This window comes from Novosphingobium sp. 9, assembly GCF_025340265.1.
Lineage (GTDB): Bacteria > Pseudomonadota > Alphaproteobacteria > Sphingomonadales > Sphingomonadaceae > Novosphingobium.
Genome location: NZ_CP022707.1, coordinates 568172 through 623498, shown reverse-complemented (window position 1 = coordinate 623498; position 55327 = coordinate 568172). Strand labels below are relative to the sequence as shown.

At 66.4% G+C, this 55327-nt stretch carries 55 protein-coding genes and 2 pseudogenes (2 of these 57 cut by a window edge); 28 read left to right on the top strand and 29 right to left on the bottom strand.

Going from position 1 to position 55327, the window contains the following annotated elements; translation table 11 throughout:
* The 3 genes from CI805_RS03080 to fabI all read left to right on the top strand — a co-directional run.
* Window positions 1–909, top strand: partial view of a DnaJ C-terminal domain-containing protein gene (locus CI805_RS03080; RefSeq protein WP_260926180.1) — the 3' portion only. 39 nt of this gene lie to the left of the window's left edge; the window shows 909 of its 948 coding nt (coding positions 40–948); the start codon falls outside the window, past its left edge; it ends in the stop codon at window positions 907–909.
* 98 nt (window positions 910–1007) lie between these two features.
* Window positions 1008–1898 carry a YihY/virulence factor BrkB family protein gene (locus tag CI805_RS03075; protein ID WP_260926179.1) on the top strand — a complete coding sequence of 297 codons (891 nt, stop codon included), beginning with the start codon at window positions 1008–1010 and terminating at the stop codon, window positions 1896–1898.
* On the top strand, window positions 1876–2679 hold the full coding sequence (fabI, locus tag CI805_RS03070; protein ID WP_260926178.1) for an enoyl-ACP reductase FabI: 804 nt from the start codon (window positions 1876–1878) through the stop codon (window positions 2677–2679). The genes CI805_RS03075 and fabI overlap by 23 nt, the downstream gene beginning before the upstream one ends.
* 95 nt (window positions 2680–2774) lie before the next feature.
* On the opposite strand, the gene CI805_RS03065 is transcribed toward fabI, so the two are convergent.
* From CI805_RS03065 to CI805_RS03025, 9 genes are all read right to left on the bottom strand, one after another.
* Complete coding sequence (locus tag CI805_RS03065; protein ID WP_260926176.1) at window positions 2775–3395, bottom strand: hypothetical protein; 621 nt, start codon at window positions 3393–3395, stop codon at window positions 2775–2777.
* 164 nt (window positions 3396–3559) lie between these two features.
* Window positions 3560–4102, bottom strand: a complete 543-nt coding sequence (locus CI805_RS03060; protein WP_260927743.1) for a demethoxyubiquinone hydroxylase family protein — start codon at window positions 4100–4102, stop codon at window positions 3560–3562.
* Between the two features lie 31 nt (window positions 4103–4133).
* On the bottom strand, window positions 4134–4625 hold the full coding sequence (locus CI805_RS03055; RefSeq protein WP_260926174.1) for a disulfide bond formation protein B: 492 nt from the start codon (window positions 4623–4625) through the stop codon (window positions 4134–4136).
* 22 nt (window positions 4626–4647) lie between these two features.
* Window positions 4648–6051, bottom strand: coding sequence for a S41 family peptidase (locus CI805_RS03050; RefSeq protein WP_260926172.1), 1404 nt, complete (start codon window positions 6049–6051; stop codon window positions 4648–4650).
* A gap of 147 nt (window positions 6052–6198) precedes the next feature.
* Entirely contained in the window at window positions 6199–7473 is a 1275-nt protein-coding gene (locus CI805_RS03045) for a murein hydrolase activator EnvC family protein (protein ID WP_260926170.1), read from the bottom strand.
* A gap of 42 nt (window positions 7474–7515) precedes the next feature.
* Complete coding sequence (locus CI805_RS03040; protein WP_260926169.1) at window positions 7516–7941, bottom strand: 23S rRNA (pseudouridine(1915)-N(3))-methyltransferase RlmH; 426 nt, start codon at window positions 7939–7941, stop codon at window positions 7516–7518.
* A 152-nt stretch (window positions 7942–8093) separates the two neighbouring features.
* Window positions 8094–8522 (bottom strand): ribosome silencing factor, encoded by a 429-nt coding sequence (gene rsfS / locus CI805_RS03035; protein ID WP_260926168.1) that lies wholly within the window; start codon window positions 8520–8522, stop codon window positions 8094–8096.
* Between the two features lie 125 nt (window positions 8523–8647).
* Entirely contained in the window at window positions 8648–9316 is a 669-nt protein-coding gene (locus CI805_RS03030) for a nicotinate-nucleotide adenylyltransferase (protein WP_260927742.1), read from the bottom strand.
* A 55-nt stretch (window positions 9317–9371) separates the two neighbouring features.
* Window positions 9372–10661 (bottom strand): glutamate-5-semialdehyde dehydrogenase, encoded by a 1290-nt coding sequence (locus tag CI805_RS03025; RefSeq protein ID WP_260926166.1) that lies wholly within the window; start codon window positions 10659–10661, stop codon window positions 9372–9374.
* A 291-nt stretch (window positions 10662–10952) separates the two neighbouring features.
* Here CI805_RS03025 and CI805_RS03020 point away from each other — a divergent pair, with 291 nt between their 5' ends.
* Window positions 10953–12110 carry a M23 family metallopeptidase gene (locus CI805_RS03020; RefSeq protein WP_260926164.1) on the top strand — a complete coding sequence of 386 codons (1158 nt, stop codon included), beginning with the start codon at window positions 10953–10955 and terminating at the stop codon, window positions 12108–12110.
* A complete protein-coding gene (locus tag CI805_RS03015) occupies window positions 12111–12512 on the top strand; it encodes a polymer-forming cytoskeletal protein (RefSeq protein ID WP_260926162.1) in 402 nt (133 codons plus the stop codon). It abuts the gene before it with no gap.
* A gap of 82 nt (window positions 12513–12594) precedes the next feature.
* Here CI805_RS03015 and CI805_RS03010 read toward each other — a convergent pair whose 3' ends face one another.
* Window positions 12595–13668, bottom strand: a complete 1074-nt coding sequence (locus CI805_RS03010; RefSeq protein ID WP_260926160.1) for a YeiH family protein — start codon at window positions 13666–13668, stop codon at window positions 12595–12597.
* A gap of 108 nt (window positions 13669–13776) precedes the next feature.
* On the opposite strand from CI805_RS03010, the gene CI805_RS03005 reads away from it, so the two are divergent.
* Window positions 13777–14655: a LysR substrate-binding domain-containing protein gene (locus tag CI805_RS03005; protein ID WP_260926158.1), complete on the top strand. Its 879-nt coding sequence runs from the start codon at window positions 13777–13779 to the stop codon at window positions 14653–14655.
* Between the two features lie 83 nt (window positions 14656–14738).
* Here CI805_RS03005 and CI805_RS03000 read toward each other — a convergent pair whose 3' ends face one another.
* The 3 genes from CI805_RS03000 to CI805_RS02990 all read right to left on the bottom strand — a co-directional run bounded on the left by CI805_RS03000 (window position 14739) and on the right by CI805_RS02990 (window position 17323).
* Window positions 14739–15443, bottom strand: a complete 705-nt coding sequence (locus tag CI805_RS03000) for a DUF1013 domain-containing protein (protein ID WP_260926156.1) — start codon at window positions 15441–15443, stop codon at window positions 14739–14741.
* Window positions 15444–15589: 146 nt separating this feature from the next.
* Window positions 15590–16210: a glutathione S-transferase family protein gene (locus CI805_RS02995; protein WP_260926154.1), complete on the bottom strand. Its 621-nt coding sequence runs from the start codon at window positions 16208–16210 to the stop codon at window positions 15590–15592.
* 90 nt (window positions 16211–16300) lie between these two features.
* The gene (locus CI805_RS02990) at window positions 16301–17323 is read right to left on the bottom strand and encodes an NAD(P)H-quinone oxidoreductase (RefSeq protein WP_260926150.1); all 1023 of its coding nucleotides are present in this window, start codon (window positions 17321–17323) and stop codon (window positions 16301–16303) included.
* Between the two features lie 109 nt (window positions 17324–17432).
* Here CI805_RS02990 and CI805_RS02985 point away from each other — a divergent pair, with 109 nt between their 5' ends.
* The 7 genes from CI805_RS02985 (at window position 17433) to CI805_RS02955 (ending at window position 25614) form a co-directional block, all read left to right on the top strand.
* Entirely contained in the window at window positions 17433–17666 is a 234-nt protein-coding gene (locus CI805_RS02985) for a DUF1192 domain-containing protein (RefSeq protein WP_260926147.1), read from the top strand.
* Window positions 17667–17830: 164 nt separating this feature from the next.
* On the top strand, window positions 17831–20230 hold the full coding sequence (gene clpA / locus CI805_RS02980; protein WP_260926145.1) for an ATP-dependent Clp protease ATP-binding subunit ClpA: 2400 nt from the start codon (window positions 17831–17833) through the stop codon (window positions 20228–20230).
* 84 nt (window positions 20231–20314) lie between these two features.
* The gene (locus CI805_RS02975; RefSeq protein ID WP_260926143.1) at window positions 20315–20968 is read left to right on the top strand and encodes a hypothetical protein; all 654 of its coding nucleotides are present in this window, start codon (window positions 20315–20317) and stop codon (window positions 20966–20968) included.
* Window positions 20911–22167 carry a M1 family aminopeptidase gene (locus tag CI805_RS02970; RefSeq protein ID WP_260926141.1) on the top strand — a complete coding sequence of 419 codons (1257 nt, stop codon included), beginning with the start codon at window positions 20911–20913 and terminating at the stop codon, window positions 22165–22167. Before CI805_RS02975 ends, CI805_RS02970 begins: the two co-directional genes overlap by 58 nt.
* Window positions 22168–22234: 67 nt before the next feature.
* On the top strand, window positions 22235–23239 hold the full coding sequence (locus CI805_RS02965) for a ligase-associated DNA damage response exonuclease (protein WP_260926139.1): 1005 nt from the start codon (window positions 22235–22237) through the stop codon (window positions 23237–23239).
* Between the two features lie 234 nt (window positions 23240–23473).
* Window positions 23474–25099: a cisplatin damage response ATP-dependent DNA ligase gene (locus CI805_RS02960; protein ID WP_260926137.1), complete on the top strand. Its 1626-nt coding sequence runs from the start codon at window positions 23474–23476 to the stop codon at window positions 25097–25099.
* A 77-nt stretch (window positions 25100–25176) separates the two neighbouring features.
* Window positions 25177–25614 carry a globin gene (locus CI805_RS02955; RefSeq protein ID WP_260926134.1) on the top strand — a complete coding sequence of 146 codons (438 nt, stop codon included), beginning with the start codon at window positions 25177–25179 and terminating at the stop codon, window positions 25612–25614.
* Window positions 25615–25623: 9 nt separating this feature from the next.
* On the opposite strand, the gene CI805_RS02950 is transcribed toward CI805_RS02955, so the two are convergent.
* The 4 genes from CI805_RS02950 to CI805_RS02935 all read right to left on the bottom strand — a co-directional run bounded on the left by CI805_RS02950 (window position 25624) and on the right by CI805_RS02935 (window position 29437).
* Entirely contained in the window at window positions 25624–25905 is a 282-nt protein-coding gene (locus CI805_RS02950; RefSeq protein WP_260926131.1) for a DUF167 domain-containing protein, read from the bottom strand.
* Window positions 25905–26495 (bottom strand): gamma carbonic anhydrase family protein, encoded by a 591-nt coding sequence (locus CI805_RS02945; RefSeq protein ID WP_260926128.1) that lies wholly within the window; start codon window positions 26493–26495, stop codon window positions 25905–25907. The genes CI805_RS02950 and CI805_RS02945 overlap by 1 nt, the downstream gene beginning before the upstream one ends.
* Before the next feature lie 268 nt (window positions 26496–26763).
* Window positions 26764–27762 carry a porphobilinogen synthase gene (gene hemB / locus CI805_RS02940; protein WP_260926125.1) on the bottom strand — a complete coding sequence of 333 codons (999 nt, stop codon included), beginning with the start codon at window positions 27760–27762 and terminating at the stop codon, window positions 26764–26766.
* A gap of 76 nt (window positions 27763–27838) precedes the next feature.
* Complete coding sequence (locus CI805_RS02935) at window positions 27839–29437, bottom strand: M23 family metallopeptidase (protein ID WP_260926123.1); 1599 nt, start codon at window positions 29435–29437, stop codon at window positions 27839–27841.
* Between the two features lie 310 nt (window positions 29438–29747).
* On the opposite strand from CI805_RS02935, the gene CI805_RS02930 reads away from it, so the two are divergent.
* From CI805_RS02930 to CI805_RS02905, 6 genes are all read left to right on the top strand, one after another.
* Window positions 29748–32252, top strand: coding sequence for a helicase-related protein (locus CI805_RS02930; protein WP_260927741.1), 2505 nt, complete (start codon window positions 29748–29750; stop codon window positions 32250–32252).
* On the top strand, window positions 32243–32680 hold the full coding sequence (locus CI805_RS02925) for a hypothetical protein (protein WP_260926120.1): 438 nt from the start codon (window positions 32243–32245) through the stop codon (window positions 32678–32680). The genes CI805_RS02930 and CI805_RS02925 overlap by 10 nt, the downstream gene beginning before the upstream one ends.
* A 37-nt stretch (window positions 32681–32717) precedes the next feature.
* Complete coding sequence (locus CI805_RS02920; protein ID WP_260926117.1) at window positions 32718–33056, top strand: RNA-binding S4 domain-containing protein; 339 nt, start codon at window positions 32718–32720, stop codon at window positions 33054–33056.
* A complete protein-coding gene (gene fdxA, locus CI805_RS02915; protein WP_260926114.1) occupies window positions 33053–33391 on the top strand; it encodes a ferredoxin FdxA in 339 nt (112 codons plus the stop codon). Before CI805_RS02920 ends, fdxA begins: the two co-directional genes overlap by 4 nt.
* 327 nt (window positions 33392–33718) lie before the next feature.
* Complete coding sequence (locus CI805_RS02910; RefSeq protein ID WP_260926111.1) at window positions 33719–34252, top strand: CarD family transcriptional regulator; 534 nt, start codon at window positions 33719–33721, stop codon at window positions 34250–34252.
* Between the two features lie 108 nt (window positions 34253–34360).
* The gene (locus CI805_RS02905) at window positions 34361–34687 is read left to right on the top strand and encodes a hypothetical protein (RefSeq protein WP_260926109.1); all 327 of its coding nucleotides are present in this window, start codon (window positions 34361–34363) and stop codon (window positions 34685–34687) included.
* Window positions 34688–34725: 38 nt separating this feature from the next.
* Here CI805_RS02905 and CI805_RS02900 read toward each other — a convergent pair whose 3' ends face one another.
* Window positions 34726–35673 carry an L-threonylcarbamoyladenylate synthase gene (locus CI805_RS02900; RefSeq protein ID WP_260926107.1) on the bottom strand — a complete coding sequence of 316 codons (948 nt, stop codon included), beginning with the start codon at window positions 35671–35673 and terminating at the stop codon, window positions 34726–34728.
* A 135-nt stretch (window positions 35674–35808) separates the two neighbouring features.
* On the opposite strand from CI805_RS02900, the pseudogene CI805_RS02895 reads away from it, so the two are divergent.
* Window positions 35809–36647, top strand: a pseudogene (locus CI805_RS02895) (ATP-binding protein).
* Between the two features lie 235 nt (window positions 36648–36882).
* Here the strand turns inward: CI805_RS02895 and CI805_RS02890 are convergent.
* Window positions 36883–38361, bottom strand: coding sequence for a PQQ-dependent sugar dehydrogenase (locus CI805_RS02890; protein WP_260926105.1), 1479 nt, complete (start codon window positions 38359–38361; stop codon window positions 36883–36885).
* 62 nt (window positions 38362–38423) lie between these two features.
* On the opposite strand from CI805_RS02890, the gene CI805_RS02885 reads away from it, so the two are divergent.
* Window positions 38424–38906, top strand: coding sequence for a GAF domain-containing protein (locus CI805_RS02885; RefSeq protein ID WP_260926103.1), 483 nt, complete (start codon window positions 38424–38426; stop codon window positions 38904–38906).
* 95 nt (window positions 38907–39001) lie between these two features.
* Entirely contained in the window at window positions 39002–39502 is a 501-nt protein-coding gene (locus CI805_RS02880) for a hypothetical protein (protein ID WP_260926101.1), read from the top strand.
* A 69-nt stretch (window positions 39503–39571) separates the two neighbouring features.
* Here CI805_RS02880 and CI805_RS02875 read toward each other — a convergent pair whose 3' ends face one another.
* From CI805_RS02875 to CI805_RS02850, 6 genes are all read right to left on the bottom strand, one after another.
* Window positions 39572–40540 carry a ParB/RepB/Spo0J family partition protein gene (locus tag CI805_RS02875; RefSeq protein ID WP_260926097.1) on the bottom strand — a complete coding sequence of 323 codons (969 nt, stop codon included), beginning with the start codon at window positions 40538–40540 and terminating at the stop codon, window positions 39572–39574.
* Window positions 40537–41313: a ParA family protein gene (locus CI805_RS02870; RefSeq protein ID WP_260926094.1), complete on the bottom strand. Its 777-nt coding sequence runs from the start codon at window positions 41311–41313 to the stop codon at window positions 40537–40539. Before CI805_RS02870 ends, CI805_RS02875 begins: the two co-directional genes overlap by 4 nt.
* Window positions 41310–41951, bottom strand: a complete 642-nt coding sequence (gene rsmG / locus CI805_RS02865; protein WP_260926091.1) for a 16S rRNA (guanine(527)-N(7))-methyltransferase RsmG — start codon at window positions 41949–41951, stop codon at window positions 41310–41312. The genes CI805_RS02870 and rsmG overlap by 4 nt, the downstream gene beginning before the upstream one ends.
* Window positions 41948–43825, bottom strand: coding sequence for a tRNA uridine-5-carboxymethylaminomethyl(34) synthesis enzyme MnmG (gene mnmG, locus CI805_RS02860; protein ID WP_260927740.1), 1878 nt, complete (start codon window positions 43823–43825; stop codon window positions 41948–41950). The genes rsmG and mnmG overlap by 4 nt, the downstream gene beginning before the upstream one ends.
* Window positions 43826–43908: 83 nt before the next feature.
* Entirely contained in the window at window positions 43909–45189 is a 1281-nt protein-coding gene (mnmE, locus tag CI805_RS02855; RefSeq protein WP_260926088.1) for a tRNA uridine-5-carboxymethylaminomethyl(34) synthesis GTPase MnmE, read from the bottom strand.
* A gap of 31 nt (window positions 45190–45220) precedes the next feature.
* A complete protein-coding gene (locus CI805_RS02850; protein WP_260926085.1) occupies window positions 45221–45502 on the bottom strand; it encodes a DUF6489 family protein in 282 nt (93 codons plus the stop codon).
* 238 nt (window positions 45503–45740) lie between these two features.
* Between CI805_RS02850 and CI805_RS02845 the strand changes: the two genes are divergently transcribed.
* Window positions 45741–47324, top strand: a complete 1584-nt coding sequence (locus tag CI805_RS02845; protein ID WP_260926081.1) for an FMN-binding glutamate synthase family protein — start codon at window positions 45741–45743, stop codon at window positions 47322–47324.
* Between the two features lie 19 nt (window positions 47325–47343).
* Entirely contained in the window at window positions 47344–48315 is a 972-nt protein-coding gene (locus tag CI805_RS02840) for a quinone oxidoreductase family protein (protein WP_260926078.1), read from the top strand.
* A 115-nt stretch (window positions 48316–48430) separates the two neighbouring features.
* On the opposite strand, the gene CI805_RS02835 is transcribed toward CI805_RS02840, so the two are convergent.
* The 4 genes from CI805_RS02835 to hemE form a co-directional block, all read right to left on the bottom strand.
* A complete protein-coding gene (locus tag CI805_RS02835; protein WP_260926075.1) occupies window positions 48431–49159 on the bottom strand; it encodes a TerC family protein in 729 nt (242 codons plus the stop codon).
* 54 nt (window positions 49160–49213) lie between these two features.
* Window positions 49214–50470, bottom strand: coding sequence for a transcription termination factor Rho (gene rho / locus CI805_RS02830; protein WP_260926072.1), 1257 nt, complete (start codon window positions 50468–50470; stop codon window positions 49214–49216).
* A 332-nt stretch (window positions 50471–50802) separates the two neighbouring features.
* Entirely contained in the window at window positions 50803–51243 is a 441-nt protein-coding gene (locus CI805_RS02825; RefSeq protein WP_260926069.1) for a CopD family protein, read from the bottom strand.
* 109 nt (window positions 51244–51352) lie between these two features.
* The gene (gene hemE, locus CI805_RS02820; protein ID WP_260926066.1) at window positions 51353–52375 is read right to left on the bottom strand and encodes a uroporphyrinogen decarboxylase; all 1023 of its coding nucleotides are present in this window, start codon (window positions 52373–52375) and stop codon (window positions 51353–51355) included.
* A 339-nt stretch (window positions 52376–52714) separates the two neighbouring features.
* On the opposite strand from hemE, the gene CI805_RS02815 reads away from it, so the two are divergent.
* The 4 genes and pseudogenes from CI805_RS02815 to coaE form a co-directional block, all read left to right on the top strand.
* Window positions 52715–53560 (top strand): pyruvate, water dikinase regulatory protein, encoded by an 846-nt coding sequence (locus tag CI805_RS02815; RefSeq protein WP_260926063.1) that lies wholly within the window; start codon window positions 52715–52717, stop codon window positions 53558–53560.
* Window positions 53561–53573: 13 nt separating this feature from the next.
* Entirely contained in the window at window positions 53574–54158 is a 585-nt protein-coding gene (locus CI805_RS02810) for a Maf family protein (RefSeq protein ID WP_260926061.1), read from the top strand.
* Window positions 54155–55017: pseudogene (locus CI805_RS02805) on the top strand (shikimate dehydrogenase family protein). The gene CI805_RS02810 and the pseudogene CI805_RS02805 overlap by 4 nt, the downstream one beginning before the upstream one ends.
* Before the next feature lie 73 nt (window positions 55018–55090).
* Window positions 55091–55327 carry the 5' end (the start) of a dephospho-CoA kinase gene (coaE, locus tag CI805_RS02800; RefSeq protein WP_260927737.1) on the top strand. The gene runs 318 nt beyond the window's last position, so 237 of the gene's 555 nt are visible here — the first part of the coding sequence; the start codon lies at window positions 55091–55093; the stop codon falls past the right edge of the window.

Here is a 55327-nt window from a genome sequence, read left to right as displayed (position 1 = left end):
AGCGCGAGCGAGAAGGACATCAAGTCCGCCTATCGCACGCTCGCCAAGAAGCTGCACCCCGATGCCAACAAAGACAATCCCAAGGCGGCGGAGCGCTTTTCGGAAGTGACCGCCGCCTACGATCTGCTGTCCGACAAGGACAAGCGCGCCAAGTTCGACCGGGGCGAAATCGATGCCGACGGCAATCCGCGCATGGACTTCGGCGCCGGATTCGGCGGCGGGCGCGGCTTTGGCGGCGGTTCTGGCGGCCAGCACGGGTTCGGCGGCATGGGTGGCGGCGGCTTCGAGAGCGGCGGCATGGACTTCGAGGACATCCTCGGCAGCATGTTCGGCGGTGGCGGAGGGCGCAGCGGCGGCTTTGGAGGTATGGGAGGTGGTCGACAGGCTCCGCGCGGCGCCAATGTCTCCTATCGCCTTTCCGTGCCGCTGACCGACGCGGCCGAGCTGAAGCCGCAGCGAATCACGCTCTCGGATGGCAAGACCATCGACCTCAAGCTGCCCGCAGGGCTGGAAGACGGCACCCAGATGCGCCTTTCGGGCAAGGGTGAGCCCGGCCCCGGCGGCAGCGGCGATGCCATCGTCACGATCCAGCTCCAGACGCACGCGTCCTTCCGCCGCGACGGCGACGACCTGCGGCTCGACCTGCCGGTGACGCTCGACGAGGCGCTGAACGGCGCCAAGGTGAAGGCGCCCACCGCGTCCGGCGCGGTGATGCTCTCGGTTCCCGCCGGGTCCAGCTCGGGCAAGGTGCTGCGCCTCAAGGGCCGCGGCTTCACCCGCAAGGACGGCTCTCGCGGCGACCAGCTGATCTCGCTCGAAATCGTCCTGCCGGAACACGATGCGGACCTGATCCAGCGCCTCGAAGGCTGGCAGGACACCCGCGACGTGCGCGCCCGGCTGGGCGTCTGACCCTGCCCGACTCTCTGCCGGACGCTGGGCCAGGCTCTGGAACCGACGGGCGATTATCCGGGCGGCGACGACGCACCCTGCTCGCGGTGGCGGGCCGGGTGATCGCCGGGACCTGGGAAGACGGTTTCATCCACGCGGGCAACTTCGCCTACATGGCGATCATCGCGCTGTTCCCGTTCTGCATCGTACTGGCCGCCGTGCTCTCGCTACTGGGCGAGGTCCACCAGCTGGACCGTTCGATCGCGACCGTGCTCACCGCCCTGCCCCCGCGCGTCACCGAAGCGCTGGGGCCGGTGGCACAGGCCGTCGCCAGCGGGCGCCACGGCTGGCTGCTCTGGGTGGGGGGTATACTGGGTCTTTGGACCTCGACCAGCCTGATCGAGACTTTGCGCGATATTCTCCACCGCGCCTATGACGTGAAGCCCGGCGCCAAGTTCTGGCGCCATCGCCTGATCTCGACCGGGGTGATCTTTGCGGCGGTGTTGCTGTTGCTGCTCTCGCTGTCCTCGCAAGTGCTGATCGCGGTGGTGCAGCAGGTGATCGAAGTGCTGCTGCCCCGCGCCGAGGCCTTCGATTTCGAGATCGCCGCCTCGCGCGTGGTCAGTGCGGGCGCGCTGTTCGCGTCGATCTTCACGCTTTTCCTGCTGCTCACGCCCTCCGCGTTTCAGGGCAGGCGCAACCCGAAATGGCCGGGTGCAACCTTTGTGACGCTTTGGTGGTTGGCAGCGGCCTGGATATTGCCCAAAGTGTTGCGCAATTTCATCGCTTATGATCTCACGTACGGAAGTCTTGCCGGAGTGGTGATCTCGCTTTTCTTTTTCTGGCTAGTCGGACTAGGGATGGTCGTGGGCGCGGAACTCAACGCCGCCCTCGCCGCGCGTCCGGAAGAGCAGGAAACACTTTCGGGCCGCGAACTCTTCGCGAAGCACGCGGCAGAACACGATAACGAGGTACAGGAAAATACGAATGACCGGTCTGATGCAGGGTAAGCGCGGCCTCATCATGGGCCTGGCGAACGACAAGTCGCTGGCCTGGGGCATTGCCAGGAAACTGCACGAACAGGGGGCAGAGCTCGCCTTCTCCTATCAGGGTGACGCGCTGGCCAAGCGCGTGAAGCCGCTTGCCGAGAGCCTTGGCAGCGATTTCCTGATCGATTGCGACGTGTCCAACATGGACGCGCTGGACGCTGCCTTCGCCACGCTGAAAGAGCGCTGGGAGACGATCGACTTCGTCGTCCACGCCATCGGCTTCTCGGACAAGAACGAGCTGCGCGGCATGTACATGGACACCAGCCTGGACAACTTCCTGCTGACCATGAACATCTCGGCCTACAGCCTCGTCGCCGTGACGAAGCGGGCGTCCGAAATGATGAACGAAGGCGGCTCGATCCTGACGCTGACCTACTACGGCGCCGAAAAGGTCATGCCGCACTACAACGTGATGGGCGTCGCCAAGGCCGCGCTGGAAGCGTCGGTGCGCTATCTCGCCAACGATCTCGGCCCCCGCAACATCCGCGTCAACGCGATCTCGGCAGGCCCGATCAAGACGCTGGCGGCCAGCGGCATCGGCGATTTCCGCTACATCCTGAAGTGGAACGAGTACAACTCGCCGCTGCGCCGCAACGCGACGATCGACGATGTGGGCGGCTCGGGCCTCTACCTGCTGTCCGACCTCGCCTCGGGCGTGACCGGCGAAGTGCATCACGTCGATGCGGGCTATCACACCGTGGGCATGAAGCAGGAAGACGCACCGGACATCGCGCTGGTGTGATTCTGGGGTCTGGTCCTTGCGGACACAGGACAAACGAAAAGGGCCGGGAGATCACTCCCGGCCCTTTTCGTTTGGGCGGCTAGTTGCCCGGCGCCTCAGTTACCCTTCGAATCCGGGCTTGTCGCGTTGTCGGCCTTGGCGGCGTCTTCCGCGGCATTGTCCTTGTTCTTGTCCGCCTTCTTGGCCGCGAAGTAGGCGTCCTCTTCCTTCTCGACCTGCTTCTGTTCGACAGCCGCCGTCTTGTCGATGGTCGCAAGGCGCTTCTGGCGTTCGGCGTCGATCAGCTTGCTGAACTGGACGTCGGAGCCGTTCTTCTTCTCGGCATAGGCCTGATCGATCAGCTTCTGGGTACAGCCCGAAGCCCCGCCGGAACCCGAGGGCGAGCACGAGTTGATGCCCGACGCGCCAACCGTCTCGTAGGCGGCAACCTTGTTGGCCCACGGCTCGGCCTGCGGCTCGTCCACCCCGCGCAGCGGCTCGGGGATACGATAGCGCTCCGATTCGGGCTTGCGCGCGCAGACCGTGATCTCGCTGCCCTGCGAGGCCGGGCACGGATCGTTGCCGTAGACGATCAGCTGGTTGATCTTCTCGCCGGTATCCTCCGGCCCCGCATCGCCCACGGGTGTACGCTGCTGCGCCATGGCCGGCGCGGCGCCGAGCGGAAGCGCCAGCGCGAAGGCGGCCAGGGCAGTCGATACGGTCAGGAGGCGGGACATCTTACGGGAACTCCTTGGCAAACGGGCCGGTCGAAGTGGGGCCTGCCGTTTCCTCTTTTCAATATAGGCCAGCCGGATCGCGAAGGGTAGCTGCGGCGTCTTTCCGGACACACTTCGATACAGCCCTCGGCCCGATACCGGCCTTCTGTGATAACCGCCTGCGATCAGAAGCGTTCCGACAACCGGATCGCCGCCTTGCAGCCCAGCCGGATCGCCGCATAGAGCAGCGGATAGGCAGGCGCCTTCTCCGCCCCTGCGGCCAGCGCGGCGTCGCGGTGCTCGCGCTCCTCGTCGCGGAACTTGTGGACCACCTCGGCCAGTTCGGGATCGTCCTTGCCGATCTCCTCGATCTGCTGGGTATAGTGCTTATCGATCTCGGTCTCGACCGCCGCCGTGCAGGCCATCGCCCCTTCCGGCCCGATCAGTGCCGTCACCGCGCCCAGCGCGAACCCGGCGACCGACCAGAACGGCTGGAGCAGCGTCGGGCGCACGCCGCGCTCGGCGATCATCTGATCGAAGCGCGCCTTGTGGACCTCTTCCTGCGCCAGCATGTGGACGATCTCGTTCGAATGCGGCCCGCGCGATCCCATCACCGCCAGTTGCCCGGCATAGATGCGCACTGCCCCGTACTCGCCCGCCTGATCGACGCGGATCATGCGCGAGAAGCGCTGCGCCGCGCGGCGCTTGTGATAGCTGCTGGCCGTCATGCCTGAAGTGCCCATGCTTGCAGTGCTCATCTCAGGCAAACCTCTTCTCGCGCCGCGTCAGCAGCAGGAAAATCGCGATCGCACCGGCGGTGGAGAACAGGAAGTTCCACCCGGCCAGCGAAATCCCGAACAGGCTCCACTGCGCCACGTCGCAGCGGATCAGCGGGGCCGACAGCACCGCGTCGAGCGAACTGCCGCCACCGCCGCTAAACACGGTGGAGGTGCATTCGGTCACGCCCTTCCACCAGTGATACTCGACCCCGGCATGATAGCCGCCGATCAGTCCCGTGACCAGCAAGGCAAGCCCCGCAACCGCCACCAGCGGACGTACCGGGCGCCACCAGAACGCCAGCAGCGCCAGCACCAGCGCCACGAAATGCGGATAGCGCTGCCACCAGCACATCTCGCACGGGAACAGCCCGAAGGCGTACTGCCCGATATAGGCGCCACCCAGCGCGCAGACGGGAACCGCCAGCGCGATGATGCGCGCCAGACGAAGCGAAGGGGAAACGGCAACGGTCATCGCGGCAGGGTTCCGATCGGGATCAGTTGGACTTGGCGGGAGTCTTGGCAGCAGGCTTTTCCGCCGCAGGCTTGGGCGGAACCGTCGCGGCAAGCGCGGCGGGCTTGCCCTGCACGCGGTCGAGCGTCTCGATCGCGTAGTGCAGCTGGAAGTCGGTGATGCCGTCCTTCTTGAGCTGCTCGGCGCTGATGTTGAAGCGCGGATCGGGCTTCTGGTCCTGCTCCAGCTCCTTGTCGGCCATCGACGATTCGTTGATCAGGTGGCCGCGCAGGTCGGATTCGCGCACCGCGCGTTCGTTGCGGGCGCGGGCATCGGGATCGGTCAACTGCGGCACGGCAATGTCGGGGTCGATGCCGCCTTCCTGCACCGAGTGGCCCGATGGCGTGTAATAGCGCGCCGTGGTGATCTTGATCGCGCTGGTCTTGTCGAGCTGGATGAACGACTGGACCGAGCCCTTGCCGAAAGTGCGCTGGCCCATGATCACCGCGCGGTGGCTGTCCTGCAGCGCACCCGCGACGATCTCGGACGCCGAGGCCGAGCCCGCATCGACCAGCACGATGATCGGCATGCCCGGAACGGCATCGCCCTTGAACACCGTCTCGGCGCGATAGACCTGGTTCTCGCTGGCAAGGCGTCCGCGCTGCGAGACGATCACGCCGTGGTCGATGAAAAGGTCGGACAGCGCCACCGCCTCGTCCAGCGAACCACCGGGGTTGGAGCGCAGGTCGAGCACCAGACCGTTCATCTTGGTGCCCTTGGTCGCGGCCTGCTGGCGCAGCGTGGTGATCGCCTTGGCGACATCGCGCCCGACGTTCTTGGAAAACTCGTTGACGCTGACGACGCCGATATCGCCCTTCAGCTCGGACGTGACCGGCTCCAGCTCGATCACCCCGCGCGTCACGGTGACGTCGAACGAATCGGGACGGCCGGGACGATAGACGGTGAGCTTCACCGTGGTGCCCGAAGGCCCGCGCATCTTGTCGACCGCCTCGTCGAGGTCCTGCTCGTAATAGAGCTTGCCGTCGATATGGGTGATGTAATCGCCCGCCTTGATCCCCGCCTTGTCCGCCGGGCTGCCCTTGAACGGCGAGATCACCTTCACCACGCCGTCATCCTCGACCACGGAAAGGCCAAGGCCGGTATAGTTGCCGTCGATCATCGTCTCCAGACGGTCCAGCGCGGCGCCATCGAGATAGTCCGAATGCGGATCGAGGCTGGCCATCATGCCGTCGATCGCGCCCTTCACCAGCTTGTCGTCATCGACCGGATCGACGTAGTTTTCCTTGATCAGCTGGTAGATCTCGAAAAGCTTGCCGAATTCCGGGTTCACCTGGCTGTCGACGGCGGCAAGGCCCGCTGTGGCCGCAGGCAACATCGCCACGGCGGAAACCAGCAGGGTAGCGCGCATCAGGGGCAGGAACTTCATCGGGCTTGGGGCCTCTCGTCAGTCGATCCGGGTCGGCAAGGCGCCGTCCGGTATTGTCGCAGGGCCGTCACTCTATCGAGCCGCGCCGTGCTTTTCCAGCGAAGAGCCGGGGGCGAAGGTACGAAAGCTGCACGTAAAAAGCGCAAGTTATGGCGCGTGGATATAGAGCAGCGGATTAACCGGAACCGAATCGCGGCGCAGCTCGATCGTAACCTGCGGATGCCCGGCCCCGGCAACGCCCAGCGGCGATCCCGCCACCAGCCTGTCGCCCACCGCCACGTCGAGCCGGGCAAGGCCGGTGACGAGCGAGGTCCAGCCGCCCGCATGCTCGACGATCACGATCTGCCCGAACCCGCGATAGACCCCGGCGTAGGCAACGCGCCCATCCGCCGGTGCCACCACCTGCGCCTGCGCGCCGGTCTCCAGCGTCAGCCCACTGGCACCGGGCTGTCCCGGCAACGCCTCGCCAAAGCCGGTCACGACCCGGCCTGCCACCGGCAGGACATAGTTGCCGAGCCCTTGCGGTGGAGGCGTGAAGTCCGCCGCCGTCACCGCCTGCGTGCGGGTCGGGTCAGCAGGTTTCATGACCGGGCCGGGAAGCGACGCCAGTTGCGCGCGCAACCGCCCCTGCGCGCCCATCGTGTCGATCAGGTCGGAAAGATCGCGCGCCTGCTCGCCCAGCGCGAGGGCATGGTCCTGCTCGCGTGCGGCCAGCCCGGAGGCGGCGCGGCTGGCAAGGCGCTGGCGCGATTCGAGCACCGCCAGTTCGGTGCGACGCTTGCCGAGATCATCCTGCGCCGCCTGAAGATCGGCATTGGCCTCGCGCGCGTCGGCCTCCAGCGTGCGGGCGCGGGCGATATCGGCACGCAGGTCCGCCGTGCGCGCTTCCACCTCGGGCATCACCGAATCGAGCACCGCGCGCATGTAGACGAGATCGCGCACCGAGCCGGGGCGCAGCAGCGCGAACAGCGGCGGACGGCGCGAGAGGCGCTGGAGCGAACCGGTCAGCCGGATCAGCGGCGCCTGCCTGCGCGCAAGGTCTGCCCGCAGCCGTTCACGCTCGGCAGAGATCAGCGCGATCCTTGCCTGCCGGGCGGCGATGTCGGCCTCGTTCTGCTGGATGCGCGCGGCGACGGCAGCGGCAGCCTGCGCGGTCTTCTCGACCTGCGCGCCTGCCACTCTCGCTTTCGCTTCGAGTTTGTCGGCACGCTGGCGGGCAATCTCGCCCTCGCGCCGGGCCTGCGCCATCTGCCGGCGGGCCTGCGCGGCATCGGCAGCGGGATCGAGCACGGCAAGGCTGTCGCCCTGACCCTGCCCCGGACGGGCCAACATCCCTGCCCCCACGGCCACCAGCAGCGTCGCGCCAAGCAGCGCGCCACGGTTCAGGCGTCGGGATGGGAGGGCGCGCGAAGAAAGGCTCACACGCGCTGTCTAGATCGGCTGCGAGGAATGTCCAACGCTCTCTCAGCCCGACCGATGATACGGATGCCCGGCCAGAATCGCGGTGGCGCGCCAGAGTTGCTCGGCCAGCATCGCGCGGACCATCAGGTGCGGCCAGGTCATGCGCCCGAAGCACAGGAGGTGATCGGCCTCAGCCCGCGCCTCGTCGCCATGGCCGTCCGCCGCGCCGATCAGGAAGCGGCATTCGCGCACGCCCTCGTCGCGCCAGCGCCCGAGCAGCGCGGCGAACTCCTCGCTGCTCATCAGCTTGCCGCGCTCGTCCAGCAGGACTTCGCGCACCGGGGTATGGGTGGGAGGCGGAATCCGCCCGCCGACATCGGGCAGTTCGCTGTGACGGAACGGCCAGGTCAGGCGCTTGGCATAGCGATCTAGCAGTTCGGCTTCGGGCGAACGGGCGATCTTGCCGCGGGCGATGATGTGCAGAAGCATGGGACAGGCGGTGCGCCAGCACGGCGCCCGGCGCAAGCCCTACATGGACTTGCGCAGGCCTTCGATCGCTTGAAAGCGCCCCGACAAGGCCTGCCCGGTTGATATGTGTCGCCTCGACATGACAGCCGAGGCGCCCGACATATCGGCCGCGATCAGGCGGCGCCGCTGGGTCCGTCAAAGCCCCACATACGTTCCAGATTGTAGAACGTGCGCACTTCGGGGCGGAACAGGTGGACGACAACGCCGCCGGCATCGACCAGCACCCAGTCGGCTGCGGGAAGGCCTTCGACACGGGCATGGCCGAAGCCGCCCTGCTTGATGCGCTCACCCAGTTTCTGGGCCATCGCGGCAACCTGACGGGTCGAACGGCCCGAGGCGATCACCATGAAATCGGCGATGCTGGACTTACCGCCCAGATCGATCGTGACGAGCTCCTGCGCCTGATCATCGTCGAGCGAACGCAGGACGAGCGACAGCAAGGGATCGTCGGATTCGACCGTGGGCAGGTTCGCGGTCCCGGTCTGGCTCGCGGTCGGGGCAGAAATGCCGGTCGATTCCGGCTGGGTTTGTGCCTGTGGCATCTAGGTCGTGTGTGCTCCTTTCAGGGACCGGCACATTCGGCGGCAAACCCGGACGGGTTGCCGCACGACCGCGCGCGATCGGGTCTTGTCGTTGTCGGGGGCGAGGGGAGAGGCTGCTTCTCGTATCACGACCAAGTGCCGGAAATCAGGCGCCGCGTGACCTGGTCACGAAGCTGCCGACCTCTCGAAAGCCGTGTCGTAGACTTTCGGGCCCAGTCCGGATCTGCCCGGCGTATCGCCGTGGCCGACCGCGTGTCGGGATCGAACCGCAATGTCACCAGTACCGGTGCGCTCCACCTTTCCGGCCGCTCGAGACTGGACAAAGGCCGCCGGAAACGCCTCAACCAGGCCATCGCGGGGCTCGCGACGACGGCATCATCATACCCCGGACGGGCGACAACCGCAATCGGCATGAGTCGCGCCAGCGTTCGCCAGTCCTTCCAGCGGTGCAACTGGGCCAGATTGTCCGCTCCCATCAGCCACACGAAGCGACGTTTCGGCCAGCGTTTCAGCACCGCGCGCAGCGTGTCGACCGTGTAGCGGGTGCCCAGTTCGCGCTCCAGCGCGGTCACGCGAATCCGCGCGCGACGGGCCTGCTTCTGTGCCGATTCGCAGCGTGCCGCCAGCGGCGCCATGCCCTCTTTCGCCTTGAGCGGATTGCCGGGAGATACCAGCCACCACACCTCGTCGAGCGCCAGCGCCTCGGCCGCGAACAGCGTGATGCGCCGGTGCCCGCCGTGCGCCGGGTTGAAGCTGCCGCCCAGCAGCCCGGTCACCGGGCCGCTGCGGATCATGGTCGGTCGAGTCACGAAGGTCAGAGTCACCAGGCTTGCGTCGGCGCGCCGGTTCTTACGGGCGCGCCTGCCCGGTCCCGCGCACCTGCCACTTGTAGGTGGTCAGCCCTTCCAGCGCGACCGGCCCGCGCGCGTGGAGGCGCCCGGTGGCGATACCGATCTCGGCACCCAGCCCGAACTCGCCGCCATCGGCGAACTGGCTGGAGGCATTGACCATCACGATCGCGCTGTCGACTGCATTGAGGAAGCGCTCCGCCACCTCCGCATCCGCCGTGACGATGGCATCGGTGTGGTGCGAGGAGTGCTTGGCGATATGCGCAAGCGCGGCATCGAGGCCATCGACCACCGCGACCGACAGCACCGCGTCGAGATATTCGGTATCCCAGTCCTCGTCGGTGGCGGGCAGCACGCGCGGGTCGAGCGCACGGGCGCGGGCATCGCCGCGCACTTCGCAGCCCGCCTCGATCAGCCCGGCAACCACCGAAGCGCTTTCGGGGAAGCGCGCGTCGAGCAGCAGCGTCTCCATCGAGCCGCAGATGCCGGTGCGACGCATCTTGGCATTGAGCGTCAGCGCGCGTGCCATCTCGGGATCGGCGGCCTCGTGCACATAGGTATGGCAAAGCCCGTCGAGGTGGGCGAGCACCGGCACGCGGGCATCGGCCTGCACGCGCGCGACCAGGCTCTTGCCCCCGCGCGGCACGATCATGTCGATCAGCCCCGCCGCCGTCAGCATCGCGCCGACGACCGCACGGTCCTGCGTGGGCACCAGTTGCACCGCCGCGCCGGGAACGCCCGCGGCTTCGAGCCCTGCGACCATCGCGGACAGGATCGCGCGGTTCGAATGCAGCGCCTCGCTGCCGCCGCGCAGCAGCACGGCATTGCCCGAGCGCAGGCACAGCGCCGCCGCATCCGCCGTCACATTGGGGCGGCTTTCGTAGATGATCCCGATCAGCCCGATGGGAATACGCACGCGCGACAGCTTGAGGCCGTTGGGCCGCTCGCTTGCCGAAATCACCTCGCCCACCGGATCGGCGAGCACCGCCACCTGATCGACGGCATCGGCGATCCCGGCAAGGCGCCCGGCGTCGAGACGCAGGCGGTCGAGCATCGCGCCCGACAGCCCTTTGGCCTCGCCCGCGGCGATGTCCTGCGCGTTGGCTTCGAGGATCGCTGGCTCTGCGGCCCGCAGCGCGGCGGCGGCGCTGACGAGCGCGGCACGCTTGGCCTCGTCACTCAAGGTGGCGAGCACGGCCTGCGCCGCGCGGCCATCGCGCGCAAAGCGGGCGACGAGCGCTTCGGGCGTTTCCGTCGTGGCGACGGGGGCGAGCTGAAGATCCTGTTCCATAGGCTGCGTGTCCTATCATCGACGTACGCGCCTGTCACCGCCCTGTCACTGGCCGGAAATGGCAGATTCGCGCGCGTTCCGGCGATTCGCAGGACCACAGGGCAACGGCACACGTAACGGGCATGCGACACCGGGCATCCGTTCATCGCCTGCCGATTTCGACTCGGCCCGAATCTACGGAAGATTACGGCGGGCGGATTCGCCAGAGCGCGGCGGTTTTGCTAGCGCAGCGGCCTTGCGGAAGCGGCGCTCTGATCGGGCGTGCCGTTCCGGCTTTGTGGCGGGGTCGTCTTGAACTTACCGAATGTCGCGGTGCTGAAACAGCGCCTGCGGAATGCCTTTGCCGACCGCGAGTTCATCGTGCGGTCGCAAGGACAGATCCGCTTTGTGAAACTGTCCTCGCGCACGCAGATCGCGGCGGCGGCGGTCGCATTCGCGCTGGTCGGCGGTTCGGCTGCCTCGCTCGGCGCGCTGGCGCTGGGCCATGCCGCAGCGGGAGACCGCCAGACCGCGCTCGCCGGACGCGAGGCGCAGGTCGCGCAGGAGCAGGCGCGCCTCGCCCGCTACCGCGAAGGCGTGGAAGCCCGCACCGAAGACCTCGCCCGCCGCCAGCAGGTGCTCGAACAGCTGATGGACGCCCATCTCGGTTCGGACGGCGCCACCGATGCCGCGCTGGAGACCTCCCCTGCCGCATCAGCCTCTACCGCAACCGACCCGAACAAGATCAGCGCCGCCGTCCTGTCGCTGCGCGGCCTGCCCACGTCGGCCCAGCTTGACCGGATCGAGGCGCAGCAGTTCGCGATGGTGGACCGACTCACCCGCTATGCCGACGCCCGCAGCGAGAGCGCCGTTGCACAGATCCGTGGCCTCGGCCTCAATCCCAACGCGATGATGGTCCGCGCCCGCGCCGCCGAGGGTGGCCCGCTGCAACTACTCTCGACCGGCACGCATGGCACCATCGACCCGCGCTTCAGGGCGCTGGGCAAGAGTCTCGCCCGGATGGATTCGCTGGAGAACGGCCTGGCCAGCATCCCGCAGGTCTCGCCGGCGCATGTCGCCTATGTCTCGTCGAGCTACGGCTACCGTTCGGACCCGTTCACCGGCGCCAGCGCCTTCCATGCCGGGCTCGACTTCCCCGGCCCGATGGGCTCGCCGATCTATGCCGCCGCCAAGGGCACCGTCACTTTCGTCGGCCAGCGCAGCGGCTATGGCAACTGTGTCGAGGTCAGCCACGGCAACGGGCTGATGACGCGCTATGGCCACCTTTCAGGCTTCGATGCCCATGTCGGCGAGAAAGTCGACGCCGGTACGCAGATCGCCCGCATGGGCAGCACCGGCCGCTCGACCGGATCGCATCTCCATTTCGAAGTCCGGGTCAACGGCAACCCGGTCAATCCCCGGCCTTTCCTGGAGGCCGCCCGCAACGTCCAGCAGCAGGAAACCCGCTAAATGCCCCGTCCCCACATCGCGCCGCGCAGCGGCATGGCCTCGACCTTCTCGATCCTCAGCCCCGACGTCTCGGTGAAAGGCGACGTCAACGCCTCTGCCGACCTTCACGTCGATGGCCGGGTCGAGGGCGACATCACCTGCCAGGGCCTCGTCCAGGGCGAAGGCAGCGAGATCACCGGCGCCATCAAGGCCAAGACCGCGCGCATCTCGGGCACCGTCAAGGGCACGATCACCGCGCGCGAAGTGGTGATCCTCAAGACCGCGCGGATCGTCGGCGATGTGCATTACGACGCGCTCACCATCGAGCAGGGCGCGCAGATCGACGGTCGCCTGTCGCCCAGCGGCGGCGATCTGGCGCCTTCGATCACGGCGAAGCCGCCGCTGGCGATCGCGGCGCAGTAAAGTAACAAAGCTATAGCGAAGCTGGCCGACGGCGGGGAAAGCCGGTCGGCTTCGCTACGGATTATCCGCCAGACATCAGGCGTCAGACCAGCCCGACCACCATCAGCAGCGCGTAACTCACCGCGCCCAGCAGGGCGAGCGAGCCGACCACGGCCACGGTCGCCCGGCCTCCGGCCCGCGCCACGCTGCGCACATCGACGCCAAGGCCCAGCGCCGCCATCGACACCACCGTCAGTCCGGTCGCCAGATGCCCGGCGGGAGCGACCACGGCCTGCGGCACCAGTCCGGCCGAACGCACCGCGACCAGCAGCAGAAACCCGATGATGAACCACGGCACCAGATGGCCGATGGCAGGCCCTTTGCGTTGCGCCTCTTCCATCTTGCGCGGCATCAGCAGTGAGAGCGTAAGGCACACCGGGCCGAGCATCATCACCCGCACCAGCTTGACCAGCGTGCCCATATGGATGGCGGCGGTGCCCATCGGCGCCGTCGCCGCGATCACCTGCGGCACGGCGTAGACCGTCAGCCCGGCGAAGGCGCCGAACGCGGTCGCGCTCATTCCCAGTGCAAGGCCAAGCACCGGCAGGCCCAGCACGACGGCCACGCCCAGCACGGCGGTAAAGGCGATCGAGCCTGCCACCTCCTCGCCGTCCGCACCGATCACCGGGGCGACGGCGGCGATGGCCGAATTGCCGCAGATCGAGTTGCCACAGGCAATCAGCAGCGCCATGCGGACCGGCAGGCCGAGCAGGCGCCCGATGGCAAAGCTCACTGCGATGGCCAGCGCGACCACGCCCGCGATCCCGCCCAGCAGCGCCGGGCCTGCCGACAGGATCGTACCCGCGCTGACCGACAGGCCCAGCAGCACGACCGCGATCTCCAGCAGATACTTGGCGCTGAAGGCGATCCCCGCATGCCAGCGCCCGGACGGGTTCCACAGGCTGCGCAACGCCGTGCCCAGCACGATCGCCAGCACCAGCGCCTCCAGCCAGGCCTTGCCCGCCATGGCACGCTCCACGCCCCCCAGCGCATAGGCAGCAAGCGTGACCGCAAGGCAGAGCCCGAGCCCCGGCAGCACCTTGCGAACAGGCGCAAGCGTGAGGATCGGGGCATGAAGGGCCTTGGGGAGAGCGATGGAGGACGCGAAAGCGCGCATGGGACATTCCTTTCGCCCCTTCAGCTACGCCTGCGCCATTCATCTATCCAACGCTTCATTTATATCATTTTAATCGATTTATTTGATGAATAGTGCAAGGGTCTCGCCATGACTCTCGAACAGTTGCGCATCTTCGTCGCCGTGGCCGAGCGCGAGCACATGACCGCCGCCGCGCGGGCACTGAACCTCACGCAGTCGGCAGTATCCTCGGCCATCGCCGCGCTGGAGGAGCGCCACGGCGTCAAGCTGTTTCACCGCGTCGGACGCGGGATCACCCTGACTGAGGCGGGGCAGCTGTTCCTCCCCGAAGCGCGCGGACTGCTGGCGCAGGCCGAGGCGACGCAAGTGATGCTGGAGGAACTGGGCGGCCTTTCGCGCGGACGGCTGCGGCTGGTCGCCAGTCAGACCATCGCTGCCTACTGGCTCCCCCCGGTGCTCGCCGCCTTCCGCCAGCGCTATCCGGCCATCGCCGTGGAACTTGCCATCGCCAATACCGAACAGGCCGCCGCGCAAGTCCACGAAGGGCTTGCCGACCTTGGCATCGTCGAGGGCGAGGTGGACGATCCCGCGCTGGCGCACTGGGTGCTGGGTGCGGACCGGCTGGTGCTGGTCAGCGCCACGCCTTTCGCGCCCGACGCCACCTTGCCCGCGCTGGTCGCCCCCGGCATCCCATGGGTCATGCGCGAGCAGGGATCGGGCACGCGCTCCAGCTTCGAGGAGACGCTGCGCGAACAGGGCCTGGACCCCGACGCGCGCGACGCGGTGCTGGTACTGCCCTCCAACGAAAGCGTGCGCACGGCGGTGGAGGCAGGCGTAGGCATCGCCGTGCTTTCCGGCCTTGTGGTGGCCCCGGCGCTGGCGGCGGGCACGCTCCATGCCGCGCCTTTCGTGTTTCCCGCCCGCGCCTTCCACGGCCTGCGCCACAAGGAGCGCTATCGCACCCGCGCCGCCGATGCCCTGCTGGCGCTGCTGGACGAACGCGCGTGAAGCCTGACGCAGACTTCGGCAGATACGAAAAAGGGGCCCTTGCGAGGCCCCTTCTTGCGTCTTTGATCCGGTAACGGAAAAGCTCAGCTTTCGCCGGCTTCCCGCTCGGCAGCGCGCTTGGCTTCGAGCCAGCGGGCGACTTCGGCTTCCTGCGCGGCTTCGCTCGACGCGCGCGAGGCGGCCTCACGCTCGGCACGCAGTTCGTCGATCAGGGCCTGACGGTCGTCGGTCAGGCGCTGATCGCCCTGGCCGTCGTCGGTGATCCCGGCCTTCTTGGCGGCCTTGGCGACGATCGCGTCCAGCTCGCGCTGCGAGCACAGGCCCAGCGTCACCGGGTCCTTGGGCGTGATGTTCGCGATGTTCCAGTGCGAACGGTCGCGGATCGCGGCGATGGTGTTGCGGGTGGTGCCGATCAGCTTGCCGACCTGCGCGTCCGAAACCTCAGGGTGGTTGCGCAGGATCCAGGCAATGCCGTCCGGCTTGTCCTGACGCTTCGAGACCGGCGTGTAGCGCGGGCCCTTGGTGCGGTTCGAAGTGACCGGGATCTTGTGCATGCGCAGCTTGTACGCAGGATCGGCCTGACCCTTCTCGATCTCGTCCATGGTCAGTTCGCCCGAGCGCACCGGATCGCGACCGGTGTACTTGCTCGAGGTGAGGTCGTCGGCCATGGCCTGGACTTCGAGCATGTGCAGACCGCAGAACTCTGCGATCTGTTCGAACGACAGCGCCGTGTTGTCGACCAGCCAGGCGGCGGTCGCGTGCGGCATCAGCGGAGCGGGCTGGCTCATGTCTTTATCTCCAGCGGAAACAATAAGGGCCGCCCCTCGCGGAGCGGCCGTTCCGGGCCGGTTTAGGCGAATTCACGCCATTGGGCAAGCGCATGCTTGGGGTTTGTTGCAATCCATCGGGAGACCGATTGCAACGGCTCTCCTGCTTACGTGTCCATCGCCACGAAGCCGGGCAGCTTGCGCACCCGGTCCAGCCAGCGGCAGACCGCCGGGTGATCGCCAAGGCTGAACCCGCCCGCCTCCGCCAAATGGGTATAGGCGAACAACGCGATGTCGGCGAGGCTGGCCGAAGCGCCGACGAACCATTCGCGGCCGGTCAGATGCTCGTCCATCAGCTTGAGCGCAGCTTCACCCGCCGCGCGCTTGCCCATGATCTGTTCGCGCTGCTGCGGGCTGAGGTTACCCTGCCCCAGATAGACCAGCCAGAAGCGCAGCGTGGCGATGTTCGGTTCGTGGTTGTACTGTTCGAAGAACATCCAGCGCAGCATGTCGGCGCGCTCGAAGCGGCTGTCGGGCACGAGATGCGTGCTCTCGCCCAGATACCAGCATGCCGCGTTGCTTTCCGGCAGGAAGCGCTCACCGACCTGCAACACCGGGATGCGCCCGTTCGAGTTCACTTTCGAGAGAAACTCGGGCGTACGTGTGTCGCCGCGCATGATGTCGTACTGCCGACGCTCCAGCGGCAGGCCGAGCAGCGCCGCCGTCAGCTGGATCTTGTAGCAGTTGCCGCTGCGCGGATCTTCATGCAGCACCAGTTTATCGGTCATCGTCTTGTGTCCCGCCCGTTCGGTATTTCGTCATTCAGCCCCGCCCGATGTCCGGGCGCCCCGCCGCAGGGTCAGCTTAAGCCTGTTGCCTCAGACTTCCAGCACGATCTTGCCGACATGATCGCCCGATTCCATGTACGCGTGCGCGGCAGCCGCCTCGGCCAGCGCGAAACGGCGGTCCATCACCGGACGCAACGCACCGGATTCGACCAGCGGCCAGGCATTTTCGTGCAGATCCTGCGCCAGCAGCGACTTGAACGCGTCCGAGCGCGCCCGCAGCGTCGATCCGGTCAGCGTGTAGCGCCGCATCATGACCACAGCCATGTTGATCTCCGCCTTCGCCCCGCCCTGCACCGCGATGGTGACATGGCGACCCTCGGGCGCAAGGCACTTGAGGTTGCGCGCGACATAGCTGCCCGCCACCATGTCCAGCACCAGATCGACGCCGCGCCCCTGCGTGATGCGGCGCACTTCCTCGACGAAATCGCTCGCCCTGTAGTCGATCGCGTGATGCGCGCCGATCTGGAGCGAGGCCGCGCACTTCTCGGGCGAACCGCAGGTGGTGATGACCGTGAGGCCGAACAGCCGCGCCAGCATCGTCGCCATCGAGCCGATGCCGCTGGTGCCGCCATGGACCAGCAGCGTCTCGCCCTCGCGCGCGAAACCGCGCTCGAACACGTTATGCCACACCGTGAACAGCGTTTCGGGCAGTGCGGCGGCCTGATCGAGCGGCAGGTCGTCCGGCACCGGCAGGCAGTGTCCGGCATCGGCCAGCGCATATTCGGCATAGCCGCCACCGGTGATCAGCGCGCAGACCCGCATGCCGAGCAGCGGGTCGGTAACGCCCTCACCCAGCGCGACGACCGTGCCGGACACTTCCAGGCCCGGTATCGGCGAAGCGCCCGGCGGCGGGGGATAATTGCCCTCGCGCTGGACCACGTCGGGGCGGTTCACGCCTGCGAAGGCCACCTTGATCAGCACCTGTCCCGCGCCCGGCACAGGCATCGGCAGCGTTTCGGGCCGCAGCACCTCGGGACCGCCCGGCGCATCGTAGCCGATGGCGGTCATGGTGGTGGGAAGCGTGGCGGAAATGGTGGAAATCTCAGTCGACATGGCGAGGAAATTCGCCCTTTCGTAACCCCGGTTCATCGCAGCAGTGGATCACTTTGTGCCATGTCGCAAGGGCATTGACAGCAAAACCGATCGGACCGATGTTCCACTGATGGACGACGACGAAGGACCGCGGCGGCGGTCGACCGAAGGCAACTTCGGTGCCGCCAGCCTCCTCGCCCGCGAAAGCCTCGACGGCTATTCGCTGGACGAACTCGACGCGCGAATCTCTCTGCTCGAGTTCGAGATTTCCCGCATTCGCGATCATCGCGAGCGTGCCTCGGCGCATATGCTGGCCGCGCAAGCGCTGTTCGGAGCGCCCAAGGCCGGGTCTCGAACCTCTTGACCTTAGGGTTGCGCCCGGATGGCTTCGACGAGCCCCTCGCAACCTTTTCCGGCGTACCTATATGGATGTTGTCACCCTTTCCCGTCCCTCCAGCCTCCCTTCCCTCCAGCCCCTCAACTCTCCCCGACACGGAGCGTCCTCCTCTTGTGATGGAAGCCAATTAAATGCCCAGTTTCGCCCAAAGCCTTGAGAAGACCCTGCACTCGGCTCTGTCCCATGCATCCGAGCGCAGCCACGAATATGCGACGCTCGAGCACCTGCTGCTCGCGCTGATCGACGATGCGGACGCCGCGCAGGTGATGCAGGCCTGCGGTGTGGACCTCGGCGATCTGGGCGACGTGGTGCGCCAGTACCTCGATCAGGAGTACCAGTCGCTCAAGACCGAGGAAAAGGGCGACCCCGCCCCGACCGCCGGTTTCCAGCGCGTGATCCAGCGCGCGATCCTGCACGTCCAGTCCTCCGGCAAGGACACCGTGACCGGCGCCAACGTGCTCGTCGCGCTGTTTTCCGAGCGGGACAGCTACGCCGTCTATTTCCTGCAGCAGCAGGACATGAGCCGTCTCGATGCCGTCAGCTTCATCAGCCACGGCATCGGCAAGGGCGGCAAGCGGATCGAGGATCGCAGCCCCAAGGGCAGCGACGAAAGCACGCCTGCGCCTGAGGAAAAGTCCGAAAGCAAGGGCTCCAGCGCCAGCAAGAAGGATTCCGCGCTCGACCAGTTCACCGTCAATCTCAACGAGAAGGCGCTGAAGGGCAAGGTCGACCCGCTGATCGGCCGTGGTCCCGAGGTGGATCGCACGATCCAGATCCTGTGCCGCCGCTCCAAGAACAACCCGCTCTATGTCGGTGATCCCGGCGTCGGCAAGACCGCGATTGCAGAGGGCCTTGCGCGCAAGATCGTCGAAGGCGAAGTGCCCGAAGTGCTGGCCGAAGCGGTGATCTACTCGCTCGACATGGGCAGCCTGCTGGCCGGAACCCGCTATCGCGGCGACTTCGAGGAACGCCTCAAGCAGGTCGTCTCCGAACTGGAGAAGATGCCGCATGCGGTGCTGTTCATCGACGAGATCCACACCGTGATCGGCGCCGGTGCCACCAGCGGCGGCGCGATGGATGCCAGCAACCTGCTCAAGCCCGCACTCTCGGGCGGCACGATCCGCTGCATCGGTTCGACCACCTACAAGGAGTTCCGCAACCACTTCGAGAAGGACCGCGCCCTGCTGCGCCGGTTCCAGAAGATCGACGTGAACGAGCCGACCATCGAGGACACGATCAAGATCCTCAAGGGTCTGCGCTCTGCCTTCGAGGATCACCACAAGGTCAAGTACACCGCCGATGCGATCAAGACCGCAGTCGAGCTTTCGGCGCGCTACATCAACGACCGCAAGCTGCCCGACAAGGCGATCGACGTGATCGACGAAGTGGGCGCGATGCAGATGCTGGTGCCGCCCAGCCGCCGCAAGAAGACGATCACCTCGAAGGAAATCGAGCAGGTGATCGCCACGATGGCGCGCATCCCGGCCAAGTCGGTCAGTTCGGACGACAAGAAGGCGCTCGAAAACCTCGAGGTCGACCTGAAGCGCGTGGTGTTCGGTCAGGACAAGGCCATCGAGGTGCTCTCCACCGCGATGAAGCTGAGCCGTGCGGGTCTTCGCGATCCGGACAAGCCGATCGGCTCGTTCCTGTTCTCCGGCCCCACCGGCGTCGGCAAGACCGAAGTCGCCAAGCAGCTGGCGCATATCATGGGCATCCCCATGCAGCGCTTCGACATGTCCGAATATATGGAGCGTCATTCGATCAGCCGTCTGATCGGTGCTCCTCCGGGCTATGTCGGCTACGATCAGGGCGGTCTGCTCACCGATGCGATCGATCAGCAGCCGCACTGCGTCCTGCTGCTCGACGAGATCGAGAAGGCGCACCCCGACCTGTTCAACATCCTGCTGCAGGTGATGGACAACGGCCGTCTGACCGATCACCACGGCAAGACCGTGGACTTCCGCAACGTGGTCCTGATCATGACCACCAATGCGGGCGCATCGGACATGGCGCGGTCGGGTATCGGCTTTGGCGACGTGTCGAAGGCGGATGCCGGCGAGGAAGCGGTCAAGCAGCTGTTCACGCCGGAATTCCGCAATCGCCTCGATGCCATCGTGCCCTTCGCCTACCTTGCGAAGCAGACGATCAGCCGGGTGGTGGACAAGTTCATCCTCCAGCTGGAACTGCAGCTGGCCGACCAGAACGTCCACATCCAGTTCGACGGCGATGCCCGCACCTGGCTGGGCGATCGTGGCTACGACAAGCTCTATGGCGCGCGTCCGATGGGCCGCGTGATCCAGGAGAAGGTCAAGCAGCCGCTGGCGGAAGAACTGCTGTTCGGCAAGCTGGCGCAGGGCGGCGAAGTCCACGTCTCGGTCAAGGATGACGCACTCAGCTTCGAGCTGACCCCGTCCGCGCCCAAGGTGGTCAAGGCGAAGAAGAAGCCCGCCGCCCGCTCTTCCGGCGCGTCCGGTAAGGCTACCACCGCCAAGAAGCCGGGCGAACAGCCGGAGACCAACGGCGACGACTGACACGCGTAAACGCAAAACTATCTGACACGGCCGGCCCGCTTCACCCGAAGCGGGCCGGTTTCGCATACGGGGGGACTACGGGGAATGATCAAGATACGCAGCAGCCGATGGGCTGCGGCATGCACGCTGGCGGGCAGCATGCTGATGCTGGCGACAGCAACAAACGCATTTGCCGAAGACGGGAATAAGACTCAGGCGGGTAAGATCGAGCCCGCCAAGACACCCGAACAAGCGCCGCTGGCCAAGCGCACCGGCCAGAGCGGTCTGCCGCTCAGCGCTACGCAGGTCGCGATGGATCTGCCCCACCTCACGCTGTCGCTTTCCGTCGACCCGTCCGCAAAAACGATCGCAGGGACCGCCGACTATACCGTGCAGGCGCTTTCGCCGCTGTCGAAAGTGGAATTCGATCTCGATCCGCGCCTGCCGGTCAGCAAAGTCACCATCAATGGCAAGGCCGTGGCATCGACGCAGTGGTCGAACCCGGACGGCGGTCTGGTGATTCGCCTGCCGCGCCCCTTGAAAAAAGGACAGCAGGCCCGTGTTGCCATCACCTATGGCGGCACACCGTTCGTTGCCCCAAGCCGCCATGGATCGGCGGGTTCGTGTGGAGCACCGCAAAGGATGCTGCCGGACATGACCAGCCATGGATCGCCACCGCAGTACAGGGACAGGGTTGCGACTTGTTCTGGCCGTGCCTCGATCATTTCTCCAAGCGCGTGGGCGTGCTCGATTTCATGATCGACGTGCCCGATCCGCTCGTCGCGGCATCGAACGGCAGGCTGGTCGACAGCCGCGAGGCGAACGGGCGGCGCATCTGGCACTGGCGCGCCCGCACGCCCAACGATTATGGCGTCTCGCTCCAGATCGGACCTTACGAGACCGCGACGCGTGACTATGCCAGCCGCTTCGGCAACACGATCCCGACCGAATTCTGGTATCTGCCCGGCGACAAGGCCGGAGCCGATACCATGCTGGACCAGATGCAGGACTTCCTGCGCTTCTTCGAAAGCACAGTCGGCCCCTATCCCTGGAGCGACGAGAAAGTCGGCCTTGCCGAAACGCCGCATCTGGGCATGGAGCACCAGACCATCAACGCCTATGGCAACCACTTCAAACCCTCGCCCGAGGGCTATGACTGGCTGATGCACCACGAATTCAGCCACGAATGGTTTGCCAACCAGCTGACCAACGCGCGCAATGCCGACATGTGGCTGCAGGAGGGCTTCGGATCGTACATGCAGCCGCTCTATCTGCGCTGGAAGAACGGCGATCTCGAATATCACGCCGCGCTGTGGGACATGCGCAAGAAGATCCGCAGCACCGTGCCGCTCGCGCCCGACACCGAAGTGTCGAGCACGTACTACGACGACAAGGACGCGCACTGGGGCGGCGATATCTACTACAAGGGCGCCTGGATCGCCCATACCCTGCGGCTCTACATGGGCGATGACGGGTTCGGCCGCGCGCTTCGCGCGATCACATATGGGCGCGACGACCCCAAACCGGGCAATTTTGCGCACCAGATCCATGATACCGCCGATTTCCAGAAGGTGGTCGAGCAGATCACCGGCAAGCCGATGGGCTGGTTTTTCGACGCCTATTTCCGCGTGGCCCCGCTGCCGCGTCTGGAAACGCAGCAGGACGGCACGCACCTGACCCTGCGCTGGCACACACCTGCAGCCGAACCGTTCCTCCTGCCGGTGGAAGTCCGGGTAGGCGACACGACACACGTCGTGGATATGGCAGATGGCCATGGTACGCTGGAGCTGCCTTCGCCCGATACGCATTACGTGCTCGACCCGGACGGCAAGATCCTGCGCGACGATCCCGCGATCACCGCATGGCAGGCCTTCGAAGATCAGCAGGCCAAGGACAAGGAAGCCAAGGAGAAGGCTGAAAAGTCGAAAAAGGACGCAAGCCCCGTCACCAAGGGCTGAGCCTTCCGAAAGGCAGGAAAGAAAGGGCGGGAACCTCAGCGGTTTCCCGCCCTTTCTTCTATATCCCATGCCCCGCGATTTCGCCTGGATCCGGCCCGAGCCCCACGGCATCCACGTCACGCCTGCTGACTGCTGGATCGACCCCGCGCATCCCGTCGACACGGCGCTGATCACCCACGGCCACGCCGACCATGCGCGAGGCGGCCATGGCCGAACGTTTGCCACACCCGAAACGCTGGCGATCATGCACCTGCGCTACGGCGTAGAGGAAGGCGCGGTGCCGACGCCCTATCACCAGCCGATCGACCTGCCGGGCAACGTGCGCGCCACCTGGATTCCTGCCGGGCATGTGCTCGGCTCGGCACAGATCCTGCTGGAGCACGCGGGCGAGCGGGTGATCGTGACCGGCGACTACAAGCGCCGTCCCGATCCCACTTGCCCGCCGTTCGAAGTCACGCCCTGCGATGTGTTCATCACCGAGGCGACTTTCGCGCTCCCTGTGTTCCGCCACCCGCCCATCGCCCACGAGATCGCCCGGCTGCTGGAGGCGCGCGCCGCCAATCCCGACCGCTGCGTGCTCGTCGGCGCCTATGCGCTGGGGAAGGCGCAGCGAGTGATCGCCGAACTGCGTCTTGCCGGATACCGCGACACCATCTGGATGCACGGCGCGATGGAGCGCATGTGCCGCCTCTACGAAGACTTCGGCGTGGACCTCGGCGACCTGCGACTCGTCTCCGAAGCCCCGAAAGATGCGCTGGCAGGCCACATCGTGCTGGCTCCGCCCTCCGCGCTGAACGACCGCTGGAGCCGCCGCCTGCCCGATCCGATCACCGCCATGGCATCCGGCTGGATGCGCGTGCGCCAGCGCGCCCGCCAGCGCATGGTCGAACTGCCCCTCGTCATCTCCGATCACGCCGACTGGGACGAACTCACCCGCACCATCGAAGAGGTGAACCCCGCCGAAACCTGGATCACCCACGGCCGCGAAGACGCCATGCTGCGCTGGTGCGAACTCCACCAGCGCAAGGCTCGCGCACTGGCGCTGGTCGGCTATGAGGACGAGGATGATTGAGGGGATGAGACAGATCGGGATTCAAGACAGGAAAGACGCAGGGGAGCAAAGCCCCCCTGCACCCCCATTACGTCTCCCGACGCAGACAGACCATGAAACCAAGCGTTTTCCCGTGTTCTCGACGTGGATGCACGCAATGCCGGAAAATCTGGAAAGAACGCCCGCGTCGGAAGACGTAACGGGGTCTGGGGCCTCTGGCCCCAGGACTATCCTTCCTAACTCCCTAAAAAGCTGATGGAACGCTTCGCCGCCCTGCTCGACGCGCTGGTCTATACCCGCAGCCGCAATGCCAAGCTGCGGCTACTGGCGGAGTACCTGCGCGAGACGCCCGATCCCGATCGCGGATGGGCCTTGGCGGCGCTGACCGACGGGCTCGATTTTCCGGCGGTGAAGTCCTCGACGATCCGCAACCTGATGGCCGAGCGTATCGATCCGGTGCTGTGGACGCTGAGCCGCGACTATGTGGGCGATTCGGCGGAGACGGCGAGCCTGCTCTGGCCCGAGCCGGACACTCCGCCCTCGCCGCCCTCGGTCAGCGAGGCGGTCGAGGCGCTGGCGACTATGACGCGGGCAAATGTCGGTGTCGAACTGCCGCGCCTGCTGGACCGGCTGGATGCCGAGGGGCGCTATGCCCTGCTCAAGCTGGCGACAGGGGCCATGCGGATCGGCATTTCGGCGCGACTGGCCAAGACCGCGTTTGCGCAGGCCTTCGACGTCTCGGTGGAGGATGTCGAGCAGCACTGGCACGGGCAGGCCCCGCCTTACGATGCGCTGTTCGACTGGGCGGCGCGCGGGGCGGCGGCGCCTTCGTCGGAGCACCTGCCGCTGTTCCGCCCGTTCATGCTGGCCCATCCGCTGGAGGACGGCGCGCGGCTCGATCTGGCCGAGTACGTTGCGGAATGGAAGTGGGACGGCATCCGCGTGCAGGTGGTCCATGCGAAAGGCGAGGACGGGACAGGCGAGACGCGCGTCTATTCGCGTTCCGGCGACGATATATCGGCGACCTTTCCCGAGATCGCCGAGGCGCTGCCGTTCGATGCCGTGCTCGATGGCGAGCTGCTGGTGCGCGGCAGCCATCAGGGCGGCGAGGCGAACGAGGCCACGCAAGGCGGCGCGGCCAGCTTCAACGCGCTTCAGCAGCGGCTGGGCCGCAAGAGCGTGACCAAGGCGATGCGCAACGACTATCCCGCTTTCGTGCGCCTTTACGACGTGCTGCGGCTGGATGGCGAGGATCTGCGCGCGCTTGCCTGGAGCGAACGCCGGGCCGCGCTGGAGGCGCTGATGGCCCGCCTCGACCCTGCGCGCTTCGACCTGTCCTCGCTGATCCGGGCGGTCGATTTCGAGCAGCTGGCGGCCCTGCGCGAAGGCGCGCGCGACGAGGCGATCGAGGGCCTGATGCTGAAACGGCGCGACAGCCCTTACATTGCGGGCCGCAAAACCGGGCTGTGGTACAAGTGGAAGCGCGATCCGCTGCTGATTGACTGCGTGCTGATGTATGCCCAGCGCGGTTCGGGCAAGCGTAGTTCGTTCTATTCGGACTTCACCTTCGGCTGCTGGGACGGCGATCCGGAAAACGGCGGCGAGCTGCTCCCGGTCGGCAAGGCCTATTTCGGATTCACCGACGAGGAGCTGAAAGGCCTCGACCGCCATGTCCGCCAGCACACCGTCAACCGCTTCGGCCCGGTGCGCGAAACCGACAAGTCGCTGGTGCTGGAAGTCGCTTTCGATTCGGTCCACGCCAGCAAGCGCCACAAGTCGGGCCTTGCCATGCGCTTCCCCCGCATCCACCGCATCCGCGCCGACAAGCCCGCGCACGAGGCTGACCGGATCGCAACACTCAAGGCGATGATCCGCGATTGAAGGAGGAGTTGACCGGCATCAAGTTCCACGTGGAACGTTCGTGCTAAGGGCAACAGCATGAGCCCGGATTTGCCTGCATGACCGATATCGATGATCGCACCCAGACCATCCACGCGCGCCTCGGTGGCGACGCCACATTCGCCGCGATCGCCGCACGGTTCTATGCCCGGATGGACGGCGAGCGGCGCTATGCCCGCCTGCGCGCGATGCACCCCGATGATCTCGAACCCACGCGCGCTTCGCTGACCGGGTTCCTGATCGGCTGGGCGGGCGGGCCGCGAGACTGGTTTGCCGCCAATCCGGGGCGCTGCATGATGTCGATGCACACCGGCATGACCATCGATCCCGAGGTCGCCGGGCAGTGGGCCGAATGCATGGAGCACGCGATCCGCGACGTGCTGCCCGATCCCGCGCCGGGCGTTGCTCCCGGCTTCGATGCCGAGGCCCGCGATATCGTGGCCGATGCCCTCACCCGCACGGCCCATGCGCTGGGCCGCGCGCAGCAGTTCCGTTGAAGGCAAATATCAGATGTCGATCCGAAACATCTTCTCGCGCGAGGTGCTTCCGCGCAGCAATTCCACCCGCGAAGGCGCGATATCGAGCGCGGAGGCCAGCAGCATCCGCACCGCCGCATTGGCCATGCCGTCCTGCGGCTGGGCACGCACTTTCGCCATGAGCCGCCCCTCGACGATCTCCAGCGCCTCCACCCGCGCGCCGGGCGTGACTTTCAGCGCCAGACGGCCTTCCGGGTCGACCAGCGCCTGAACCGCCTCGGCAGGCGGCAGGACGGGTTTGGGACGCGCCATCAGTCGTGCGCAAGGCCCGCCGCAAGACCCAGCGCAAGGCCTAGCGCCTGGGCATGGGCACGGCCATTCTCGACATAAGACGCAACGCCTGCCCGGTTGCCCGCCAGCGCCGCCTCGTCGAGATCGCGCAGGTACTTCGCCGGGCGACCGATCCACAACTGCCGCGCGCCGATCCGCTTGCCGGTCAGCTGCGCGCCCGCCGCCAGCATGCCCTCCGCCTCGATATGGCTGCCGTCCATCACAATCGCGCCGAGCCCCACGAACGCGCCATCCTCCAGCGTGCAGCCATGGATCATCGCCATGTGCCCGATCAGCACGTCCTCGCCGATCAGCGTCGCATAGCCCTCCGGCCGGTGCGGCTTGGGGCTGTCGCAGTGGATCACCGTCCCGTCCTGCACGTTGCTGCGCGCGCCGATCACCACCCGGTTCACATCGGCGCGGATCACGCAGTTGTACCAGATGCTGACATCCGGCCCGATCTCCACATCGCCGATGATCCGGCACCCCGGCGCGATAAAGGCGCTGGAATGGATGCGCGGCGCTTTGCCGTGAATTGCGGCGATGGTGATGTCTGGGCGGGCGGTGGTCATGGTGTGGCTCTTCCGGGGGTTGTGATTTGGGAAGAGCTTTAGAGGATAAACGCAGGGGAGCAGAGCCCCCCTGCACCCCCTTTACGTCTTCCGACGCGGGCTTCGATAGAGAGGCAGGCCTGCCCGCGTATTCTTCTCGCCGGAAGTCCCGATCTACCGACAGCGCGGCGGGTCATGACGCTGAACCGGCATTCCTATGCCGACAGTAACGGGGTCCGGGGCCACTGGCCCCGGAAAATACCCCTTTCAAATCTAACCTGAAACCACCTCAGCCGTTCAGCAGCTTCGCCGCGTGAACCGCATGATAGGTCAGCACGCCCGAGGCACCTGCGCGCTTGAAGGCCAGCAGCGTCTCCAGCACCATCGCATCGCGATCGGCCACGCCGGCGGCGACGCCCGCCTCGATCAGCGCGTATTCGCCCGAGACCTGATAGGCGAAGACGGGAACCTCGAAGCGTTCCTTCACCCGGCGCAGCACGTCGAGATAGGGCAGGCCCGGCTTGACCATCACCGTGTCCGCGCCTTCGGCAAGGTCCATCGCCACTTCGCGCAGCGCTTCCTCGGTATTGGCCGGGTCCATCTGGTAGGTCTTCTTGTTGCCCTTGAGCAGCCCGCGCGAGCCGACCGCATCGCGGAACGGGCCGTAGTAGGCCGAGGCGTACTTGGCAGCGTAGGACATGATCTGGACGTTGATGTGCCCTTCGCCTTCCAGCGCGCTGCGGATCGCGGCGATGCGGCCATCCATCATGTCGGACGGGGCGATGATATCCGCCCCGGCGCGCGCCTGGTTGAGCGACTGGCCGACCAGCGCCTCGACCGTGCGGTCGTTGACGACATAGCCCTCGTCATCGATCAGCCCGTCCTGCCCGTGGCTGGTATAGGGATCGAGCGCGACGTCGGTCAGCAGGCCGATGCCGTCGCCCAGTTCATCGCGGATGGCGCGCAGGGCCCGGCACATCAGGTTGTCGGGGTTGAGCGCTTCGGCGCCATCCTCGCTGCGACGTTCGGGCTGGGTGTTCGGGAACAGCGCCAGACAGGGAATGCCCAGCTCCATCGCCTCTCGCGCACGCTGAACCAGCAGGTCCACCGACCAGCGCGAAACGCCGGGCAGAGCCGCGATCGGCTGCTCGACGCCTTCGCCTTCGGTCACGAAGACCGGCCAGATCAGATCGGCGGGCGTCAGCACGGTCTCGCGGTGGAGCGAGCGGCTCCATTCGGTGGCGCGAGTGCGACGAAGGCGAGCGGCGGGAAACTGGGCTGTAATCATGGCGCCGGGTCTAATCCTGCGTTGCGCCACATGCAAATGGGTCAATCCGTCCCACCGGCGCGCAAAACCTGCACCTTTATTTGACCTGAGCGGCACCCAGCCGGTCGATCTCGCGCGTCGGCGCGGTTTGCGGCTGCGCCTGCGGGGTCATGTCCTGAAGCGCGGCGCCGGGCTCGATGCCGAGCAGTCGCGCGAGCGCGGCCTTGTAGGCATCGCGCTCCTTGGGATCGACCGAGGGGGTCGAGACGAAGCGCATGCTGAGCGGGTTCACCGTGTGGCCGTTCTGGTAGACCTCGAAGTGAACGTGCGGCCCGGTGGAAAGCCCGGTCGAGCCGACATAGCCGATCACCTGCCCGGCCCGGACGCGCTGGCCGACCGCAACGGCGATGCGGCTCATATGGGCATAGCCGGTGCCCACGCCGCCGCCGTTGTCCAGCCGCACGAAGTTGCCGTGGCCGCCGTGGCGCCCTGCGAAATTGACCACGCCATCGCGCACCGCGTGAATCGGCGAGCCATAGGGCGCGGCGATGTCCATCCCTGCATGCATGCGCACGAAGCCGAGGATCGGATGGCGGCGCGGGCCATAGGGTGAGGTGATCCGCCCCGAGACCGGCAGCGCGAGGCCCGAGGTCATCGGCTGCACCACGTCGGGCGCGGGCATCATGTCGCCCGCCTTGCCCCAGCGCATCAGCTGGACGCGGGGGCGTCCGTCATGGACCAGCCCCGCATATAGAAGATCGCCTGCCTGATGATCGCCCTCGGCGGAGCGCTTGTAGGCCAGGATCATGTCGAAGTGGTCGCCCGCCGAAAGATCGTCGAGCGAGACCTGCTTGTCGATCGCGCGCAGGTAGTCCTGAATCGCCGAGATCGGCGCTCCGGCATTGCGGGCGGAGCGGTAGAGGCTGCTGCCCACCGTCCCCTCGATCCGCAGCGGCGTTGCATCGACGCGGATCGGATGCCGCACCAACGACAGCGCATCGCCATGGCGCTCTATCGCGAGATCGAGATCGAAGCGCGCGCGGAACGTCATCGCATCGAGCGCGCGCGGCGCACCGGGGGCGAGGTGACGGCCCAGCGTGATATCGAACTGCGTGCCCGCCGGAATATCGCCGGTCGCGACCGCCTGCGAGACCAGCGCATTAACGCGCGAAATGTCGGCACCGCCCAGCCCGACGCGTTCGAGCATGCCGGAGAAACTGTCACCCTGCGTCAGCGTCGAGACCATCTGGATGCTCGGGCGTTCGGGCACACTGGCGAGCGGCGTCACCAGTGGACTGGCGCCCATCCGGCGCCCCATGTCGCCGCCCAAGGCCAGCGGCGCGATGGTCTGCGAAAGGAACTGGCCGCGTACGGCATCGTCGGCGCGCAGCGCAGGCGCGGCCTCGACGGCGGAGAAACCGGGGCACAGCGCAAAGGCGCTTGCGGCGAGCAGCGCCATCGTCGCCAGCCCGCGATACCAGCGGCCGGTGCCGATGTTCTCGGCCAGATCGTGGGTCAGCTCACGCTCACACCAAGCCTCGAAGCGGGCGAGGCGACCGGCGCTTTTCTGCGGGACTGATGAGATGGCAGACGGCACGGCAGGCGCGGCGCTACGCAGGATCTGTGCGCGCGACAGGGAGGCGGCATGCCCCCCGCCTTCGCTGCCCTGCGATCCCTGATCGAGTGTCCTGAACACAACGCCCCGTCCTTTGATGCTCCCGTCCGACCGGCGGCGGCATCATCTTTGCGTGGCTTCTCCCTGCACCTGTAAGGTTAACAGCTGCCTAAATCTGTGGACGCAGTGCCCTCCATTCGTCCGGGTGCGTCTTGCGAGCGACGTATTGCGGTGCCACATTGGCAGGCGAGATGGTTCACGACCGCAACGTTTCGCCGCGAGCCTCCTTCCCTAAAGCGGGCCAAAAGGAGAGAAATCGTGAGGCCCCTTCGGGGTCAAGGCGGTGCTCGGCCCCACCAATACCGGCAAGACGCACCTCGCGATCGAGCGGATGTGCGCTCATTCCAGCGGCATGATGGGCTTCCCGCTGCGCCTGCTGGCCCGCGAGGTCTACGACCGCGTGGTCAAGATCAAGGGCGAGGCCAGCGTCGCGCTGATCACCGGCGAGGAGCGGATCGAGCCACCCAAGGCCCGCTATTTCCTCTGTACGATGGAAGCTATGCCTGTCCTGAGCGGCCGGCCTGTCCGGCCAGCCGAAGGGCCGGTGCTCAGCGGCCGGCCCATCGACAAACACCGCCCCGCCGAAGACCAGCGCGACGTCGCCTTCGTCGGTATCGACGAGGCGCAACTGGGCGCCGACCGCGAGCGCGGGCATATCTTCACCGACCGCCTGCTCCATGCGCGCGGACGCGAGGAAACGATGATCCTGGGCTCCTCCACGCTGGAGCCGATGGTCAAGGCGCTGATCCCCGGCGCCGAGACGATCACCCGCCCGCGCTTCTCCACGCTCTCCCACGCGGGCGCCAAGAAGCTCAGCCGGATGCCGCCGCGCAGCGCCATCGTCGCCTTCTCGGTCGAGCAGGTCTATGCCATCGCCGAGATGCTGCGCCGCTTCCGGGGCGGTGCGGCCGTGGTGATGGGCGGCCTCAGCCCGCAGACGCGCAATGCGCAGGTCGCGCTCTACCAGTCGGGCGAGGTTGACTATCTGGTCGCCACCGACGCCATTGGCATGGGGCTGAACCTCGATGTCCAGCATGTCGCCTTCGCAGGGCTGTCCAAGTTCGACGGCCAGCGCCACCGCCGCCTGACGCCCGCCGAAATGGCCCAGATCGCCGGGCGCGCCGGACGCCACCAGACAGACGGCACCTTTGGCACGCTGTCAGGCTCCGGCGGCCACAATTCCGAGTTCGACGACGAGGAAGTCTATGCGATCGAGGAGCATCGCTTCGCGCCGATCACCCGCCTGTTCTGGCGCAATCCCGAGCCGCGCTTCGACACTCTGGCGACGCTGATCGCCGATCTCGAAACCCCGCCGTCGCGCCCCGAACTGGTGATCGCGCCCGAGGCCATCGACCTCGCCGTGCTCAAGCGGCTGGCCGACGATGCCGATCTGGTCGGCACCGTCTCTGGCGCAGGGCAGATCCGCCGCTTCTGGGAGGTCTGCCGCCTGCCCGACTTCCGCCAGCAGGGCGTGGAGGCCCATTCGCGCTTCGTCGCACGGCTGTGGCAGGACTTGCGCGACGGGCAGCTCGGTGCCGACTACATGGCAGCGCAGATCGCCCATCTCGACCGTACCGGCGGCGATATCGACACCTTGCAGGGCCGGATTGCCGCGATCCGCTCTTTCGCCTACATCGCGCAGCGTCCCGACTGGGTTCTGGCACGCGACGAAATGGCCGAACGTGCACGCGCAGTTGAGGCAAGGCTGTCAGATGCGCTACATGGCCGCCTTACCGAACGTTTCATCAATCGCCGGACGGCTATACTCATGAAAAATCTCGGCCCCGATTCAGGGCTGCTCTCGATCCGCCTCGAAGACGAGGAAGTCCTCGTCGAAGGCGAGCACATCGGCAGCCTTCGCGGCTTCACCTTCCATGTCGATCCGGGCACCCGCCTGACCGACCGCAAGCTGCTGCTGGCCGCTGCCGAACGCCACCTGCCCACCCTGCTCCAGACCCGCGCCACCACGCTGGCCGCTGCCATCGAGGCGGAACTTGGTGAAGACAAGACCGCGCCTGCCGCAGGGCTCTCGCTGGTCGACGGCGCGCTCGTCTGGGAAGGCGAGACCATCGCCCGCCTCAAGCCCGGCCGCACGCTGCTGACGCCCCAGCTCGCACCGGACCGCACGCTCGATCCGGTGCCCGCAGCGGAGCGCAAGGTACTGGTCGCGGCGCTGGAAAGCTGGCTGGAACGTGCGCTTGCCCCGCTCGCCCCGCTGGCGAAGCTGGACGAGGCAAGCCGCTCGGAAGAGGCCGGCCCGGAACTGCGCGCGCTGCTGATCACGCTGGTCGAGCGTTGCGGCATGACCCCGCGCGAGGATTCCGGTGTCGAGGGCATCGACAAGGAGCGCCGCTCGATGCTGGCGAAGCTGGGCGTGCGCGTCGGTGCGCTCGACCTGTTCGTCCCCGTGCTGCTGCGCTCGCATGTCATCGCGCTGTGGCGCCAGCTGGCGGTCGTCGCCGGGCGTCGTCCCGGTCCCGAGCCGGAAGCCGACATGCCGCCCGCACTTCCCGCCACGCGCGAAGGCCGCACGCCGGGCTATCGCTATCTCGGCAAGCAGCTGATCCGCCTCGACATGGCCGAAAAGCTGCTGCGCGAAGCCTATGAGGCTCGCAGCGCCAAGCGCGAAGCCGGAAAGGCTGCGAAGGGCGAGACGCCCAAGGTTGAAGACGTCAAGGTCGAGGCACATGCCGAGACGGCGGAAACAGCAACTGGCGAAGCGGCAGCCGATGAGACGGCTCAGGTCGCGCCTGCACCTAAGCCCACTGCCGCCCGCGCCAGAACCGCGATGCGAGCTTTACCCTCGATTCCGCCCGCGCGATCTCGATGGGCCTGACCGAGGCGAGCTTCGAGCGGCTGATGCGTACCGCAGGCTTCCAGCCCCAGCCCACCCGCGCGCTTGCCGAAGGCGCCTTCGGCCCCGCCGCACCGCTGCGCTGGCGCTGGCGTCCGGCCCGCCGCAATGATGGGCACCGCGATGGCGGCCCCCGTCAGGGCGAAGGGCGCGGCCCGCGCACCCCACGTGGAGAACGGGGCGGCGAACGACAGGGTGAGCGCCGTCAGGGCGAGAACCGCCGCAACGATGCGCGCAGGAACGGCCACGACAACAGGCCGGAACGCGGCGAGCGTCCGGCGCGTCAGGACAACCGTTCCGGCGATGCCCGGAACAAGCCGGGCAACAAGTCAGGTCGCCCCGAACGTCCCGGTGAGCCCGCGCGGGCACCCGGTGCTTTCGCGGCTCTGGCGGAACTGATGTCCCGCTGATCAGGAAGCGTCGGCGGGTCAGACCAAGAGGAGGCATATGCGGGTAGACAAGCTGCTCTGGTTCCTTCGACTGGCGAAGACCCGCCCGCTTGCCCAGGAGTGGGCACAGGCCGGTCACATGCGGCTCAACGGACGCCGCATCGACCGCGCCCACCAGAAAGTGGGATTGGGCGACGTGCTGACGCTTTCCACCCCCGCAGGGGTCCGCGTGATCGAGATCGTGGCGTTGCCCGAACGCCGCGGTCCCGCTCCGGAAGCGCAGGCCTGCTACAGAGTGCTTGACGGGAGGGGCATCCTTCCCATAGCAGCACCCGCTGATGGAGGCCCCGCGGGTGGGCCGGTACGGACCGTTGTGAAGGAAGAGCTGCAGCCATGACTTATGTCGTCACCGACAACTGCATCCGGTGCAAGTACATGGACTGCGTGGAAGTGTGCCCGGTGGACTGCTTCTACGAGGGCGACAACATGCTCGTCATCAACCCCAGCGAGTGCATCGACTGCGGCGTGTGCGAACCGGAATGCCCTGCCGAAGCGATCCTTCCCGACACCGAGAACGGCCTCGAAGCCTGGCTCGAGCTCAATGCCAAGTACTCGGCAGAGTGGCCCAACATCACCGTCAAGCGCGATCCGCCAGAGGATGCCGACGCGATGAAGGACGAGGAAGGCAAGCTCGAGAAGTACTTCTCGCCGGAGCCGGGCGAGGGCGACTGAACCCTTCCCAAGGCCTTCGGGGCTCTGTTGCCAGAGCCTCAACCGATTGCATTTCCAGAGGGTTAAGGCCGCGCTAACGTGCATGGCGCGCAAATACGCGCGTACCTCTGGCAATTTTGTCACATCGATGCTATATGATGGCTCAACTGTCCGGGCATTCGCGCTCGTGTGGCAGCTATCTTCATTGCGAGGCGGGATTCGAAAGCAAACGGTTGGGAGAGCAATCTGACCGGGTGGTGGAGGTTTTTACCGGCCTCCGCGTCGCACTGCCCGCGCTCTTTCCGCCGCCAAAACTGCAGCGAAATCCCGCAGGTGAAAGGACGATACATGGCAACCAAGGCTGACGCCTTCGATGTTGGAGACTACGTCGTTTACCCCAAGCACGGCGTGGGCCGGGTAATCGAACTGCAGCGGCAGGAAATCGCCGGCATGCAGCTTGAACTCTATGTGCTGCGATTCGAAAAAGAACGCATGACCCTCCGGGTTCCCTTCAATAAAGTGGAATCCATCGGCATGCGCAAGCTCTCTTCGGACAAGACGCTTCGCGAAGCGCTCGATACCCTGAAGGGCAAGCCCAAGGTCAAGCGCACCATGTGGTCGCGCCGCGCGCAGGAATACGAAGCGAAGATCAACTCGGGCGACCTCGTGTCGATCGCCGAAGTGACCCGCGACCTGTTCCGTGCCGACGACCAGCCCGAACAGAGCTATTCCGAGCGCCAGATCTTCGAGGCTGCGTCCTCGCGCCTCGCCCGCGAACTGGCGGCGATGGAAAAGACCGACGAACCGGCCGCCCTCCAGAAGATCCTCGCGATCCTCAACGAGTATGCGCCCAAGTATTACGAGAACGCTGAAACCGCCTGATCGCTCAAGCGGCTTCGCGCAAGAAAAGGGCCTTTCGTCTGCGGACGAGAGGCCCTTTTCTTTTAGAGATTGCCGGATGCGCGCGTTCGTGAAAGGCTCCGGCCTGTCATGAAACATGCCGCCCTGATCGCCTCGCTCGCCGCTCTGGCGCTGGCCCCTGCCCTCTCGGGCTGCATCGCGAAGACGGCGGTGAATGTCGTGACGCTGCCGGTCAAGGCGGGCAGCAAGGCCGTGGACTGGACCACCACCAGCCAGTCGGAATCCGATCGCAACCGCGGGCGCAAGATGCGCAAGCAGGAAGAGCAGATCGGCAAGCTGCAGAAGCAGTACGACCGGCACATGAAGCAGTGCAACCAGGGCGACGAACGGGCCTGCCAGACCGCGCGCGACGACTATGCCCAGATTCAGGGCCTGCGCACGCAGTACCCCTCCTAATCGGGCGGCGAGACTACCCCGCCTTCGTCAGCGCCCCGTCACGCCGCCGCGCGGCGCAGGCGGTCGTTGATCGCCAGGCCGATCCCGACATCGGGGATCGGCGCCACGGCAATGCGCGGCTGCGGGGCCGCAGCAGCCTCGTGCAGCAGCGCGTAGAGGCGCGCGGCGGCTTCGGCGAGATCGGCATCGGCAGAGAGCGTCGCATCGCCTGAGATCGCTCCGTAGCCGATGTGGAACTCGTCCGCTTCGGCCACTTCCGCCTCCAGCCGCACCGGCTTGCCCGGCGCGTAGTGGCTGGCAAGCTGCCCCGGCGCTTCGATCTCGTGCGATGTCACCGGCACCGGATCGCACCCCAGCACCTCGGCCAGTGCCTCCACCGTCAGCGGGCCGGGTCGCAGCAGTTGCCATGCTCCCTCCCCACGCAGCGCGACGATGGTGGATTCCAGACCGGCAGGACACGCGCCGCCATCGATCACCGCATCGATCCGCCCACCCAGCGATGCCACCACATGCGCCGCACACGAGGGGCTCACCCCGCCGCTGGCATTGGCCGAGGGCGCCGCGAGCGGCACCCCGCAGCGCGCGATCAGTTCGCGCATCGTCGGATGACCGGGGCAGCGCAACGCCACCGTGGGCAGCCCCGCCGTCACCGCAGGGGCAACCGGGGCGCCGTCGCGCAGCGGCAGCACCATCGTCAGCGGCCCCGGCCAGAAGGCATGGGCGAGCGCACGGGCGCGCTCGTCGAACACCGCGACTGTCTCTGCCTGCGCGAAATCGCTGACATGGACGATCAGCGGATTGAAACTCGGCCGCCCCTTGGCCCGATAGATCGCCGCCACCGTCTCGTCACGATCGGCCCGCCCGGCAAGGCCGTAGACCGTCTCGGTCGGCACCGCGACCAGCCCGCCGCCGCGCAGGATGACGGCAGCATCCTGAAGGCCTTCGGGCGTATCGGGCAGCAGGCGGGGCGCGTCGGTCTGGTTCATCGCCCTTGCGCTATCGCCAATCGCGGGTAATTCCAACAATTTCGGACGATGAATGTGTGATAGAGCAATAATTCATCAAACTTCCTGATATTTGCATTTGCAAATGCACGAATTTTCTGGTTCCAGCGCAACATCATGACCGAGACCCCCGATATCGCGGACGCCCTCGCCCGCATCGCCGCCGCGCTCGAACGCCTGGCGCCCCCTGCCCCGAAACGATCGACTGGACCGCGCACCCTGCCTACGTGTGGACCGGACACGAAGGCCGCCCGGTGCCCGTGCTCGAAGCGCCCCGGCTCGCGCTGCTGCAGGGCGTCGAGGCGCAGAAGGCCCGCGTGGTCGAGAACGTCACCCGCCTTGCCGCAGGTCATGCCGCGCACGACATGCTGCTGTGGGGATCGCGCGGCATGGGCAAGTCCGCGCTGATCCGCGCCTCGATCCGCGCCGCGCAAGACGCGCACCCCGGCGACATCGCGCTGGTGCAGGTGGCGCAGGAAGCGCTCTCCGGCGTCACCGCGCTGTTCACTCTGCTGGGCAAGGTGCCGGAGCGCCGCTTCCTCGTCTACATCGACGATCTGGGCTTCGAGGAAGGCGACAGCGCAGGGCCGCGCCTGCTGCGTTCGTGGCTGGAGGGCGGCGTCGAGGCGCGCCCCGCCAACGTGCGTCTGGCTGTCACCTCGAACCGCCGCGCCATCGTGCCGCGCGGCATGGCGGAGCAGGACGATCCCATCAACCCGCGCGACAAGGTGGACGACCAGCTTGCGCTGGCCGACCGCTTCGGCCTGTCGATCGGATTCCACGCCTGCGATCAGGATGCCTACCTCGCAATCATCCGGGGCTATGCGGAAACCTTCGGGCTCGACTGGGACGAAGGCGACGCGCTGCAATGGTCGCGCCTGCGCGGTGCGCGCTCGGGCCGTATCGCCTGGCAATACGTCAACGAACTGGCAGGCCGCGCCGGCAAGGTGCTCTGATTTGAAAAATGCCCTGACGGGCATTTTTGAATGCGGCACCGGCCCGCCCTCCCCCACCCTACCACCCGCAGGATACTACCGTTGGGAGGTAGGGTGGGGGCGCGGGCAGGTGCCGCAAAATTCGCCTTTCGCGAATTTTCAAACGAACTCTGAGCCCTACCTCCCCGATCCAGATGCGAAAAGGCCCGCCGGAGCAGAACTCCGGCGGGCCTTTTCCTGTTCGATCAGGCGATGCTCACTGACCGTCGGACGATTTCATCATCCCGCCCATCAGCATCTGCGGGGTGATCAGCGAAGGGTCCTTCAGCTCGGTCTGCGGCTTCATGTGGTCCGTCACGACCGGCTTGGGTGCCGGAGACGGCGCCGCGCCCGGCGCGATCACGCGCCAGATCATGCCTGCGGTATCGTCGCTGACCAGCAGGCTGCCGTCGTGGCCCCAGGTGAGCCAGACCGGACGGCCATGGGTATCGCCCTTGCCGTCGAGGAAGCCGCTCAGCACCGGCACCAGCATCGCTGCGGTCGCATTGCCCAGCGCATCGAACGGGACATAGACGACATCGTAACCCACTGCCGGGCGACGGTTCCACGAGCCATGGCGGGCGATGAAGGCGCCGTTGGCAAAGCCCGGCCCCAGACGCTCGCCACCCTTGGCGAAGGTCATGCCCAGCACGGCGGTATGCGCGCCCATCGCATAGCGCGGGCGACGGGTATAGTCGGTCATGCCGATCTGCATCGGATAGTTCGCACGGTCATCGAAATGGTCGCGCCAGTAGACCCACGGCCAGCCATACTGCGCGCCCACCGGAACGTCGGTGAGGTAGTCCGGCACCAGATCGGGGCCGAGCATGTCGCGCTCCTGCACCGTCGCCCAGAGCATGCCGGTCGACGGATTCCAGTCCATCCCGTTGGGATTGCGCATCCCCGCCGCATAAGGACGGTGCGAGCCCGTCTTGGTGTCGATCTCCCAGATCCCGGCGCGGCCCTTCTCGGCATCGAGACCGTTGTCGGCAACGTTGGTGCCCGAACCGACCGCGACATAGAGATGCGCGCCATCGGGGCTGAGCAGCAGATTGCGCATCCAGTGCTGGCCACCTGCGGGCAGGTCCATCAGCTTGCGCGGCGCGCTGGTCAGCTTGGTGGCGCCCGGCGTGAACGGGAAGGCGAGAACGGCATCGTGATCGGCGACGTAAAGCGTGCCATCGCCATAGGCCATGCCCGAGGGCGAGCGCATGTCAGCAGTGCGGAAGGTGAAGCGCTGTTCGGCCTTGCCGTCGCCATTGGCATCGCGAAGCAGCACGATGGTATCGGGAGACGCCTCGCCGGCGCCCACGCGCTTCATCATCCAGCGCGCCACCGCACCGGTGATCCCGCCGCCCTCGCGGCTGACCGCCGGGGCATTCGTTTCCGTCACCAGCACATCGCCATTGGGCAGCGTCAGCATTGTGCGCGGGTGATCGAGCCCTTCGGCAAAGCGGCTGACCGACAGCCCCTTGCCTGCATCGGGCTTGCCGTCCGCGCCCCAGCCCACCGTCTTGGGCAGGCTGACGCTCGGGAACCACTGCGGTGCCGGATCGACGAGCTTGGGGTCCGGCCCGGTCGTCGCCGTGGAGGGCAGGTCCGAGGAATTGGAATACTGCGTCCAGGCGAGCAGCGCCGCCAGCAGGACGAGAATGACGAGCAGCGCCAGCGCGCTTCGCTTGAGGATCGAGGCCATGGCCTTACAGATACGAGGCCATGCTCTAGGCGGCAACCTCGCTTTGGAGTATCGCAGCGCCCATGTACGATTTCAATCTCGCCCCCGATACGCCCAAGGCCGAACGCTATGACTACCTGCTCCAGTGCGCGAGCGCGCTGGTCGATGGCGAGCCCGATGGCGTGGCCAACATGGCCAACCTCGCCTCACTGATCTGGCAGCTGGTGCCCGATCTCAACTGGGCCGGGTTCTACCGCTCGGTCGAGGACGAACTGGTGCTCGGGCCGTTCGTCGGCAAGCCTGCCTGCATCCGTATCCCCTTCGGGCGCGGGGTGTGCGGCGCGGCAGCTTCTCAGGCTGCGACCCAGTTGGTGCCCGACGTCCACGCCTTCGAGGGCCATATCGCCTGCGACGCGGCAAGCCGTTCGGAGCTGGTGGTGCCGGTGATCCGCGAGGGCAAGGTGATCGCGGTGATCGACCTCGACAGCCCCGAGCCCAATCGCTTCGACAGCGAGGACGCCGACGGCATCGAGCGCCTCGCCGCGCTGGCCGCATCCTGTATCTGAGTAACAAAAGCCCGGCGGTTGTCCCGCTTCGGGGCAGCCGCCGAGCCCTGAAGATTTCCCGATCCTCATGGTGAATTTTGCGTTAAAGTCCGCATATGGACCGACACGCTATCGTTCGCCTGCGCAGCCTTTGCGCCCTTGCCCTCAGCTTCGCGGCACTGTCGGCCACGCCAGCCCTTGCAAAAGCTGTGGCGCCCGAGTCTGCTCCCGCACCGGCACCTGCCCCCATCCAGTTCAGCTTCGATCCCGCCGCGCGCGCCGCCTGGCTAGACGACTGCCACCGCCGCCTTGGCTATCGCGATGGTGCCGCCGGTTATGACAGTGGCGAGTGCGAGGCCTATCTCGACAGCTACGCCGCCCGCTACGAAGCGGCAGCGCGCGGGGAGCCGGGATACGTCTATGGCTATGCGCCGGGCATGGTGCCGGTGATGATGGTTCCCGTAGCCCCCTCGGGTGCGCAATCCACTCCCGCGCCGGTCCAGCAGCCTACCGCAGCATCCCCTGCGGCAGCGCACAGCAGCCCGGTGATCGACTATGCCTATGTCGATACCGGCTCCAGACTGTCGCCCGGCAGCAAGGCGCCGCTACGGCGCTGATACGAAAAAGGGCCGCGCGATGCAGCCCTTCCCTGTTCGATCACAGCGGTCGAAATTACCGTCGCCGGATCAGATCCCGCCGCCGGTAAGCCGCTGGCATACCAGATCGAGCTGATCGAGCGTGGCATAGCGGATCGAGACGGTGCCCGAACGCGGATCGGCATCGGCATCGATCTTCACCGGCAGGCCGAGAAATTCCTCAAGGTGCTGTTCCATCGCCGCGATATCGGCATCCTGCGTGGAACTGCGCGCGGTGCGGGCGCGGCGCGGTTCGGTGGTGCCGCGCGCCTTCTTGCGCACCAGCTTCTCGATCTCGCGCACCGACATCTGCCTGGCGATGGCCGCCTCGGCGATCTCGAACGCACCCTCGCAACCGATCAGCGCGCGAGCATGCCCCATCGACAACTCACCGGTCTCGACCAGCCCGATCACATCGTCGGGGAGCGCCAGCAGGCGCTGGAAGTTGGCGACATGGCTGCGGCTCTTGTCGACCATGCGGGCGATCTCGGCCTGAGTCATGCTCTCCGATTCGGCGAGGCGCTGATAGGCGCGGGCCTCTTCGATCGGGTTGAGATCCTCGCGCTGGAGGTTCTCGATTAGCGCCAGCGCCATCACCTCGCGCTCGGTCAGTTCGCGGACCAGCGCCGGAATCTCGTGGAGGTGCGCCTTCTGCGCCGCGCGCCAGCGACGCTCACCGGCGACGAGCTGGTACTTGCCACCCGGTATCGGTCGCACGATCACGGGCTGGATCACCCCGCGCTGCTCGATCGAGGCAGCCAGTTCGCCCAACGCCTCCTCGTTGAAGATGCGGCGCGGCTGATCGGGATGCGGCACGATATCGGCAATCGTCAGAACCGCCAGACCGCCGACGCGCGGCGTCGCCACCGCGCCCGAATTGTGTCCTGCACCCGCAACTGGTTCCTCGCGCCGCGTCTCGCCCAGCAGTGCGCCAAGGCCGCGCCCGAGACCCTTGGGCTTCTGGCGAGGCGTCACCGGACTTTGCGGCGGCGTGATGCGGATGATGGAATCGTCGTTCATGCCGCTTTCCTCTTTTCGGGCAGTCGTGTGATCAGCTCGCGGGCCAGCGCCATATAGGCGCGGCTACCGGCGCAGGCATGATCGTAGATAAGCGCCGGAACGCCATGGCTGGGCGCTTCCGACAGGCGCACATTGCGCGGGATCACTGTCTCGAACACCAGCTGCCCCAGCACCGAGCGCACATCCTCGGAAACCTGATCGGTCAACCGGTTGCGGCGGTCGTACATCGTCAGGGCAATGCCGATGATGCCGAGTTCTGGATTGAAGCGCTGCTGCACCCGCTCCACCGTCTGCAACAGCTGGCTCAGCCCTTCGAGCGCGAAGAACTCGCACTGGAGCGGGACCAGCAACGTATCGGCAGCGGTCAGCGCATTCAGCGTCAGCAGACCCAGCGAAGGCGGGCAATCGATCAGACAGACGTCGTAGGGATTTTCGACCGAGAGCGCCTTGCCCAGACGATGCGTGCGATCCTCCGCACTCACCAGCTCCACCTCGGCGCCGGACAGATCGACGGTCGCGGGCAAGAGGTCGAGGTTGGGGATCGACGTCCCCACCACGCACTGGCGCAGCGGCGCGCCATCGACCAGCAGGTCGTAAGTCGAATATTCGCGATCCGCCGCCGAAACGCCGATCCCGGTCGAGGCATTGCCCTGCGGATCGAGATCGACCAGCAGGGTGTTCCAGCCCGTTGCCGCAAGGGCCGTAGCCACGTTGATGGCGGTGGTGGTCTTGCCGACTCCGCCCTTCTGGTTGGCAATGGCGATACGGATCATCTGGTCCTGTCCTTCCCGTCGGTCAGCGTACCGACGATGATGCCTGCCTGCGGGTCCGTCAGGGACTGTTCCACGTGGAACATGTGCCGCCACTTGCGAAGGTCGTCCAATTCTTGCTGTGCAGACCGCCCCTTGGGCAACACCCAAATCGTTTCGCTTGTGGAAAATCGGGCAGACAATGCGAGAAGTTTGTCGAGCGGTGCAAAGGCGCGCGCGGAAACCACACTCACGTCGCGCGATTCGACCAGTTCAAGACGGCTGCCGACCACCTGCGCGCGGTCCAGGCCCATCGCGATCCGCGCCCGGTCGAGCCAGTCGATGCGGCGGGCCCGCGATTCGACCATCACCACTTCCAGGTCCGGGCGCAGGGCGGCTACCGCTAGGCCGGGGAAACCAGCACCGGTGCCAAGGTCGAGCCAGACGCCGGATGTTTCACGTGGAACATGGGCCAGCAGCTGCGCGCTGTCGACGATATGGCGTTGCCACACCTGATCAAGACTGGCGGCAGAGACGAGGTTCTGCACCTTGTTCTCTTCCACCAGCATCGCGATCAGCGTCTCGATCCGCTCGCGCGCAGTGGCATCGTATTCGGGGCGCGCTGCCAGCCAGGCCTGCGCTTCGCTCTCATTGGTAATCATGCTGCCTCCCGCCGGGCATGGACGAGCAGCGCGGCGAGCGCGGCGGGCGTGATGCCCGGTACGCGCCCTGCCGCCGCCAGCGTCGCCGGTCGCGCCGACGTCAGTCTCTCGACCATCTCGTGCGACAGGCCCGGTACCTGATCGTAAGGAAAATCGTCTGCCAGTCGCAGTGTTTCGCTGGCCCGCAAGTCGCGCAGTTCGCGCTCCTGCCGGTCGAGGTACGGCGCATATTCGGCATCCTCGACCAGCTCTTCGAGCAGATCGGGATCGGCACCTTCCGCCCCGTCGATCCACGGCAGCAGATGTGCCAATTCGATGCCGCCGAACCGCAGCCATTCGCGCACCGGCAGGCGCCCCTGATCGGTACGGACCGGCAAGCCCTGCGCGACGAGATCGACGGCGCCGACCTTTGTATCGAACGCCGATTCCAGCGCTGCACGCTGCTCGCCACGCTGCGCGAACCACGCGCATCGTTCCGCCCCGACCGTCCCCGCCGCGATCGCCAGAGGGGTCAGCCGGGTCGAGGCGTTGTTGGCACGAAGGCGGAGGCGATATTCGGCCCGCGCGGTCAGCATGCGATAGGGCTCGCTCACCCCGTGCAGCGTCAGGTCATCGATCATCACCGCCATATAGGAGTTTGCGCGGTCGATGGGCGCCGCTTCGCGCCCGAGCACTTTGGCCGCCGCGTGCATCCCTGCGACCAGTCCTTGCGCTGCCGCTTCCTCGTATCCCGTCGTGCCGTTGATCTGGCCCGCGCAGTAGAGCCCCGGCATATCGCGCAGTTCCAAACTGTGCCGCAGCGCACGCGGATCGATGTGATCGTATTCCACCGCATAGCCCGGCACCGCCATCTCGACGCGCTCAAGCCCGTCCATCGAGCGCATCATCGCCAGTTGCACATCGGTCGGCAACGAGGTGCTGACCCCGTTGGGATAGACCAGCGGCGTCGTCAGGCCCTCCGGCTCCAGGAATATCTGGTGGCTGTCACGATCGGCGAAACGATGGATCTTGTCCTCGATCGACGGACAATAGCGCGGACCACGCGCGCCGATAGCACCACTGAACAGCGGCGAGCGATCGAGGTTGGCGCGGATCAGATCGTGCGTGTGGGCATTGGTCCGCGTGACGGCACAGAACACTTGCGGGACAGTGCGACGCGCGCCCCCGTCCTGCCCTTCGGTATTCGGTGCGCCGAGCGCCGACATCGTCCAGTGCTCGCCATCGGAAGGCTGCACTTCCAGACGTGCCCAGTCGATGGTGCGCCCATCGAGGCGCGGCGGTGTTCCGGTCTTGAGGCGGGCCATCGGCAGGTCCGCATCGCGAAGGCGCGCAGCAAGGCGCTGGGCCGAGGCCTCGCCGATCCGTCCGCCGGTCAGTCGCTCCTCGCCCCGGAACAGCGTGCCGCCCAAGAACGTGCCGGTGCACAGCACGACCGCCCCGGCGCTCAGCCGCGAGCCGTCCGCCAGTTCGATGCCGCACACCGCGCCGCCCTCGACGATCAGGTCCGCCGCCTCGCCACCGACGATGGTGAGGTCGCCCTGACACGCCAGCAGGTGATGGATCGCCGCCTTGAACAGCGCTCGGTCGGCCTGCACGCGCGGGCCCTGCACCGCACTGCCCTTGGAGCGGTTGAGCATGCGATAATGGATGGCCGAGGCATCGGCGGCGCGGGCGATAAGGCCGTCGAACGCGTCAACCTCTCGCACGAGGTGGCCCTTGCCGAGGCCGCCGATGGCCGGGTTGCAGCTCATCGCGCCGATGGTGGCGGGATCGAAGCTGACGAGCGCGGTGCGCGCACCCATGCGGGCCGCGACAGCCGCAGCTTCGCAGCCGGCATGGCCGCCGCCGATCACGATAACGTCGAAGGAATGCATTTCGACTTCGCGCTTACGCCAGTCCACGACTCCGGTCAAAGTGCAAACGCGATTTTACCCGCGCAAATGTTCCACGTGGAACATCACTTGCCGATGCAGAAGCGTCCGAACAGGGCATCGAGCATGTCCTCTGTCGCTGCACGCCCGGTCAGCGCATCGAACGCCAGACGCGCCAGACGCAGCCCTTCGGCGACCACCAGCGGATCATGCGCCGACAGGGCAATGGCAAGCCCATCGACCGCCTCGCCGATCGCTTTGGCCTGCCGCGCATTGAGTGCCACCGCGCCGGGCTTCGGCAAGGTGCCTCGCGCGTGTTCGACCAGATCGCGGCGCAGGGAGTCCAGTCCCTCCCCCGTCGCGGCGGACAGCCGATGGCGGGGCGCGCGTTTCTCCGAAGTGCCTTCGCGGTCGATCTGCGCGGCGATTTCCCAACTTCCCTCCGGCCCTTCGCCTTCAGGGCCAAGCCAGAGCACCAGGTCGGCCCGACCGAGTTCCGCTCTGGCGCGATCGATACCGATGGCCTCGATGGCGTCGCCCGTTTCGTCGCGCAGACCGGCGGTATCGCCGAACACGAAGGCGACGCCGCCGATGGCGACCGCGCGGGTCAGGACGTCGCGCGTGGTGCCCGCCAGCGGAGAGGTGATCGCCGCCTCATCCTCGACCAGTGCATTGAACAGCGTGGACTTGCCCGCGTTGGGTGGCCCCGCCAGCACAACGCGGAAGCCCTCCTTGAGCACCTCGGCGCGAGGGCGAGTGAGCCAGTCGGAAAGTTCCACGTGAAACATTGCGAGGCGTTCTGCGAAGGCAGGCGGAAGTCCCTCGACGTCATCCTCGTCCGCGAAATCGAGCGCCGCCTCGACCAGTGCCGAGAGCGTCAGCACCTCGGCGCGCCACCTTTCGACCTCGCGCGAAAGCGCGCCGCCCGCCAGTGCCACCGCATTCTGGCGCTGGAGTTCCGTTTCTGCAGAAAGCAGATCGGCCAGCCCTTCGGCCTCGGCAAGATCCATCCGGCCATTGGCGAAAGATCGCCGGGTGAACTCACCCGCCTCCGCCGGACGCAGACCGGGTATCGCCGCCAGCGCCGCTTCGACAGCGCGAACAACCGCACGGCCGCCATGGAGATGCAATTCGGCAAGGTCCTCACCCGTCGCCGTCGCAGGCCCCGGAAACCACAGCACCAGCGCGTGATCGAGCAGCGCTCCGTTCTCGTCGCGTAAAGGACGAAAACTCGCCCGGCGCAGCTCGGGCAAACGCCCGCCGCACAGCGCGGCAAGGGCCGTGCCGGCCTGCGGTCCGCTCACGCGCACAACGGCTATCGCTGCGGGTGGCGAACCACTCGACAGCGCGAAGATCGTATCGGTCATGGATGATGCAAAGCGCGGGCAGGCGCTCGCGTCAATCGTCCTTGCGCGGCTTGCTGCCCGAAGTGCCCATTCCCGCTCCGCCCATCGCCATCGCGGCACCGCTTTCGAGGAACTGCTGGAACATCTTGAGGCCGAACTGTCCCATCGGCGCAATCTGCTTGGACAGTTCCTGCATCTGCTCAAAGCTGCCCACGCCCTTCATCGCGTTGGTCAGCGCCTCGACATAGACCTCGTTCGCGCGGGTCACATCGGGAAGGCCGAGAAAGCGGCGCGCCTCTTCCGGCGTGCATTCGACTTCGACATTCATCTTCATCGTCGTCTCTCCCCGATGGCCCCGGAACCTTATCGACCCTCATGTGCTGACACATGCGCGTCGCAAAGTCCATCGCCGCGCTTTTGCAAGTGCCAAGTGCCGGAAACAGTGGGCAAAGCCATCGCATCGTCCTAGCCTGAGCCGAAACCCCGACCAGAACCAAAAACGGGAGACGACCATGACATATTCATCGCAGGTGCCCACCGCGCCCTGCCCGCGTGCGGAGGTCTGACAGACCATGGCCCCTCTGCCCCGCTACACCGTTCCGGCCCTGCTGCTGCTGTTGACCGCGCTTTTCGCCCTCGTTCCCCTGCTGCACTGGTGGCTGATCCTGAGCGTGCCGCTGCTGCTGATCGCCGTCTGGGACTTCGCGCAGGACCGCCATGCGCTGCGCCGCAACTACCCGCTGATCGCCCGCGTGCGCTGGCTGTTCGAGGACCTGCGCCCGTTCCTGCGCGCCTACATCGTCGAGGGCGACCGCGAAGGGCGCCCTTACACCATCGAGGAACGCGGCCTCGTCTATGCCCGCGCCAAGGGTACCATAGACTCGCACCCGATGGGCACCGAGCTGGACGTCTATTCCGAGGAATACGAATGGCTTGGGCATTCGATCGCGCCGAACGAGAAGGCCCCGCCTTCGTGGCACACCCGCATCGGTTCGACCCGCGCCAAGCCCTATGACAGTGCGCTGCTCAACATCTCGGCGATGAGCTTCGGCTCATTGTCAGGCAATGCCATCGAGGCGCTCAACAAGGGTGCAGCGCTCGGCGGATTCGCGCATGACACCGGCGAAGGATCGATAAGCCGCTATCACCGCAAGCACGGCGGCGACCTGATCTGGGAACTGGGCAGCGGCTATTTCGGATGCCGCCACAAGGACGGCTCGTTCAACCCCGAACTCTTCGCCGAGCAGGCCGCCGACCACCAGGTCAAGATGATCGAGATCAAGCTGAGCCAGGGCGCCAAGCCCGGCCACGGCGGCGTCCTTCCCGGCCCCAAGGTGACGCCCGAGATCGCCGAGGCGCGCAAGGTGGAAGTGGGCGAGGATTGCCTCTCCCCTGCCGGTCACTCGACCTTCTCCACGCCCATCGGCCTGCTCGAATGGGTGGAGCAGTTGCGCGAGCTGTCGGGCGGCAAGCCGACCGGGTTCAAGCTCTGCGTCGGTCAGCCGCATGAGATCATGGCGATCGTGAAGGCCATGGTCGAAACCCGGATCACGCCCGATTTCATCGTCGTCGACGGGGCCGAGGGCGGCACCGGCGCCGCGCCGCAGGAGCTGACGGACAATGTCGGCATGCCGCTGCGCGAGGGACTGACGCTGATGCGCAACGCGCTGGTGGGCGTCAACCTGAAGTCGCAGATCCGTCTGGGTGCCTCGGGCAAGATCCATTCCGGCGCCGGAATGGCCCGTGCCTTCGCCATGGGCGCGGACTGGTGCAACGCTGCGCGCGCCTTCATGTTCTCGCTGGGCTGCGTCCAGTCGATGAAGTGCCACACCGGCAATTGCCCCACCGGCGTCGCCACCCAGAGCGAGTGGCGCCAGCGCGGGCTGGTGGTGGACGACAAGGCCGAGCGCGTCGCCCGCTTCCACCACGAGACGCTGAAGGCCCTCCGCGAGATCGTCGTCGCCATGGGCTATCGCAGCCCTTGGGAACTGAGCCCGCACGACATGTACCAGCGGATCGACAGCGCCAAGGCGGGGCCGCTCGATGAAGTCTACGAGTTCCTGCAACCCGGTGAACTGCTGGCCGATCCCCTCGCCACGCAATACGCCCACGCCTGGAAGGTCTCGCGCGCGGACACCTTCCGCCGCGTGACCTGAGCCCAACGGAGTAGTTCCAATGACCCAGCCATACCGCATGATCGCCCATCGGCACGGCGGCCCCGAGGTGATCGAGCGCGAGGACTTCGCCGTCCCCACGCCCGCTCCCGGCCAGATCGTCATCGCGACCGAGGCGGTAGGACTGAACTTCATCGAGACGTACTTTCGCAAGGGTCTCTATCCGGGGCCGCTGCCGGTGCAGTTCGGCACCGAAAGCGTTGGGCGGATCGTCGCGCTGGGAGAAGGCGTCTCGGGTTTCGCCATGGGTGAGCGCGTGGGCTGCTGCGTCGGCAGCAACGGCGCCTATGCAACTCACCGGGTAATCGAGGCCGCGCGCGCGATCCCGATCCCCGATGCGATCTCGCCCGAGATTGCCGCAGCGGTGCTGCTCAAGGGCCTGACCACCTGCTACCTGGCCGAGGATACCTATCCGGTCACGGCAGGCACCGTGGCGCTCGTCCATGCGGCGGCAGGCGGTGTCGGCTCGCTGCTGGTGCCCTGGCTGACCGACAAGGGCGCAACGGTGATCGCCCACTGCGGCAGCGCCGAAAAAGCCGCGAGCGTGCCGACCGAGCACTCGCTCCACGGCCCCTTTGATACGCTGCCCGAGGCCGTGCGCGCGATCACCGGCGGGGCGATGTGCCATGTCGTCTACGATGGCGTCGGCAAGACATCGTGGAACGCCTCGCTCGCCTGCCTGCGCCCGCGCGGGCTGATGGCGAGCTTCGGCAATGCCTCGGGCGCGGTGGGCGAGATCACCCCGCTCGACCTGATGCGCGGCGGCTCGCTGTATCTCACCCGGCCTACGCTGGCGGACTACGTGGGCACACCCGAGGCACTGCGGATCGCGTCCGCCAAGCTGTTCGACCGGATCGCCAGCGGCGTACTCGTCCCGAAGATCGGGCGCACTTTCGCGCTGGCCGAAGCGGCCGAGGCACACCGGGCGCTGGAGAACCGGGAGACGACGGGGTCTACGGTGCTGGTTCCGTGAAGGAGTGGAAGTGATTACGCAGGGGAGCATAGCCCCCCTGCACCCCCTTTACGTCTTCCGACGCAAGGTCTTATTTAGGATCGATGGAAGCGCTCCGAGGCACTTTTAAGCGCGTTCAGGATAGCAGGGTGATGATACCCAGCTGCGGGTCCACGAAGCCTTCGTAGATCATCTTGACGGCCACATAGACGATCACCGCAAGGCCCACCCAGGCGATCCAGCGGTAACGGTCGATATACTTGGCGATCACATTCGCCGCCACGCCCATCAGCGCCACAGCCACGATCAGGCCGACGATCAGGATACCGGGATGGTCGCGCGCGGCGCCCGCCACCGCCAGCACGTTGTCGATCGACATCGACACGTCCGCCAGCGCCACGGAGAACACCGCCGCGCCGAAGCTCTTGGATGCGGTGAGGCCGGAATGCTCGTCGCCGTCCACTTCGGGAGAACCTGCGGAACCCTGCGCGCGGGTCTCGCGGTACATCTTCCAGGCGACCCACAGCAGCAGCAGCCCACCTGCGAACACCAGCCCGACAATGCCGAGCAGCCAGGTGACGATCAGCGCAAAGCCGATGCGCATCACCAGCGCGGCAAGCACACCGATAGTGATGACCTTGCGGCGCTGGTCAGCAGGAAGGCCCGCCGCAAGGGCACCGACGACGATCGCATTGTCGCCCGCCAGCACCACGTCGATCATCAGCACCTGCACGAAGGCAGACAGCGCGGCGGGCGATCCCAGGTTCGAGAAATCGGTGACGATGTGCTGCCAGATCTCCGCCGGGCCACCCATCGCGGGGGCCGAAGCGGAGGCTGTTGCTGCCAGTAACGTCAGGATGCTCATGACCGGGATCGCCCCCCTTTTTTGGTTCCAGCGTATGGTTCCGGCGAAGAACCCTTACTGGTTCATCGTCGAGAAGAAGTCCTCGTTGGTCTTGGAGTCCTTCATCTTGTCGAGCAGGAACTCCATCGCATCGACGGTGCCCATCTGCATGAGGATGCGGCGCAGCACCCACATCTTGGTGAGCTGGTCCTTCGGCACCAGCAGCTCTTCCTTGCGGGTGCCCGACTTGCCGACGTCGAGCGCCGGGAAGATGCGCTTGTCCGCCACCTTGCGGTCGAGGACGATTTCCGAGTTACCGGTGCCCTTGAACTCTTCGAAGATGACCTCGTCCATGCGGCTGCCGGTATCGATCAGGGCCGTGGCGATGATCGAGAGCGAACCGCCCTCCTCGATGTTGCGCGCCGCACCGAAGAAGCGCTTGGGGCGCTGCAGGGCGTTGGCGTCGACACCGCCGGTCAGCACCTTGCCCGACGAGGGGACAACGGTGTTGTAGGCGCGGCCCAGACGGGTGATCGAGTCGAGCAGAATCACCACGTCGCGCTTGTGCTCGACAAGGCGCTTGGCCTTCTCGATCACCATTTCGGCGACCTGGACGTGACGCTGCGCGGGCTCGTCGAAGGTCGAGGAGATCACCTCGCCCTTCACGCTGCGCTGCATGTCGGTGACTTCCTCGGGGCGTTCGTCGACCAGCAGGACGAGCAGGAACACCTCGGGGTGATTGTCGGTGATCGCCTTGGCGATGTTCTGCAGCAGCACGGTCTTACCGGTGCGCGGCGGCGCGACGATCAGCGCGCGCTGGCCCTTGCCCTGCGGCGAGATGAGATCGATCACGCGGCTGGACTTGTCCTTGACCGTGGGGTCCAGGTTGTCGAGCTTGAGGCGCTGATCGGGATAGAGCGGCGTCAGGTTGTCGAAGTTGACGCGGTGGCGCACCGCATCGGGATCGTCGAAGTTGACGCTCTGCAGCTTGGTGATGGCGAAGTAGCGCTCGCCCTCCTTGGGGGCGCGGATTTCGCCTTCCACGGTATCGCCGGTGCGCAGGCCCCATTTGCGGACCTGATTGGGCGAGACATAGATATCGTCGGGACCGGCGAGATAGTTCGCTTCCGGGTTGCGTAGGAAGCCGAAGCCATCGGTCAGCACTTCGATGGTGCCCTGCCCGATGATTTCCTCGCCATCCTCGGCCACTTCCTTGAGGATCGCGAAGATCAGATCCTGACGGCGCAGCGTCGAGGCGCTTTCAACGCCCATGTCTTCGGCCATTTCGACCAGTTCGGCCGACGACTTCTTCTTGAGTTCTTTGAGATGCATTTTCGTGTGTCTTGTTTTTATTCCGGAGTGGAAGAGGGTTCGGCCGACAATTTTTTTGAAAAGCGGATTTTCGTAAAACGCGAAGGATCGAAAGGCTTGGGGAAAGCGGATCCGGGTGGCGTTCCGGGTTCCCGTGGAACCCATTGCCGGACGCGCTTCAAATAAGCGCGCCGGTGCCTTTGGTCAACGGATGATCTTCGGACGGAGGCCCGACCGGGGCAGACCGAGTCTGCCTGACCGCGCAGCCCGACAGGGTCACAGAGTTCCAGATACGAAAAAGCGCGCGGAAGGCCAGTTTCCCCCGCGCGCCTTTTCTCGGCAAATTCGCTTGTTCAGAAGGGTTTAACGACAACCAGCACGACGATCAGCACTGCCGCGATGCTCGGCACTTCGTTCAGCATGCGCAGTGCCTTGCCCGAGAGCGGACGTTCACCGCGCGCCAGCTTCTTCGCATAGCCGACCAGCCAGCCATGATAGCCCGAAAGCAGCACCACCAGCAGGAGCTTGGCATGGAGCCACGGCGCCATCCAGAAGCCCATCGCGGTTGCCAGCAGCACCCCGAACACCCAGACCGCGATCAGCGAAGGCGTCAGGATGATCGTGCGCAGCTTGGCCTCGCGGTCGATCCAGCGCGCTTCCTCGGGCGAACCGGGCTCAGCCTCCTGATGATAGACGAAATAGCGCGGCAGCATGAACAGGCCTGCCATCCAGAAGATCACGAAGATGATGTGACCCGCCTTCAGCCACGGATAGATCGACTGCAGAAACTCCATGAAACATCCCTTGGGCGCGGCCGCGCCTCTCTGGTCCAGCCCTTTTCAGGCCCCTTACGTCCTGTAACCCTGACCTTTCCTGAACGTTGCCGCTCGGGTCAAGGCGCATTCAGTCCACGCTGCGCACCACATCGAGCAGCCGCTGGACATGCTCGATCGGGGTGAACTGGCCGATGCCATGGCCCAGATTGAAAACATGGGGACGATCGGCGAAGGCATCGAGCACGCGGCGGGCTTCCAGTTCCAGCGAGGCGCCGCCTGCCAGCAGCACCAGCGGATCGAGATTGCCCTGCACGGGAAGCCCTTGTGGCAGTTCGCGCGCGGCCCACACCGGGTCTATCGTCTCGTCGATCCCCACGGCATCGACTCCGGTCTCGCGGGCATAGGCGAGGAGTTTCTCGCCCGCGCCCTTGGGGAAGCCGATCACCGGCACACTGGGATGGCGGCGGTGAATCTCGGCGGCGATCCGCGCATTGGGGGCGATGACCCAGCGCTCGAATTCGGACGGAGCCAGAGTCCCGGCCCAGCTGTCGAACAGTTGCACCGCTTCGGCACCTGCGGCGATCTGGCCGGAGAGATACTCGATCGTGACTTCCACGATGGCATCGATGATCGCCTGGAACGCTTGCGGATCGCGCCAGGCCATCGCCCGCGTTTCTGCCTGATCCCGACTCCCTTCGCCTGCGACCATATACGTCGCCACCGTCCAGGGACTTCCCGCAAAGCCCAGCATCGTCACCTCACCCGGAAGGTCGGCAACGACGCGCTTCACGGTGTCATAGATCGGAGAGAGTCTCTCCGGCACGGCGGTGAGCGAGGACAGCGCGTGATCGACCAGCTTGGGAGAGAGCTTGGGGCCTTCGCCCGCCAGGAATTCCAGCCCCTGCCCCATCGCATAAGGCACGATCAGGATGTCGGAAAACAGGATCGCGCCGTCGAAGCCGAAACGGCGGATCGGCTGGAGGGTGATTTCGGCGGCGGCGGCGGAATCATAGACCAGCGCGAGGAAGCCGCCCTTCTCGGCCCGAAGCGCGCGATATTCGGGGAGATAGCGTCCTGCCTGACGCATGAGCCACACCGGGCGGCGGCGGATATTTTCGCCGCGCAGGGCGTTCAGGAGAGGTCCGGGCATTGCGTTTCGGGTCCGATCAAAAAAAATAAGAGATTCTTGAATTAAGGATTCAGGAGTTGTTGGGCCTGTGGAAATCGGGGATTGCGGGTCCTTGCCCGATTTGTCCCGAAATGAACAGGCTGCCTGCGTTTTGCGACTCTCGACAGAGTCAGAGTCAAAGCAAAGTTATGAGTCTTATCCCCAGCCTGTGGGAAGAGTCCTGGGCCTGTCCAAAAGCCGTCGGGGAATCGGTGGGTGCGGGGATGGAATCGTGGTTGCGAGTTGTCACCGGAACTATCCCGTGGTTTATGCCGCCCTCTATCCACAGCCCTTCCCACAGCACCCGGTACTCCCTGACTCATGGCGCGTTTTCACCTGCATCTGCTTTCGGACTCCACTGGCGAGACGCTGGAAATGATCGCCAAGGCGGCGCTGGCGCAGTTCGATGACAGCGATGTCCTGCGCCATTTCTGGCCGATGGTGCGCTCGCAGCAGCACCTCGACCGGATCATGGGCGAGATCGCCGCGAACCCCGGCCTCGTGTTCTTCACGCTGGTCAACGAGGAGACGCGCGGGCGGCTGGAGGCGCGCTGTCAGGCGCTGGGCCTGCCCGCGATCGCCGTGCTCGACGGTGTGACCGATGCGCTCGAAGCGCTGCTGGGGCAGGAAGCCAAGGGCCGTCCCGGTCGCCAGCACCAGCTGGACGAGGCCTATTTCGCGCGCGTCGATGCGATCCAGTTCACCATCGCCCATGATGACGGCATCGCGTGGGAAGACTGGGAGGAGTGCGACATCGTGCTCGCGGGCGTCTCGCGCACGTCCAAGACGCCGACCTCGATCTATCTCGCCAATCGCGGGTACAAGGTCGCGAACATTCCCATCGTGGTCGAAAGCCCGCCGCCGCCTTCGCTGTTCGGGCTGAAGCGCCCGCTGGTCGTCGGACTGACCACGGCGTCCGAGCGGCTGATCCAGATCCGTCGCAACCGCCTGCTCTCGCTCAGCCAGTCGCCCGATACCGACTATGTGCAGGTCGAGATGGTCGAGCAGGAGCTGAAATATGCGCGGCGCATGTTCGCGGACAATTCCTGGCCGGTGATCGACGTCTCGCGCCGCTCCATCGAGGAGACGGCGGCGGCGATCATCAACCTCTATAACGAGCGCCGCGCGGCGGGCACGCAGGGCCAGACCGGCCCGAAGCCGATCTGAAAGAGCCAAGACGATGCTGATCCTCGCCTCGCAAAGCGCCTCGCGCCGCGCCATGCTCGAAGCCGCCGGTATCGCGCACGAGCCGATCCCTGCGCATATCGACGAACGCGCGCTGGAGGCCGGCCTCGGCGATGCGCCGCCCGAAAAGATCGCCCTCGCCCTCGCCCGTGCGAAGGCGCAGGCGATCAGCGCGCAAGCTGAGGGCCGCCTCGTGCTCGGCAGTGACAGTCTCGTCGAGTGCGAAGGCCGCCGGTTCGACAAGCCGGGCAGTCGCGAAGGTGCTGCGGAGCATTTGCGCTTCTTCTCGGGCAAGGTCATGCGCCTGCACAGCGCGGCGGCGCTGGTGCGCGACGGCAAGGTGGTGTGGGAAGCGCCCGCGCGCGCCGACCTGCACGTCGCGCCGTTGAGCGAGGCCTTCATCGAGACCTATCTCGATGCCGAATGGCCCGCCATCGCCGGGTGCGTGGGCTGTTTCCGCATCGAGGCGCGCGGCGTGCAGCTGTTCGAGCACATCGAAGGCGACTATTTCACGATCCTGGGCATGCCGCTGCTGAAGGTGCAGGCGGCGCTGCGCCAGCTGGGAGATCTCGACGCGTGACCGATACCGTTCCTTATGCAGAAGTGATCGGCGATCCGATCGCGCAGTCGAAATCGCCTGCGATCCACAATTTCTGGCTGGGCAAGCTCGGCCTCGAAGGGCGCTACGATCACTGCCTCGTCCATGTCGACGATCTGGCCGATTACATCGCCCGCCGCCGGGCCGATCCGCTGTGGCGCGGGTGCAATGTGACGATGCCGCACAAGCAGCTGGTGCTGCCGATGATGGACCGCCTCGATCCGCTGGCCGAGCGCATCGGCGCGGTGAACACCGTGGTGCGCGAGGCCGACGGCTCGCTGACCGGCTACAACACCGACGCTTCGGGATTTCTCGAACCGCTGCGGCCCCGTCTTGCCGAAACGCACCTGTTCCGCATGGCCCGCGTGATCGGCACCGGCGGCGCTGCGCGCGCGATCGTTGCGGGGCTGACGGCGGAGGGCTTCGTCGTGGTGCTGGCGGGGCGCGAGGCAGAGCGGGCGCAGGACCTGCTCGCCGAGGTTGCGCTGGGTGACGATCACCACGCCATCGCCACCGAACATTTCGCCACGCCCACCGATTTCGCCTTCGACGACCGCGAGCAGCTGTTCGATCTGGTGGTGAACGCCAGTGCGCTGGGCATGACCGGCCAGCCGCCGCTGCCGTTCGACTTCAGCCACGCGCCGCCGAACAGCGTCGTCTACGATATCGTCACCAGCCCGCTCGACACCCAGTTCCTGAAAGCCGCGCGGGCGGCGGGGTTCGAGACGATCGATGGTCTTTCCATGCTGATCGGGCAGGCGGACGAGGCCTTCGCGCGCTTCTTCGGCGCTCGCCCCCGCGCGAGCACGACGCCGATCTGCGCCGCCTGATCCTGTCGTAAGGAGGCGGGCGTGCCTGGCCCGAAAACGACCGACAACCGCCCCGTCATTCTGGGCCTGACCGGTTCGATCGGCATGGGCAAGTCGACCGTGGCGACGATGCTGCGCGAGCTTGGCGTGCCGGTGTTCGATGCCGATGCGGCGGTCCACGTCCTGCAAGGACCGGGCGGCGCGCTGCTGCCCGCCATCGAGGCGGCGTTTCCCGGCACGACCGGACCCGGTGGCCTCGACCGCGCAAAGATGGGCGCGGCGGTGTTCGGCGATCCGCAGGCGATGGCGCGGCTGGAGGGGATCGTCCATCCCGCCGTGGCC

What these genes read in the sequence shown, in the direction of transcription:
- fabI (WP_260926178.1), top strand. Translation starts at nt 1,876, where the DNA reads ATGACCGGTCTGATGCAGGGTAAGCGCGGCCTCATCATGGGCCTGGCG.
- CI805_RS03065 (WP_260926176.1), bottom strand. Translation starts at nt 3,395, where the DNA reads ATGTCCCGCCTCCTGACCGTATCGACTGCCCTGGCCGCCTTCGCGCTG.
- CI805_RS03060 (WP_260927743.1), bottom strand. Translation starts at nt 4,102, where the DNA reads ATGACGGCCAGCAGCTATCACAAGCGCCGCGCGGCGCAGCGCTTCTCG.
- CI805_RS03055 (WP_260926174.1), bottom strand. Translation starts at nt 4,625, where the DNA reads ATGACCGTTGCCGTTTCCCCTTCGCTTCGTCTGGCGCGCATCATCGCG.
- CI805_RS03050 (WP_260926172.1), bottom strand. Translation starts at nt 6,051, where the DNA reads ATGAAGTTCCTGCCCCTGATGCGCGCTACCCTGCTGGTTTCCGCCGTG.
- CI805_RS03040 (WP_260926169.1), bottom strand. Translation starts at nt 7,941, where the DNA reads ATGCTTCTGCACATCATCGCCCGCGGCAAGATCGCCCGTTCGCCCGAA.
- rsfS (WP_260926168.1), bottom strand. Translation starts at nt 8,522, where the DNA reads ATGCCACAGGCACAAACCCAGCCGGAATCGACCGGCATTTCTGCCCCG.
- CI805_RS03030 (WP_260927742.1), bottom strand. Translation starts at nt 9,316, where the DNA reads ATGATCCGCAGCGGCCCGGTGACCGGGCTGCTGGGCGGCAGCTTCAAC.
- CI805_RS03025 (WP_260926166.1), bottom strand. Translation starts at nt 10,661, where the DNA reads ATGGAACAGGATCTTCAGCTCGCCCCCGTCGCCACGACGGAAACGCCC.
- CI805_RS03015 (WP_260926162.1), top strand. Translation starts at nt 12,111, where the DNA reads ATGCCCCGTCCCCACATCGCGCCGCGCAGCGGCATGGCCTCGACCTTC.
- CI805_RS03010 (WP_260926160.1), bottom strand. Translation starts at nt 13,668, where the DNA reads ATGCGCGCTTTCGCGTCCTCCATCGCTCTCCCCAAGGCCCTTCATGCC.
- CI805_RS03005 (WP_260926158.1), top strand. Translation starts at nt 13,777, where the DNA reads ATGACTCTCGAACAGTTGCGCATCTTCGTCGCCGTGGCCGAGCGCGAG.
- CI805_RS03000 (WP_260926156.1), bottom strand. Translation starts at nt 15,443, where the DNA reads ATGAGCCAGCCCGCTCCGCTGATGCCGCACGCGACCGCCGCCTGGCTG.
- CI805_RS02995 (WP_260926154.1), bottom strand. Translation starts at nt 16,210, where the DNA reads ATGACCGATAAACTGGTGCTGCATGAAGATCCGCGCAGCGGCAACTGC.
- CI805_RS02990 (WP_260926150.1), bottom strand. Translation starts at nt 17,323, where the DNA reads ATGTCGACTGAGATTTCCACCATTTCCGCCACGCTTCCCACCACCATG.
- CI805_RS02985 (WP_260926147.1), top strand. Translation starts at nt 17,433, where the DNA reads ATGGACGACGACGAAGGACCGCGGCGGCGGTCGACCGAAGGCAACTTC.
- clpA (WP_260926145.1), top strand. Translation starts at nt 17,831, where the DNA reads ATGCCCAGTTTCGCCCAAAGCCTTGAGAAGACCCTGCACTCGGCTCTG.
- CI805_RS02975 (WP_260926143.1), top strand. Translation starts at nt 20,315, where the DNA reads ATGATCAAGATACGCAGCAGCCGATGGGCTGCGGCATGCACGCTGGCG.
- CI805_RS02965 (WP_260926139.1), top strand. Translation starts at nt 22,235, where the DNA reads ATGCCCCGCGATTTCGCCTGGATCCGGCCCGAGCCCCACGGCATCCAC.
- CI805_RS02960 (WP_260926137.1), top strand. Translation starts at nt 23,474, where the DNA reads ATGGAACGCTTCGCCGCCCTGCTCGACGCGCTGGTCTATACCCGCAGC.
- CI805_RS02955 (WP_260926134.1), top strand. Translation starts at nt 25,177, where the DNA reads ATGACCGATATCGATGATCGCACCCAGACCATCCACGCGCGCCTCGGT.
- CI805_RS02950 (WP_260926131.1), bottom strand. Translation starts at nt 25,905, where the DNA reads ATGGCGCGTCCCAAACCCGTCCTGCCGCCTGCCGAGGCGGTTCAGGCG.
- CI805_RS02945 (WP_260926128.1), bottom strand. Translation starts at nt 26,495, where the DNA reads ATGACCACCGCCCGCCCAGACATCACCATCGCCGCAATTCACGGCAAA.
- hemB (WP_260926125.1), bottom strand. Translation starts at nt 27,762, where the DNA reads ATGATTACAGCCCAGTTTCCCGCCGCTCGCCTTCGTCGCACTCGCGCC.
- CI805_RS02930 (WP_260927741.1), top strand. Translation starts at nt 29,748, where the DNA reads ATGTGCGCTCATTCCAGCGGCATGATGGGCTTCCCGCTGCGCCTGCTG.
- CI805_RS02925 (WP_260926120.1), top strand. Translation starts at nt 32,243, where the DNA reads ATGGGCCTGACCGAGGCGAGCTTCGAGCGGCTGATGCGTACCGCAGGC.
- CI805_RS02920 (WP_260926117.1), top strand. Translation starts at nt 32,718, where the DNA reads ATGCGGGTAGACAAGCTGCTCTGGTTCCTTCGACTGGCGAAGACCCGC.
- fdxA (WP_260926114.1), top strand. Translation starts at nt 33,053, where the DNA reads ATGACTTATGTCGTCACCGACAACTGCATCCGGTGCAAGTACATGGAC.
- CI805_RS02910 (WP_260926111.1), top strand. Translation starts at nt 33,719, where the DNA reads ATGGCAACCAAGGCTGACGCCTTCGATGTTGGAGACTACGTCGTTTAC.
- CI805_RS02905 (WP_260926109.1), top strand. Translation starts at nt 34,361, where the DNA reads ATGAAACATGCCGCCCTGATCGCCTCGCTCGCCGCTCTGGCGCTGGCC.
- CI805_RS02900 (WP_260926107.1), bottom strand. Translation starts at nt 35,673, where the DNA reads ATGAACCAGACCGACGCGCCCCGCCTGCTGCCCGATACGCCCGAAGGC.
- CI805_RS02890 (WP_260926105.1), bottom strand. Translation starts at nt 38,361, where the DNA reads ATGGCCTCGATCCTCAAGCGAAGCGCGCTGGCGCTGCTCGTCATTCTC.
- CI805_RS02885 (WP_260926103.1), top strand. Translation starts at nt 38,424, where the DNA reads ATGTACGATTTCAATCTCGCCCCCGATACGCCCAAGGCCGAACGCTAT.
- CI805_RS02880 (WP_260926101.1), top strand. Translation starts at nt 39,002, where the DNA reads ATGGACCGACACGCTATCGTTCGCCTGCGCAGCCTTTGCGCCCTTGCC.
- CI805_RS02875 (WP_260926097.1), bottom strand. Translation starts at nt 40,540, where the DNA reads ATGAACGACGATTCCATCATCCGCATCACGCCGCCGCAAAGTCCGGTG.
- CI805_RS02870 (WP_260926094.1), bottom strand. Translation starts at nt 41,313, where the DNA reads ATGATCCGTATCGCCATTGCCAACCAGAAGGGCGGAGTCGGCAAGACC.
- rsmG (WP_260926091.1), bottom strand. Translation starts at nt 41,951, where the DNA reads ATGATTACCAATGAGAGCGAAGCGCAGGCCTGGCTGGCAGCGCGCCCC.
- mnmG (WP_260927740.1), bottom strand. Translation starts at nt 43,825, where the DNA reads ATGCATTCCTTCGACGTTATCGTGATCGGCGGCGGCCATGCCGGCTGC.
- mnmE (WP_260926088.1), bottom strand. Translation starts at nt 45,189, where the DNA reads ATGACCGATACGATCTTCGCGCTGTCGAGTGGTTCGCCACCCGCAGCG.
- CI805_RS02850 (WP_260926085.1), bottom strand. Translation starts at nt 45,502, where the DNA reads ATGAAGATGAATGTCGAAGTCGAATGCACGCCGGAAGAGGCGCGCCGC.
- CI805_RS02845 (WP_260926081.1), top strand. Translation starts at nt 45,741, where the DNA reads ATGGCCCCTCTGCCCCGCTACACCGTTCCGGCCCTGCTGCTGCTGTTG.
- CI805_RS02840 (WP_260926078.1), top strand. Translation starts at nt 47,344, where the DNA reads ATGACCCAGCCATACCGCATGATCGCCCATCGGCACGGCGGCCCCGAG.
- CI805_RS02835 (WP_260926075.1), bottom strand. Translation starts at nt 49,159, where the DNA reads ATGAGCATCCTGACGTTACTGGCAGCAACAGCCTCCGCTTCGGCCCCC.
- rho (WP_260926072.1), bottom strand. Translation starts at nt 50,470, where the DNA reads ATGCATCTCAAAGAACTCAAGAAGAAGTCGTCGGCCGAACTGGTCGAA.
- CI805_RS02825 (WP_260926069.1), bottom strand. Translation starts at nt 51,243, where the DNA reads ATGGAGTTTCTGCAGTCGATCTATCCGTGGCTGAAGGCGGGTCACATC.
- hemE (WP_260926066.1), bottom strand. Translation starts at nt 52,375, where the DNA reads ATGCCCGGACCTCTCCTGAACGCCCTGCGCGGCGAAAATATCCGCCGC.
- CI805_RS02815 (WP_260926063.1), top strand. Translation starts at nt 52,715, where the DNA reads ATGGCGCGTTTTCACCTGCATCTGCTTTCGGACTCCACTGGCGAGACG.
- CI805_RS02810 (WP_260926061.1), top strand. Translation starts at nt 53,574, where the DNA reads ATGCTGATCCTCGCCTCGCAAAGCGCCTCGCGCCGCGCCATGCTCGAA.